This is a genomic window from Actinoallomurus sp. NPDC052308 (assembly GCF_040679195.1).
Classification (GTDB): Bacteria; Actinomycetota; Actinomycetes; order Streptosporangiales; family Streptosporangiaceae; genus Actinoallomurus; species Actinoallomurus liliacearum.
This window is the reverse complement of the sequence record NZ_JBFAUM010000001.1, coordinates 454,130-508,712: the sequence shown is the minus strand read 5'-3', so window position 1 is coordinate 508,712 and position 54,583 is coordinate 454,130. Positions and strand designations below refer to the sequence as shown.

General features: G+C 71.6%; 58 protein-coding genes (1 of these 58 only partly in view). 16 read left to right on the top strand and 42 right to left on the bottom strand.

What is annotated here, in order from left to right:
* From AB0L00_RS02715 to AB0L00_RS02705, 3 genes are all read right to left on the bottom strand, one after another.
* Positions 1–565, bottom strand: partial view of a glutamate--cysteine ligase gene (locus AB0L00_RS02715; RefSeq protein WP_364427370.1) — the start only. It extends 602 nt beyond the left edge of the window; only the first 565 of its 1,167 coding nucleotides appear in the window; the start codon lies at positions 563–565; the stop codon falls past the left edge of the window.
* Between the two features lie 271 nt (positions 566–836).
* Entirely contained in the window at positions 837–1,607 is a 771-nt protein-coding gene (locus tag AB0L00_RS02710; protein ID WP_364427368.1) for a maleylpyruvate isomerase family mycothiol-dependent enzyme, read from the bottom strand.
* Positions 1,608–1,691: 84 nt separating this feature from the next.
* The gene (locus AB0L00_RS02705; RefSeq protein WP_364427365.1) at positions 1,692–3,305 is read right to left on the bottom strand and encodes a methylmalonyl-CoA mutase family protein; all 1,614 of its coding nucleotides are present in this window, start codon (positions 3,303–3,305) and stop codon (positions 1,692–1,694) included.
* 358 nt (positions 3,306–3,663) lie between these two features.
* Between AB0L00_RS02705 and AB0L00_RS02700 the strand changes: the two genes are divergently transcribed.
* Complete coding sequence (locus tag AB0L00_RS02700; RefSeq protein WP_364427362.1) at positions 3,664–5,070, top strand: D-alanyl-D-alanine carboxypeptidase; 1,407 nt, start codon at positions 3,664–3,666, stop codon at positions 5,068–5,070.
* Positions 5,071–5,098: 28 nt separating this feature from the next.
* Here AB0L00_RS02700 and AB0L00_RS02695 read toward each other — a convergent pair whose 3' ends face one another.
* The 7 genes from AB0L00_RS02695 to AB0L00_RS02665 are packed head-to-tail and all read right to left on the bottom strand — an operon-like array spanning position 5,099 to position 10,990.
* Positions 5,099–5,797, bottom strand: a complete 699-nt coding sequence (locus AB0L00_RS02695) for a hypothetical protein (RefSeq protein WP_364427359.1) — start codon at positions 5,795–5,797, stop codon at positions 5,099–5,101.
* Entirely contained in the window at positions 5,797–6,696 is a 900-nt protein-coding gene (locus AB0L00_RS02690; protein WP_364427357.1) for an ABC transporter ATP-binding protein, read from the bottom strand. Before AB0L00_RS02690 ends, AB0L00_RS02695 begins: the two co-directional genes overlap by 1 nt.
* Complete coding sequence (locus AB0L00_RS02685) at positions 6,693–7,085, bottom strand: GntR family transcriptional regulator (RefSeq protein ID WP_364427354.1); 393 nt, start codon at positions 7,083–7,085, stop codon at positions 6,693–6,695. Before AB0L00_RS02685 ends, AB0L00_RS02690 begins: the two co-directional genes overlap by 4 nt.
* A gap of 29 nt (positions 7,086–7,114) precedes the next feature.
* Positions 7,115–8,050 (bottom strand): YhjD/YihY/BrkB family envelope integrity protein, encoded by a 936-nt coding sequence (locus AB0L00_RS02680; RefSeq protein ID WP_364427351.1) that lies wholly within the window; start codon positions 8,048–8,050, stop codon positions 7,115–7,117.
* A gap of 59 nt (positions 8,051–8,109) precedes the next feature.
* Positions 8,110–8,652, bottom strand: coding sequence for a 2'-5' RNA ligase family protein (locus AB0L00_RS02675; RefSeq protein ID WP_364427348.1), 543 nt, complete (start codon positions 8,650–8,652; stop codon positions 8,110–8,112).
* On the bottom strand, positions 8,645–9,673 hold the full coding sequence (gene trpS, locus AB0L00_RS02670; RefSeq protein WP_364427346.1) for a tryptophan--tRNA ligase: 1,029 nt from the start codon (positions 9,671–9,673) through the stop codon (positions 8,645–8,647). The genes AB0L00_RS02675 and trpS overlap by 8 nt, the downstream gene beginning before the upstream one ends.
* Positions 9,674–9,685: 12 nt before the next feature.
* On the bottom strand, positions 9,686–10,990 hold the full coding sequence (locus AB0L00_RS02665; RefSeq protein WP_364427343.1) for a hemolysin family protein: 1,305 nt from the start codon (positions 10,988–10,990) through the stop codon (positions 9,686–9,688).
* Positions 10,991–11,084: 94 nt separating this feature from the next.
* Between AB0L00_RS02665 and galE the strand changes: the two genes are divergently transcribed.
* Positions 11,085–12,032 (top strand): UDP-glucose 4-epimerase GalE, encoded by a 948-nt coding sequence (gene galE / locus AB0L00_RS02660; RefSeq protein ID WP_364427341.1) that lies wholly within the window; start codon positions 11,085–11,087, stop codon positions 12,030–12,032.
* Positions 12,033–12,159: 127 nt separating this feature from the next.
* On the opposite strand, the gene AB0L00_RS02655 is transcribed toward galE, so the two are convergent.
* Both AB0L00_RS02655 and AB0L00_RS02650 read right to left on the bottom strand, forming a co-directional pair.
* A complete protein-coding gene (locus AB0L00_RS02655) occupies positions 12,160–13,431 on the bottom strand; it encodes an ABC transporter substrate-binding protein (protein ID WP_364427339.1) in 1,272 nt (423 codons plus the stop codon).
* A gap of 35 nt (positions 13,432–13,466) precedes the next feature.
* On the bottom strand, positions 13,467–14,735 hold the full coding sequence (locus AB0L00_RS02650) for a Gfo/Idh/MocA family oxidoreductase (protein WP_364427336.1): 1,269 nt from the start codon (positions 14,733–14,735) through the stop codon (positions 13,467–13,469).
* A gap of 80 nt (positions 14,736–14,815) precedes the next feature.
* On the opposite strand from AB0L00_RS02650, the gene AB0L00_RS02645 reads away from it, so the two are divergent.
* Genes AB0L00_RS02645 through AB0L00_RS02635 form a run of 3 tightly spaced genes read left to right on the top strand, consistent with a single transcriptional unit; the run spans position 14,816 to position 17,520 of the window.
* Positions 14,816–16,003 (top strand): ROK family transcriptional regulator, encoded by a 1,188-nt coding sequence (locus tag AB0L00_RS02645; RefSeq protein ID WP_364427334.1) that lies wholly within the window; start codon positions 14,816–14,818, stop codon positions 16,001–16,003.
* Positions 16,004–16,014: 11 nt separating this feature from the next.
* Complete coding sequence (gene galK, locus AB0L00_RS02640) at positions 16,015–17,124, top strand: galactokinase (protein WP_364428964.1); 1,110 nt, start codon at positions 16,015–16,017, stop codon at positions 17,122–17,124.
* 36 nt (positions 17,125–17,160) lie between these two features.
* Positions 17,161–17,520 (top strand): hypothetical protein, encoded by a 360-nt coding sequence (locus tag AB0L00_RS02635; protein WP_364427332.1) that lies wholly within the window; start codon positions 17,161–17,163, stop codon positions 17,518–17,520.
* Positions 17,521–17,679: 159 nt separating this feature from the next.
* On the opposite strand, the gene AB0L00_RS02630 is transcribed toward AB0L00_RS02635, so the two are convergent.
* The 4 genes from AB0L00_RS02630 to AB0L00_RS02615 all read right to left on the bottom strand — a co-directional run bounded on the left by AB0L00_RS02630 (position 17,680) and on the right by AB0L00_RS02615 (position 22,626).
* Positions 17,680–17,973 carry a YbgF trimerization domain-containing protein gene (locus tag AB0L00_RS02630; protein WP_364427330.1) on the bottom strand — a complete coding sequence of 98 codons (294 nt, stop codon included), beginning with the start codon at positions 17,971–17,973 and terminating at the stop codon, positions 17,680–17,682.
* A 249-nt stretch (positions 17,974–18,222) separates the two neighbouring features.
* Positions 18,223–19,212, bottom strand: a complete 990-nt coding sequence (locus AB0L00_RS02625; protein WP_364427327.1) for a malate dehydrogenase — start codon at positions 19,210–19,212, stop codon at positions 18,223–18,225.
* 344 nt (positions 19,213–19,556) lie between these two features.
* Positions 19,557–21,788, bottom strand: coding sequence for an NADP-dependent isocitrate dehydrogenase (locus tag AB0L00_RS02620; protein ID WP_364427325.1), 2,232 nt, complete (start codon positions 21,786–21,788; stop codon positions 19,557–19,559).
* A 439-nt stretch (positions 21,789–22,227) separates the two neighbouring features.
* Complete coding sequence (locus AB0L00_RS02615; RefSeq protein WP_345353100.1) at positions 22,228–22,626, bottom strand: DUF3017 domain-containing protein; 399 nt, start codon at positions 22,624–22,626, stop codon at positions 22,228–22,230.
* Positions 22,627–22,908: 282 nt separating this feature from the next.
* On the opposite strand from AB0L00_RS02615, the gene AB0L00_RS02610 reads away from it, so the two are divergent.
* Positions 22,909–23,625, top strand: a complete 717-nt coding sequence (locus AB0L00_RS02610; RefSeq protein ID WP_364427321.1) for an FHA domain-containing protein — start codon at positions 22,909–22,911, stop codon at positions 23,623–23,625.
* 120 nt (positions 23,626–23,745) lie between these two features.
* On the opposite strand, the gene AB0L00_RS02605 is transcribed toward AB0L00_RS02610, so the two are convergent.
* Genes AB0L00_RS02605 through purN form a run of 4 tightly spaced genes read right to left on the bottom strand, consistent with a single transcriptional unit; the run spans position 23,746 to position 27,049 of the window.
* Positions 23,746–24,597 carry a bifunctional methylenetetrahydrofolate dehydrogenase/methenyltetrahydrofolate cyclohydrolase gene (locus AB0L00_RS02605; RefSeq protein ID WP_345353096.1) on the bottom strand — a complete coding sequence of 284 codons (852 nt, stop codon included), beginning with the start codon at positions 24,595–24,597 and terminating at the stop codon, positions 23,746–23,748.
* Positions 24,598–24,649: 52 nt separating this feature from the next.
* Positions 24,650–24,838, bottom strand: a complete 189-nt coding sequence (locus tag AB0L00_RS02600; RefSeq protein WP_364427318.1) for a hypothetical protein — start codon at positions 24,836–24,838, stop codon at positions 24,650–24,652.
* Positions 24,839–24,896: 58 nt separating this feature from the next.
* Positions 24,897–26,447 carry a bifunctional phosphoribosylaminoimidazolecarboxamide formyltransferase/IMP cyclohydrolase gene (gene purH, locus AB0L00_RS02595; protein ID WP_364427315.1) on the bottom strand — a complete coding sequence of 517 codons (1,551 nt, stop codon included), beginning with the start codon at positions 26,445–26,447 and terminating at the stop codon, positions 24,897–24,899.
* A complete protein-coding gene (gene purN, locus AB0L00_RS02590) occupies positions 26,444–27,049 on the bottom strand; it encodes a phosphoribosylglycinamide formyltransferase (RefSeq protein ID WP_364427312.1) in 606 nt (201 codons plus the stop codon). Before purN ends, purH begins: the two co-directional genes overlap by 4 nt.
* Positions 27,050–27,134: 85 nt before the next feature.
* On the opposite strand from purN, the gene AB0L00_RS02585 reads away from it, so the two are divergent.
* Positions 27,135–27,605 (top strand): DUF4190 domain-containing protein, encoded by a 471-nt coding sequence (locus AB0L00_RS02585; RefSeq protein ID WP_364427310.1) that lies wholly within the window; start codon positions 27,135–27,137, stop codon positions 27,603–27,605.
* 10 nt (positions 27,606–27,615) lie between these two features.
* On the opposite strand, the gene AB0L00_RS02580 is transcribed toward AB0L00_RS02585, so the two are convergent.
* The 3 genes from AB0L00_RS02580 to sucC all read right to left on the bottom strand — a co-directional run bounded on the left by AB0L00_RS02580 (position 27,616) and on the right by sucC (position 31,376).
* Positions 27,616–29,064, bottom strand: coding sequence for a DUF6350 family protein (locus AB0L00_RS02580; RefSeq protein WP_364427307.1), 1,449 nt, complete (start codon positions 29,062–29,064; stop codon positions 27,616–27,618).
* Positions 29,065–29,299: 235 nt separating this feature from the next.
* Positions 29,300–30,184: a succinate--CoA ligase subunit alpha gene (gene sucD / locus AB0L00_RS02575; protein WP_345353084.1), complete on the bottom strand. Its 885-nt coding sequence runs from the start codon at positions 30,182–30,184 to the stop codon at positions 29,300–29,302.
* Position 30,185: 1 nt separating this feature from the next.
* The gene (gene sucC, locus AB0L00_RS02570) at positions 30,186–31,376 is read right to left on the bottom strand and encodes an ADP-forming succinate--CoA ligase subunit beta (protein ID WP_345353082.1); all 1,191 of its coding nucleotides are present in this window, start codon (positions 31,374–31,376) and stop codon (positions 30,186–30,188) included.
* A gap of 241 nt (positions 31,377–31,617) precedes the next feature.
* On the opposite strand from sucC, the gene AB0L00_RS02565 reads away from it, so the two are divergent.
* Positions 31,618–33,009 (top strand): glycoside hydrolase family 15 protein, encoded by a 1,392-nt coding sequence (locus AB0L00_RS02565; protein ID WP_364427305.1) that lies wholly within the window; start codon positions 31,618–31,620, stop codon positions 33,007–33,009.
* Between the two features lie 3 nt (positions 33,010–33,012).
* Here AB0L00_RS02565 and AB0L00_RS02560 read toward each other — a convergent pair whose 3' ends face one another.
* The 8 genes from AB0L00_RS02560 to dhaK form a co-directional block, all read right to left on the bottom strand.
* A complete protein-coding gene (locus tag AB0L00_RS02560) occupies positions 33,013–33,414 on the bottom strand; it encodes a cobalamin B12-binding domain-containing protein (RefSeq protein ID WP_364427302.1) in 402 nt (133 codons plus the stop codon).
* 92 nt (positions 33,415–33,506) lie between these two features.
* A complete protein-coding gene (locus AB0L00_RS02555; RefSeq protein ID WP_364427300.1) occupies positions 33,507–34,859 on the bottom strand; it encodes a right-handed parallel beta-helix repeat-containing protein in 1,353 nt (450 codons plus the stop codon).
* 239 nt (positions 34,860–35,098) lie between these two features.
* Positions 35,099–37,414 (bottom strand): DNA helicase PcrA, encoded by a 2,316-nt coding sequence (pcrA, locus tag AB0L00_RS02550; protein ID WP_364427297.1) that lies wholly within the window; start codon positions 37,412–37,414, stop codon positions 35,099–35,101.
* Between the two features lie 43 nt (positions 37,415–37,457).
* Positions 37,458–37,877 carry a dihydroxyacetone kinase phosphoryl donor subunit DhaM gene (gene dhaM / locus AB0L00_RS02545; protein ID WP_364427294.1) on the bottom strand — a complete coding sequence of 140 codons (420 nt, stop codon included), beginning with the start codon at positions 37,875–37,877 and terminating at the stop codon, positions 37,458–37,460.
* The gene (locus AB0L00_RS02540) at positions 37,762–38,364 is read right to left on the bottom strand and encodes a MerR family transcriptional regulator (RefSeq protein WP_364427291.1); all 603 of its coding nucleotides are present in this window, start codon (positions 38,362–38,364) and stop codon (positions 37,762–37,764) included. Before AB0L00_RS02540 ends, dhaM begins: the two co-directional genes overlap by 116 nt.
* Before the next feature lie 46 nt (positions 38,365–38,410).
* The gene (locus tag AB0L00_RS02535) at positions 38,411–39,034 is read right to left on the bottom strand and encodes a MerR family transcriptional regulator (RefSeq protein WP_364427289.1); all 624 of its coding nucleotides are present in this window, start codon (positions 39,032–39,034) and stop codon (positions 38,411–38,413) included.
* Between the two features lie 47 nt (positions 39,035–39,081).
* A complete protein-coding gene (dhaL, locus tag AB0L00_RS02530; protein WP_345353065.1) occupies positions 39,082–39,690 on the bottom strand; it encodes a dihydroxyacetone kinase subunit DhaL in 609 nt (202 codons plus the stop codon).
* Complete coding sequence (gene dhaK / locus AB0L00_RS02525; protein ID WP_364427287.1) at positions 39,690–40,685, bottom strand: dihydroxyacetone kinase subunit DhaK; 996 nt, start codon at positions 40,683–40,685, stop codon at positions 39,690–39,692. Before dhaK ends, dhaL begins: the two co-directional genes overlap by 1 nt.
* Before the next feature lie 89 nt (positions 40,686–40,774).
* Between dhaK and AB0L00_RS02520 the strand changes: the two genes are divergently transcribed.
* From AB0L00_RS02520 to AB0L00_RS02510, 3 genes are read left to right on the top strand one after another with little or no spacing between them, the layout of a single operon-like run.
* Entirely contained in the window at positions 40,775–41,485 is a 711-nt protein-coding gene (locus AB0L00_RS02520; RefSeq protein ID WP_345353061.1) for a PIG-L deacetylase family protein, read from the top strand.
* Between the two features lie 55 nt (positions 41,486–41,540).
* Positions 41,541–42,482: a nucleoside hydrolase gene (locus AB0L00_RS02515; RefSeq protein WP_364427285.1), complete on the top strand. Its 942-nt coding sequence runs from the start codon at positions 41,541–41,543 to the stop codon at positions 42,480–42,482.
* A gap of 35 nt (positions 42,483–42,517) precedes the next feature.
* Positions 42,518–42,955, top strand: a complete 438-nt coding sequence (locus tag AB0L00_RS02510; protein ID WP_364427282.1) for a GNAT family N-acetyltransferase — start codon at positions 42,518–42,520, stop codon at positions 42,953–42,955.
* Between the two features lie 10 nt (positions 42,956–42,965).
* On the opposite strand, the gene AB0L00_RS02505 is transcribed toward AB0L00_RS02510, so the two are convergent.
* Entirely contained in the window at positions 42,966–43,358 is a 393-nt protein-coding gene (locus AB0L00_RS02505) for a type II toxin-antitoxin system VapC family toxin (RefSeq protein WP_364427280.1), read from the bottom strand.
* Entirely contained in the window at positions 43,355–43,639 is a 285-nt protein-coding gene (locus AB0L00_RS02500; protein ID WP_364427277.1) for a hypothetical protein, read from the bottom strand. The genes AB0L00_RS02505 and AB0L00_RS02500 overlap by 4 nt, the downstream gene beginning before the upstream one ends.
* Positions 43,640–43,850: 211 nt before the next feature.
* Here AB0L00_RS02500 and AB0L00_RS02495 point away from each other — a divergent pair, with 211 nt between their 5' ends.
* A complete protein-coding gene (locus AB0L00_RS02495) occupies positions 43,851–44,345 on the top strand; it encodes a carbonic anhydrase (protein WP_364427274.1) in 495 nt (164 codons plus the stop codon).
* Here the strand turns inward: AB0L00_RS02495 and AB0L00_RS02490 are convergent.
* Both AB0L00_RS02490 and AB0L00_RS02485 read right to left on the bottom strand, forming a co-directional pair.
* Entirely contained in the window at positions 44,342–45,013 is a 672-nt protein-coding gene (locus tag AB0L00_RS02490; RefSeq protein WP_364427271.1) for a response regulator transcription factor, read from the bottom strand. The genes AB0L00_RS02495 and AB0L00_RS02490 overlap by 4 nt on opposite strands.
* 64 nt (positions 45,014–45,077) lie before the next feature.
* Complete coding sequence (locus tag AB0L00_RS02485; protein ID WP_364427269.1) at positions 45,078–46,244, bottom strand: PspC domain-containing protein; 1,167 nt, start codon at positions 46,242–46,244, stop codon at positions 45,078–45,080.
* 128 nt (positions 46,245–46,372) lie between these two features.
* On the opposite strand from AB0L00_RS02485, the gene AB0L00_RS02480 reads away from it, so the two are divergent.
* Entirely contained in the window at positions 46,373–47,623 is a 1,251-nt protein-coding gene (locus AB0L00_RS02480; RefSeq protein WP_364427266.1) for a PspC domain-containing protein, read from the top strand.
* Between the two features lie 165 nt (positions 47,624–47,788).
* Here AB0L00_RS02480 and AB0L00_RS02475 read toward each other — a convergent pair whose 3' ends face one another.
* The 4 genes from AB0L00_RS02475 to AB0L00_RS02460 form a co-directional block, all read right to left on the bottom strand.
* Positions 47,789–48,421, bottom strand: coding sequence for a flavin reductase family protein (locus AB0L00_RS02475; RefSeq protein WP_364427263.1), 633 nt, complete (start codon positions 48,419–48,421; stop codon positions 47,789–47,791).
* 56 nt (positions 48,422–48,477) lie between these two features.
* Complete coding sequence (locus AB0L00_RS02470; protein WP_364427260.1) at positions 48,478–49,950, bottom strand: hypothetical protein; 1,473 nt, start codon at positions 49,948–49,950, stop codon at positions 48,478–48,480.
* 194 nt (positions 49,951–50,144) lie between these two features.
* Positions 50,145–50,546, bottom strand: coding sequence for a cysteine dioxygenase (locus AB0L00_RS02465; RefSeq protein WP_364427258.1), 402 nt, complete (start codon positions 50,544–50,546; stop codon positions 50,145–50,147).
* A 203-nt stretch (positions 50,547–50,749) separates the two neighbouring features.
* Positions 50,750–51,490, bottom strand: a complete 741-nt coding sequence (locus AB0L00_RS02460) for a flavin reductase family protein (protein ID WP_364427255.1) — start codon at positions 51,488–51,490, stop codon at positions 50,750–50,752.
* 361 nt (positions 51,491–51,851) lie between these two features.
* On the opposite strand from AB0L00_RS02460, the gene AB0L00_RS02455 reads away from it, so the two are divergent.
* A complete protein-coding gene (locus AB0L00_RS02455; protein ID WP_364427252.1) occupies positions 51,852–52,637 on the top strand; it encodes a thioesterase family protein in 786 nt (261 codons plus the stop codon).
* 102 nt (positions 52,638–52,739) lie between these two features.
* On the opposite strand, the gene AB0L00_RS02450 is transcribed toward AB0L00_RS02455, so the two are convergent.
* The 3 genes from AB0L00_RS02450 to AB0L00_RS02440 are packed head-to-tail and all read right to left on the bottom strand — an operon-like array spanning position 52,740 to position 53,718.
* Entirely contained in the window at positions 52,740–52,823 is an 84-nt protein-coding gene (locus AB0L00_RS02450) for a DUF397 domain-containing protein (RefSeq protein WP_364428961.1), read from the bottom strand.
* A 23-nt stretch (positions 52,824–52,846) separates the two neighbouring features.
* On the bottom strand, positions 52,847–52,939 hold the full coding sequence (locus AB0L00_RS02445) for a DUF397 domain-containing protein (RefSeq protein WP_364427249.1): 93 nt from the start codon (positions 52,937–52,939) through the stop codon (positions 52,847–52,849).
* The gene (locus AB0L00_RS02440; protein ID WP_364427246.1) at positions 52,927–53,718 is read right to left on the bottom strand and encodes a helix-turn-helix transcriptional regulator; all 792 of its coding nucleotides are present in this window, start codon (positions 53,716–53,718) and stop codon (positions 52,927–52,929) included. Before AB0L00_RS02440 ends, AB0L00_RS02445 begins: the two co-directional genes overlap by 13 nt.
* Before the next feature lie 140 nt (positions 53,719–53,858).
* On the opposite strand from AB0L00_RS02440, the gene AB0L00_RS02435 reads away from it, so the two are divergent.
* Positions 53,859–54,146, top strand: coding sequence for a hypothetical protein (locus tag AB0L00_RS02435; protein ID WP_364427243.1), 288 nt, complete (start codon positions 53,859–53,861; stop codon positions 54,144–54,146).
* A complete protein-coding gene (locus AB0L00_RS02430) occupies positions 54,143–54,337 on the top strand; it encodes a hypothetical protein (RefSeq protein ID WP_364427240.1) in 195 nt (64 codons plus the stop codon). The genes AB0L00_RS02435 and AB0L00_RS02430 overlap by 4 nt, the downstream gene beginning before the upstream one ends.
* Positions 54,338–54,583 lie beyond the last annotated feature (246 nt).

Below are 54,583 nucleotides of genomic sequence, written 5' to 3'. Positions count from 1 at the left end.
CGAAGACGATCGCCCGGCTGGAGGCCAGCCCCGTGTCCTGGCCGCACCAGAACGGACTCGACGCGGTGAGCGCGAGGAAGTGCGGCAGGTAGGCGGACAGGGCGTTGACGATCGGGATGGCCTTGTCGACGGAGCGGATGCCGACGTGGACGTGCACGCCGAACGTCTGGATGCGCCGGGCGAGCCACTGGTACTGCTCGACGAGCTCGGCGTAGCGCTGGATCGGCGCCATCTCCGCGTCGCGCCAGTCGCTGATCGGGTGGGTGCCGGTGCAGGCGAGCCCGATGCCCCGGGGCTCGGCGGCGGAGCGGAGCTCGGCCATGGTGGCGGCCAGGTCGGCGCGCGCTTCGGAGACCGTGTGGCACACGTCTGTGACGATCTCCACGGTCGACTCCATGAGCTCGTGGCGAATCTTGGGGTTGCGCTCGGCCTCACTGAGCCCGGGCAGCGCCCCCAGCACCTGTCCGGCGTCCTGGCGGAGGCGCCGCGTCTGGTCGTCGACGAGTTGGAGCTCCCACTCGATGCCGAGCGTGGCACCCCGTGAAGCGTTGAACTCGATGGCCACGGCCAACCTCCGTCCCTCAATCCTTGCAGGTTAATCGCGTCCGCGTGGCGTAATTCGGCCAGCACGTCGGGTGCCGAGGGTGAGCACCGAAACCGCCCCGATCGGTGACCATCATGCCGCCGACCACGCGCCGTCTCGGGAGGTCTTTGCCCCGCGATGCGCGGTTGACTCTTCTGGAGCACCCATCGGGCGACCGGCGCCATCCGATCCGGCTACGAGCAATCCTCACTAATGACCAGGTTGATCATGAGCCACTGGTCCGGACATCCACTCAGGGCGTTATGGCCATGCCCGCGAGAACCCGGCCGGCCAGGTCACCGTCTCCGCTGACCTGCACCTCCGCCTCGGACGGCGCCACGCGGCCGCCGCCGAGCCGGAGGAACGTCTCCCAGTCCATGCGGAGCCGTACGGTCGGTCCCGACGGCTCCTCCGCGAAACGGGCCCGGCGGTCGGCGCCCATCGCGACGCACCAGCGACGCTCCGGCGTCTCGACCACGACCGTCTGACCCGGCTCGGGCCGCCCTCGCTTGCCGACGACGAAGGGCAGGGAGTCGCCGAGGATCCTCGCGCTGACCTCGGCGGCGCGACCGTCGAGGTTGCCCGGACGCCCGGTCGCGCGGCGTACGTCCTGTTCGTGCATCCACACGTCGAACGCCCGGTGTCCCATGAAAGCGCCGTACGGCATGTCCCGGCCGAAGGGCGTGGGGACGACCTGGGCCAGGTCGACGGCGTCGGATCGCAGCGACGCGACACGCCGCTCGATCACCCCGCGCAGCTCGCCGAGGGCCTTCTCCGGGGGCCAGGAGCGGAACGCCTCGACGTCGAGAGCGGTATTGGCCACCGTCCGCGGCTCGTCGTCCGCGGCCTCGCCGAGCAGCCAGCGCTCGATCCCCAGGATATGCGCGTACTGGTCCTGGACCGACCAGCCGGGACACTCGGTCGGCCGGGTCCAGTCCGCCGCGTCCAGCTCCTCGCCCAGCGCGATCATCGACCGGGCCGTCTGTTCTAGGGCGTCGATGTTCGCCCGCCACTCGTCGCTCATCCGTGACTCCTCGCTGCCGGGGGATGGGGGTGCGGCGCCGGTGGCGGCGCTTCGCCTGGTCAGTGCCTTCTGGTCGCCTCCGGCTCAGTAGGCGTCGGCGGGGACGTACACGCCCCAGACGTCGCGCAGCGCGTCACAGACCTCGCCGACCGTGGCGCGGGCCCGCAGTGCCTCCTTGAGCGGGTACAGCAGGTTGCCGTCGCCCGCGGAGACGTCGCCGGCGTCCGCCTGCGCGCCCTCCTTCTCCGCGAGGTGGCGCAGGTCGTCGAGGCGCCGGCGGACCTCGTCGTTGTCGCGCTCGGCCCGCAGCCGCGCGAGCCGCTCGGCCTGGGCCTCCCCGATGGCCGGGTCGACGCGCAGCGGTTCGTACGGCTCATCGTCCTCGGTACGGAACCGGTTGACGCCGACCACGACCCGGTCACCGCCGTCGATCTCCAGCGCCGTGCGGTACGCCGACCGCTCGATCTCGGCCTTCTGGAAACCCTTCTCGATGGCGCTCACCGCGCCGCCCATCTCCTCGACCTGGTCGATGAGGGCGCGGGCGGCCTCCTCGATCTCGTCGGTCATCGACTCGACGGCGTACGACCCGGCGAACGGGTCGACCGTGCGCGTCAGGTCGGACTCGTGCGCGATCACCTGCTGGGTGCGCAGCGCGAGGCGCGCGGCCTTCTCGGTGGGCAGCGCGATCGCCTCGTCGTAGGAGTTGGTGTGCAGCGACTGCGTGCCGCCCAGGACCGCGCCGAGCGCCTGGATCGCGACGCGGACGAGGTTGACCTCGGGCTGCTGCGCGGTGAGCTGGACGCCCGCGGTCTGGGTGTGGAACCGCAGCATCTGGGACTTGGGGTTCTTCGCGCCGAACTCCTCGCGCATGAGGTGCGCCCAGATCCGGCGGGCCGCGCGGAACTTCGCGACCTCCTCCAGCAGGGTGGTCCGGGCGACGAAGAAGAACGACAGGCGCGGTGCGAACGCGTCGACGTCCAGCCCCGACTCGACGGCCGCCCGGACGTACTCCTTGGCGTTGGCGAGGGTGAACGCGATCTCCTGTACGGGCGTCGCCCCGGCCTCGGCCATGTGGTAGCCGGAGATCGAGATCGTGTTCCACTTGGGGATCTCGTTCTTGCAGTACCGGAACGTGTCGGCGACGAGCCGCAGGCTGGGCTTCGGCGGGAAGATGTAGGTGCCCCGCGCGATGTACTCCTTGAGGATGTCGTTCTGGATCGTCCCGGTCAGGCGGTCGGCTGGGACGCCCTGCTCCTCGGCGACGAGCTGGTAGAGCAGCAGGAGCACGGCCGCGGGCGCGTTGATCGTCATCGACGTCGACACCTCGCCCAGCGGGATGCCGTCGAACAGCACGCGCATGTCCTCGATCGAGTCGATCGCGACGCCGACCTTGCCGACCTCGCCGCGGGCGAGGTCGGCGTCCGAGTCGTACCCCATCTGGGTGGGCAGGTCGAACGCCACCGACAGGCCCGCGGTGCCGGCCTCGATGAGCTGGTGGTAGCGCCGGTTGGACTCGGCCGCGGTGCCGAACCCGGCGTACTGCCGCATCGTCCAGGGCCGTTGGGTGTACATGGTCGGGTAGACGCCGCGCGTGAACGGGAACGCGCCCGGCTCCCCCAGCCGCTCGGCGGCGTCGAATCCCTCCAGCGCCGCGGGCCCGTAGACGGGTTCGATCGGCAGCCCCGACTCCGAACGCATACCGACCATCACCTTCCCAATCCAGCCGATGACCTGCGGAAACACTCTCAGCCGCACATGCCGCGCGACTCATCCGCACCCTTGTGCGATCGTACGACCGATCGTCTCCGCGATACACGGCGGCCACAAGGTGGCCTACTTCACACCGCGGCCGACCCGCCGGGAGTGGTGTGGAAGGCGGTAGATCGGGGGGGATCGCCGCCCAAATTGTTGGTCGGCATCGACCGCCCAAAGATCACGAATCGGGCAAGGCCGATCAAGAAACCGGAGGCGCCCCTGGGGGGCTTCGTCAGGCCTCATTATTGGGGGTACACCCGCTGTGTCGTTCCCGTACCCGTCCTCTCCACGTTGGGCAGCCATGCGAACGTTGATCGCCTTCGTCGCCGTTTCTGGGGTTGTCGCGCCGCTGTACGCCGTTCCGGCCCACGCCGACACGGTCGTCGGCGGGCCCGAGCTGAGCAAGCATGGCTACATCTGGGACCACTCCGCCGGGGTGTCCGCCCCGCCGCACATCCAGGCGTCGTCGTACGTCATCGCCGACCTGGAGACCGGGCGCATCCTGGCGGCGAAGGACCCGCACGGCGAGTACCGGCCCGCCAGCACGCTGAAGACCCTGACCGCGATCACGCTCATCCCGCGCCTGAACCCGGCCCAGAAGATGAAGCCGTCACAGAACGCGGTGAACGCGTCCGGGTCGGCGGTCGGCATGGACACCAAGTGGACCTACACGGTGCGCGACCTGTTCCACGGCCTGCTGATGCAGTCGGGCAACGACACCGCCATCGCCCTGTGCGAGGCGAACGGCGGGCTCGCGCCGTCCCTCGAGCAGATGAACGCCGAGGCCCACCGCATCCAGGCCCTGGACACGGTCGCGCGTACGCCCAACGGCCTCGACGACGACCCGCCGCTCACGCTCGCCCAGCAGCACAGCTCCGCGTACGACCTCGCGCTGATCATGAAACAGGGCCTGACGCTGCCCGACTTCCGCAAGTACGTCGGCGCGACGCTGTACCACTGGCCGGCCCCGCCGGACAAGAAGGAGCGGGAGAAGGGCAAGAAGACCGGCGGCTACGAGATCGGCACGCACGACCACCTGCTGATCGGCAGCAGGCCCTACCGCGGCATGATCGGCGGGAAGAACGGCTGGACCAGCCACGCGCTCGGCAGCTTCGTCGGCGCGGCCACCCGCGACGGCCACACGATCATCATCTCGCTGATGCACGCCCAGTCCGACTTCTGGGACGACGCGCGCGCCCTGCTCGACTGGGGCTTCGAGGAGCGCGCGAAGGCGGGCTCCGCCGGGACGCTCGTCGACCCGATCCCGCCGCCGCAGCCGAAGAAGCCCCCGGCGGCGGCGACGAAGCGGCCGAACACGGTGCGTCTCTCCCCGGCCGACGGCCCCGACTGGCGCAAGCTGGGCGCCGCCGGCGGTGGCGGCCTGGCCCTGCTGGCGATCATCGCCGGACTCCTGTTCGGCCTGCGCCGGCGCCGGCGGGCGGCGCTCGCCGAGGCGGCCCCGCCGCCCGCCGGCGGTCACGTCCGCACCTTCGGCCCGGAGCGACCGCCGTCCGGCGCCGCGTCCGAGACCCGCGACGAGGCGACGCGGACCGGTCCCGAGTCCGGGTCCGGGTCCGAGTCGCCGCACCGCGGCGACGTGAAGGTCGCGGGCGCCCCGCTGTCCTCCGGCCCGGCGGAACCGTCCGCCCGGGAGACCGCGCCGAACCCGGTACGGCGCGTGGAGGCCGAGCAGGCCGACGAGGAGTAGGGCCCTTCCGCCGGGGCGCGACTCGGTCTCAGATGGGCAGGCGGCGGATGGTGGCGAAGCCGCCGGCGAGCATGACGGCGACGGCGGCGGCGAGGACGCCGGTGACACCGGTGGCGGTGATGGTGGTGAGGAAACGGCCGATGTCCGCCCAGCCGTGCGCCCACGTCGCGATGATCGCGGCGAGGGCCAGCACGCCGAGTTGCGCCGCGCCGAAGATCATGGTGCCGGGCAGCCCGGCGCGGCGGTGGACCAGGCCGTACCACATCCCGTAGACGAACAAGAGGACGAAGGTCGTCGTCACGGTGAGCCACGACAGGTACCAGGGGCCGTCGAGGAGGTAGGGGACGCGGAAGTAGGCCATGTGCAGGCCCCATCCGCCGGTCGCGCGTTCGAGGATCTGGCCGACCGCGACCACGAGCCCGAAGCACACGGCCAGGGCGAGGGCCAGTGCGGTGACGCCGAGGAAGTAGGCGCGGCGGCTGACCCCGAGGGTGAGGGCGAACGGCAGGGCGCGGGCGACGGACTGCGCGCCCACGATGAGCACGACGAGGAAGGCCGCGGCCAGGCCGCCGACCCAGCGGTGGTCGGTGTGGCCGGCCAGGGTGAGTCGCAGGATCACCACGTCGAGGATGAAGCCGAAGGCCGCCCACACCCAGGGCAGTACGAGGTAGGTGACGCGGTCGAGGAGCAGGTAGCGGACGACGGTGACGATCGGGGTGTGGCGCATCAGGATGCCCTCGCTGCCGTGCGGCCGGACTGGTCATGGTGCTCGGCCGCGTAGACCGCGAGCTGCTGAAGGGTGACCCCCTCCAGGCGCAGGCGCAGATGGTCGGCGAGTTCGCGATCGCGCTCGTCGAGCCGACCGATCATCACCGCAGTGGTCTGCGTGCCCATCGTGCGCCGGTTCAGCGTCGTGCGGCCGGCGACGAACCGCTCCACGCCGCCGGCCGGGCCGGTGACGACCGTGGCGGCGCCGCGCAGGTCGTCGGTGAACGCGTCGAGGACCAGCCGGCCGTGGTCGATGACCAGGACGCGGTCGAGGAGCTCGGCGGCCTCGTCGATGAGGTGGGTCGAGAGCACGATGCACCGCGGGTGGGCGGTGTAGTCGGCCAGCAGCTGGTCGTAGAAGAAGGTGCGGGCGACCGCGTCCAGGCCCGCGTACGGCTCGTCGAACAGGGTGAGCTCGGCGCGGGCGGCCAGCCCGATGATGATGCCGAGGGCGGTCCGCATGCCGCGCGACAGCTTCTTGATCGGCCGGGCCGGCGGCAGCTCGTACGCGTCCAGCAGCGTGCCGGCCAGCTCGGCGTCCCAGTTCGGGTACAGCAGCGAGGCCGCCCTGATCGCGTGCCGGACCCGCAGGTCGGGGTACGTCTGGTCCTCCCGTACGAGGATCATCCGGCGCAGCACCGCGTCGTTCTCCAGCGGCCCGGCCCCGAACACGTGCACGCGCCCGGAGGTGGTGAACTCCTGGCCGGCCAGGATGCGCAGCAGCGTGGTCTTCCCGGCGCCGTTGCGGCCCAGCAGTCCGGCGATGCACGGCGTGTCGATCTCGAAGGTGACATCGGTCAGCGCCTGGTGGCCGCGGTAGTGGCGCGTGACCCCGGCGACCGAGATCGCCGGCGTCATGCCCGTTCTCCCGTCGTCACCTCGGCGGAGGCCAGCTCCTCGCGGACCAGCCCGAGCAGCTCGTCCAGCCCGATCCCGAGCCGTGCCGCCTCGACCACCAGCGGCCGTACGTAGTGGTCGGCGAAGCGGCGCCGCCGGGCGCGCACCAGCCGGTCCCGCGCGCCCTTCGCGACGAACATGCCGACGCCCCGCCGCTTCTCCACCAGGCCCTCGTCCGAGAGCGTGGTGAGGCTGCGCGCCGCCGTGGCCGGGTTGACCCGATAGAACGCCGCGAGTTCGTTGCTGGACGGGACTAGTTCGCCCTCGCCCACGGTGCCGTCGGCGATCTGGTTCGCCAGCTCGGCGGCGATCTGGGCGAAGATCGGCCCGCCGTCATCGAGGAGTGACATACCGACCAACGGGGCAGGCGTACGGCGCGCTAGGCCCCTTCGGCCCGGGCCGGTGGTTCCTCGTCCACGTTGAGCACCACCCGGCGCGTGGCGGTCCAGGCCGCGGTGAACAGGATGAAGCGCGATACGACGTTGATCCAGATGAGCAGTCCGACGATCACGGCGAACGACGCGTACAACGGATTGCGCATGACGTGCCCGATGAGGTAGGTGCCGAGCAGCTTCAGCCCCTCGAAGCCCACGGCCCCGAACACACAGCCCCGCAGCAGCCGCCGCCAGGACGCGCGGGTGCCGGAGAGACGGGCGAACAGCACCAGGAAGAGGAAGGTGTTCGCCGCGATGGCGACGCCGATCGCCACCAGCCGCAGGACGGTGCCGGCGCCCGGCACGTCGGACAGCCCGGTCCAGTGGAGGACGGCGTGGGTGGCCGAGGTGGCCAGACTCGACAGCGCGACGGAGGCGAGCAGCGTCAGGCCCAGGACCACCAGGACGGCCAGATCCGACAGCTTCTTGATCACCGGGTTGGCGTCGTGCTCGGGGTCGCCCTTCCACATGGTGCGCAGGGACTCGCGCCAGACGCCGATCCAGCCCAGGCCGCTCCACGACAGGCCGAGCAGTGCGAACACGCTGGCCCCCGCCTTTGCGGCGGCGATCTGCTGGACGGGCAGCTTGTCGGCGAGACCGGGCAGCAGTTCGAAGATCGCCTTGGTGACGTACTCGCGGGCGCCGGGGCTGATCGCGACGACGTACCCCATCACGGCGAAGGCCAGGGCGACCAGCGGGAAGAACGACAGGAACCCGTAAAAGGTCAGGGCCGCGGCCATCCGGTCGCCGCGGTACCGCTGGTAGCGCTCGTAGGCCCGGCCCAGGTGGTCGAACCACCGCCAGCGCGCCCGGAGCGCGCGCAGGAACCCCTTGACATGCTCCTCCACGGAGGAGACCCCGCGCTGCACCCCGCTGATCACCGGCGCCATGGTGGGGGCATTACCCCGGTGCGGCGAGAAGATTCACCCGGAGTGAGCAATCATGAACGGTATGCGTGGGCGCCGAACGGGAAGTGCCACCGTGGCCGCCACACGCCGTCCAGTCCGTGCTCGTACAGCCAGAAGCCGTCCACGGGGAACTCCGCCTCGTACCCGGCGAGCTCCTTGAACGCCTGGTCGAGCAGGTCGTCCGGGAGGTGGTGGGCGACGGTGACGTGCGGGTGGTACGGGAACGGGCGCTCGACGGCGAGCGGACCGCGGCGGATCTCGTACTCGAGGCGCTCGCAGTCGCCGATGCCCTCGGCGAGCGCGACGAACACGACCGGCGACACCGGCCGGAACGTGCCGGTCCCCCGCAGGTGGATGTGGAACGGGCGTTCGCCCAGGGCGACGCCGCGCAGGTGCCGGTCGATGTCGTCGAGCGCCGGGACCGGCACCCGCGTCGGCGGTACGAGGGTGATGTGGGCGGGGATCGACGTGGCGAGCGGATCGCCCAGCGCGGCGCGGCGGCTCTGCAGCTCGGGACCGTACGGATCGGGGATGGCGACGGCCACCCCGATCGTGCGCTCCTCGGCCTCAGGCACGGCCCAGGAACCCCACCCGGTCGCGGACCGTCTCCATCGTCTCGCGGGCCACCTCGCGGGCGCGGTCGCCGCCGACCGCGAGCATCCGGTCCAGTTGCGCCTCGTCGGCGAGCAGCTTGCCGGTGCGCTCCCGGATCGGCACGAAGGTGTCCAGGAGGATCTGGGCGAGCTCCTTCTTCAGCGCGCCGTACCCCTGGCCTTCGAAGTGCCGCTCGAGGTCCTCGATGGAGGTGCCGGACAGCGCGGAGTGGATCCGCAGGAGGTTGGTGATGCCCGGCTTGTTCTCCTCGTCGGCCTTGATCTCGGTACCCGTGTCGGTGACCGCACGCATGACCTTCTTGCGCAGCGGGCCCGGCTCGTCCAGCAGGTCGACGATGCCCTGCGGCGAGGAGGAGGACTTGCTCATCTTCGCCGTCGGGTCCTGCAGGTCAGTGATCTTCGCGGCGGCCTTCGGGATGTACGCCTCGGGGGCGACGAAGGTCTCCCCGAACCGGTGGTTGAACCGCTGCGCGAGCGTGCGGGTCAGCTCCAGGTGCTGCCGCTGGTCCTCCCCGACCGGCACCTGGTCCGCCTGGTAGAGCAGGATGTCGGCGGCCTGCAGGATCGGGTACGTGAACAGGCCCACCGAGGTGCTCGACGCGCCCTGCTTGGCGGACTTGTCCTTGAACTGCGTCATCCGGCCGGCCTCGCCGAACCCGGTGATGCAGGACAGCACCCACTGCAGCTCCGCGTGCTCGGGCACCTGGCTCTGCACGAACACCGTGCTGCGCTCCGGGTCCAGCCCGATCGCGAACAGCTGCGCGGCCGCCACCCGCGTGCGCCGCCGCAGCACCTCCGGGTCGGTCTCCACTGTGATCGCGTGCAGGTCGACGATGCAGTAGAACGCGTCGTGGGTGTCCTGCAGGGCGACCCACTGCCGGAGCGCGCCGAGGTAGTTGCCGAGGTGGAAGGAGTCGGCGGTCGGCTGGATGCCGGACAGGACCCGCGGACGCGGGGCGGACGGGCTGGACTCGATGGGCATAGCTGGATTCTCTCAGGCTTCCTCGTTGTCCGCCGGTGGGGTCGGCGGCGGGCTGAGGCGGACGCGTGACACACGGCGGCCGTCCACCTCGGTGACGGTGAGGCGATGACCGTTCACCTCGACGTTCTCCCCGACCTGCGGCAGGTGTCCGAGAACGGCCATCAGGTAGCCCGCGACCGTCTCGTACGGCCCTTCGGGCAGCTCCAGGCCGGTCTCGTCGGCGAACGCGTCCAGGTTGAGCAGGCCGTCGACCTCGAGCGCGCCGCCGTGCAGGCGACGGGCGTGGGCGTCCTCGACGTCGTACTCGTCGCGGATCTCCCCGACGAGCTCCTCGACCAGGTCCTCGAGGGTGACGATCCCCGCGGTCCCGCCGTACTCGTCGACGACGATCGCCAGGTGGTGACCCTCGCGCCGCATCTCCGACAGCGCGGCCAGCACCCGCTTGCTCGCCGGCAGGTACAGGACCGGCCGGACCAGCTCGCCGACCGGGGTGGACCGGCCCGCGAGCTGCGGATCGAGCAGGTCGCGGACGTGCACGAACCCGATGACGTCGTCGTGGGAGTCGCGGTAGACGGGATACCGGGAGTGCGGGCTGCCGGTGGTGGTGCGCGCGGCCTTCGCCAGCGGCGTCGCGGCGTCGAGGAACTCCACCTCCGTGCGGGGCACCAGCACCTCGCGCAGCTGGCGCTCCCCGGCGTCGAACACCTCCTCGATCAGGTTCCGTTCGTCCAGGGCGATCTCCGTCGTGCCGGCCACCAGCGAACGGATCTCCTCCGCCGTGATGGCCTCACGGGAGGTCTCCGGGTCGCCGCCGAGCAGCCGCACGACGAGGTTGGTCGACCTCGACAGCAGCCAGATCACCGGCCGCGACACCTTCGCCATGCGGTCGAGGAACGGCGCCACCATCATCGCGGTGCCCTCGGCGCGCTGCAGGCCGAGCCGCTTGGGCGCGAGCTCGCCGATGACGAGCGTGACGTACGAGATGATCAGGGTCACGCCGACGACGCCGATGAACCCGGCGAGCCCCTCCGACATGCCTTCTCGGATCAGGGCCTTCTTGGCGGTCTCGGACAGCGTGATCGCGCCGTACGCGGATGACAGCAGCGCGGTCAGCGTGACGCCGATCTGCACGACCGCGAGGAAACGGTTGGGGTCGCTGACGAGCCGTGCCACCGCGGTGCCGCGCCGACCGTGCTCGCCCATACGGCGGACCTGACTGTCGCGCAGCGACACGAGAGCGATTTCGGAGGCCACGAACAGCGCCTCGACGAGAATGAGCGCGAGGACGATCGCGGCGCTCACCAGCGTTTCTCTCATGAGAAACGCCTGTAACTATGTGGGTCGTCCATGTCCAGGTGGGTTGTTCGGAAAGACTAGAGCTGAAAGCGTACCCGCAAAGCTTGGAGGTCAAATGAAACTTCTCGTCACCGGGGGCGCCGGATACATCGGCAGCGTCGTGTCGGCCCGGCTGCTGGAGGCCGGGCACGAGGTCGTCGTGCTGGACGACTGCTCGACCGGCCACGCCGACGCCGTGCCGGACGGCGCGCGGCTCATCCGGGGCACGCTCCGGGAGGCGGCCCACGAGACGCTGGCCGCCGGGTTCGACGGCGTGCTGCACTTCGCGGCCAAGTCCCTCGTCGGCGAGTCGGTGGAGAAACCCGGCCTCTACTGGGACAAGAACCTCGGTGAGTCGCTGGCCCTGCTCGACGCGATGCGGACCCACGGTACGCCGCGCGTTGTGTTCTCCTCCACCGCCGCGACGTACGGCGAGCCCGAGCGGACGCCGATCCTCGAGACCGACCCGACCCGTCCGACCAACCCGTACGGTGCGTCGAAGCTGGCGATCGACACGACGCTGGCGGAGTACGCCCGGATGTACGGCCTCGGCGGGGTGAGCCTGCGCTACTTCAACGTCGCGGGCGCGTACGGGCGGTACGGCGAGCGGCACACGGTCGAGACGCACATCATCCCGAACGTGCTGAAGGTGCCACTCGGCGAGCGCGAGTCGGTCGCGGTCTTCGGCACCGACTATCCGACGGCGGACGGCACCTGCGTCCGCGACTACATCCACGTCGTCGACCTGGCCGAGGCGCACCTGCTGGCCCTCGACGCCTGCGCGCCGGGCGAGCACGAGATCTTCAACCTGGGCAGCGGCTCGGGCTACTCGGTCCGCGAGGTCATCGACGTGTGCCGCGAGGTCACCGGGCACGAGATCCCGGCGGTGGAGAGCCCCCGGCGGGCCGGCGACCCCGCCGTGCTCATCGCCTCCTCCGCCAAGATCTCCGACCGGCTCGGCTGGAAGCCCGAGCGCGACCTGCGGGCGATGGTCACGGACGCCTGGGCGTTCGCGCGGCGGTAGGCCGGGACGGCCCGTCCCGGCCGGAGCGGCGCCTCCCGGCCAGAGCCACGCGTCGCGCTCGAAGCGGCGCCGCTCCGGCCGGAGCGGCGCCTTCCTCCGGGCGTGGCGTGCCCCGTCCGGGAGGGCCTCAGTGGGCGGTGAGCGGGCCGAGCTGGGTCTGGAGGCCGGACAGGGCCTGTTCGGGGCTCTGCTGTCCGCGCAGCGCCGCGTAGGCCGCCTCCTGGATCGCGGTCGTGACGTCGCCGTAGCGGACGGCCTCGGGCCGCGGCACGGCGTTCTGGATGGAGGTGGCCAGCGTCGGCAGGTACGGCTGCGCCTTGACCATCGCGGGGTCGGAGTACAGCGCGAGGCGGGACATCGGGTAGGCGCTGCCCAGCCCGAAGGTCTTCTCGGCCTCGGCGCCAGTGACGTACCGGATGAAGTCCAGGGCCGTCTTCTTGTGCTTGGAGAAGGCGGAGATCGCGACGTTGTTCCCGCCCAGGGTGGAGATGCCCGGGCCGATGCGCCCGGGCAGCGGCGCCACGTCGAACCTGCCCGCGACCTTGCTGGAGCCGTCGGTCTTGCCGGCCAGGGCGTAGACGTAGCCCCAGTTGCGGTGGAACAGCAGCTCGCCGGCTTCGAAGGCCCGCCGGCCGTTCTCCTCCTGGTAGGTCAGGGCGGCCTTGGGGATCAGGCCGTTCTTCAGACCGTCGGTCAGGAACCGCAGCCCGGCGAGGGCCTCCGGCGTGTTCAACGCCGGCCGTCCGGAGGCGTCCAAAACGTGCCCGCCCGCGCTGTCGATCGCCTCGGTGACGTTGACGGTGAGACCTTCGTACTTGTCGTACTGCCCGGCGTAGCACCCGATGTCGACCGACTTCCGCACCTTTGCGCAGTCGTCGGTGAGCTCCTGCCAGGTCTTCGGCGGCCCGGCGATGCCGGCCTTCTTCAACAGGTCGGTCCGGTAGTACAGCAGCCCGGCGCCGGTGAGCCACGGCGCGGCGTACAGCTTTCCCCGGTACTGCCCGGTCCGCAGCGACGGGGTGAGGAACCCGCTCGCGTCCAGGCCGGTGATCGGCTCGACCCACTGGTTCGCGGCGAACTCGGCGGTCCAGACGGCGTCCAGCGTGACGACGTCGAACGCCGTCGACTTGATCTGAGCGTTCTGGACGAGCTGCTGACGCTGGGCGTCGGCCGCCTCGGGCAGGTCGACGAGCGTGACCTTCGCGTCCGGGTGCGCGGCGTTCCAGCCGTCGACGACCTTCCGGAGCGTGCCGGTCGGCTCTTTGAAGCTCGCCCAGGTGATGGGTCCACTGCCGGCCGAGTCGCCGGAGCTCCCGGAGGATCCGGAGGATCCACAGGCGCACAGCCCGAGGGCCATGACGGCGCCGAGGAGGCTCCGGCGCGGGAAACGGTGCTTCATGGTCACTCCGCGGGTGGGGTCGGGTGCTTGGGGCGTCAGGGGGCGGGGGTCGCGCCGTCCGGGAGAAAGACGACGGTGCCGGTGTGCCGGGCCCGTTCGGCCGCCCACACGAGCCGGTGGCTCGCCAGGGACGTACGGGCGTCCGAGAGGAGCAGCGACGGGTCGCCGGTGGCCAGCGCGGCCACGAACGCCTCGGCGAGGGCCTGGTCCGCCCCGCCGTGGTCGCCGGCCAGCGAGACCCCCTCCCCTTCGTCGGTCTCGATGACCTCCCGGGCGCCGGAGACGAAGTCGTCGACCGTGAGCCGGACGCCGTCACCCTCGATGAACCCGTGCGAGCCGAAGATCCGCGTCTTGCGGAACCCCATGGGCGTGAAGGCGCTCGCGGTGAACGACGCGGTCACCCCGCCCTCGTACTCGATCGTGACGACCTGCTGGTCGACGGCGTCGTTGTCGCACGCGTACACGCACCTGCCGTACGGCCCGTCGCGCAGGGCCGCGCGCACCCCTTCCGGCGAGGGCTCGAAGGTCAGGGCGCTCAGCGGCCAGTGCGTCCGCGCCGGGTCGCCGACGAAGCCGAGGTAGGTGCGCGTCGCGGAGTACGGGCAGGACGGCTCGACCGCGCAGTCGAGGCACCGGTCGGCGGCGCCCTCGGGGCGGTTCTCGGGCCGGAAGTGGGTGAGCGCGCCGAAGGAGGACACGCGCACCGCGGGCCGGCCGATGATGTGGGCCAGCCAGTCGATGTCGTGGCAGCACTTGGCCAGCAGCATCGGGGAGGACTCGTCCGCGCGCCGCCAGTTGCCGCGCACGTAGGAGTGGGCGAAGTGCCACCAGCCGATCGGCTCCAGGTGCTGCACGCCGGCGACGGCGCCGATCCGCCCCGCGTCGATCAGTCCCTTCAACACGCGGGTGTAGGCGGAGTAGCGCATCACGTGGCACACCGCGAGCATCACCCCGGCGCGCTCGGCGGCCGCCGCGATCGCCGCCGACCCGGCCTCGGTGGGCGCCATCGGCTTCTCGAGCAGCAGGTGGTAGCCGCGTTCGGCGAAGGCGACGGCGGGCTCGACGTGCTCGCCGTCCCGGGTGGCGACGATGACGCCGTCGGCCCGCCGGGGCAGCGCCGCCAGCTCACGCCAGTCGGTGAACACCTGGTCCGGCCCGAGCCCGTGCTCGGCCGCGGCCCGCTCACGACGCTCGGCGACGGGATCGGCCACCGCCACGACGCGGGCACGGCCGTCGCGGACCGCGCGGCGGCCGTAGTCCGAGCCGCGCATCCCCGCTCCGACGAGGGCCAGGGTCACCGGCATCGACACTCCCGAGTTATTAATAGAAGGTTGTTTAATATCGCAGAGGATCCGTCGCACGGGCGGCGGATGTCAAGGGGGTCATGGTGAGACGAGGCGGCGACCCGTCCCGGCTGCGGCGGCTCAACTCCACGGACGTGCTCGCGGCCCTCTACGCCGAGGGCCCTCGCACGCTCACCGAGATCAGCGCGGTGACCGGGCTCTCCCGCCCGACCGTCGAGGACGTCGTCGAGGGCTTCGTGCGGGAACGGATCGTCCGCGAACTGCCGCCCGAGCCCGGCGGCGCCGGGCGGCCCGCGCGGCGCTTCCGCTTCGGCGCCGACGAGGGATTCGTCGCCGGGATCGACATCGGGGTCCACAAGGTCCTCGTCATCCTCGCCGACCTCGAGGGCGAGGTCCGGCAGGTGTGCCGCAGAGTGGTCGAACCCGAGTGCGGCCGCGCCGAACGCCTCGAGGCCGCGCGCGCCACCCTCGCCCGCGCCCTCGACGAAGGCGGGATCGCGCCGGACCGCCTGCGCGCCATCGGCCTCGGCACCCCCGGCGTCGTCCGGGACGGCGTCGTCACCCTGTGCACCGTGCTGCCCGACTGGACCGACCTGGACCTCGGTCACGCGCTGGCGGCGGGCATGCCGGCTCCAGCCCTCGCCGAGACCGAGGCGCCCGCCGCCGGGGCCGCCCGGGCCGGCGTGCCGATGCTCGTGGAGAACGACGCCAACCTCGCGACCATCGCCGAGCACTGGCGCGGGGCGGCCCAGGACGTACAGGACGCCGTCTGTGTTCTCGCCGGCAACCGCGTCGCGGCGGGCGTCCTCATCGGCGGCCGGCTCCACCGCGGGCACCGGGGCGGCGCCGGCGAGCTCGGCCTGCTGCGCGTCCTGGGCTGGGAGGACGCGCCGGACCGCCTGCTGGCCGCCTGTCCCGGCAGCCGTGACCTGGCCGCCGTCTTCGCGGCCGCCCGGTCCGGCGACGCGCGGGCCACGGCCGCCGTCGGCGGGTTCACCGGCGACCTGGCGACCGGCACCGCCGCCCTGCTCCTCGCCGTCGATCCCGCCGTCGTCGTCGTGGGCGGCGGCCTGTCCCGCGCCGGCGACCTGATCGTCGATGGGCTGCGCGAGCGGCTGGCCGCGCTGTGCCCGCCTCCGCCCGAGGTCAGGGTGTCCGCGCTGGGCGACGAGGCGGTCGCCACCGGCGCCGTCCGCATCGCCCTCGAACGAGCGACCGCGGGCCTCTTCCCCGACGGGCTGCCGATAGGATCAGCGCCCACACGATAGGCACGGTGATCATGGATTTTCGCGACTGCTTCGGGCGTGATCCGGAAGGAGTCTGGCGCGCCCCGGGTCGCGTCAACCTCATCGGCGAGCACACCGACTACAACGACGGCTTCGTGCTGCCCTTCGCTCTGGCCCAGGGTGTCTCGGTCGCGGCGGCCCGCCGCGACGACGGCGTCCTCGAACTCCGTTCCCTGCAGTCCCCGGACCCCGTACGCGTCACCGATGCGAAGCCGGGCCAGGTCAGCGGCTGGGCCGCCTACGCCGCAGGGGTGGCCTGGGCGCTCCGCGAGGCCGGCCACGAGGTCGGCGGCGCGTCCGTGCTCATCGACTCCGACCTGTCCCAGGGAGCCGGCCTGTCGTCGTCGGCGGCGCTGGAGTGCGCCGTCGCGCTGGCCCTGTGCGACCTGTACGAGATCGAGGTGCCCCGGCCGGAGCTGGCCCGCATCGCCCAGCGCGCCGAGAACGACTTCGTCGGGATGCCCTGCGGCATCATGGACCAGTCCGCCTCGCTCCTGTGCACCGAAGGCCACGCCCTCCTGCTCGACTGCCGCAGCGGGCTGTCCGCCCAGGTCCCGCTCGACCTCACCGGCCTGTCCCTCCTGGTCATCGACACGCGCGCCGAGCACGAGCTGGTCGACGGCGGGTACGCCGCCCGCCGCGCCGCCTGCGAGAAGGCCGCGCAGGTGCTCGGCGTCGCGGCGCTGCGCGACGTCGAGGACCTCGCCGCCGCGCTGCGGGTCCTCGACGACCCGGTCCTGCGCCGCCGCACCCAGCACGTCGTCACCGACGACCACCGCGTACAGGCGGCGGTGGGCCTGCTGCGGGCCGGCGCCGTCGCCGAGGTCGGCGCGCTGCTGACCGCCTCGCACCTGTCGCTGCGCGACCAGTTCGAGGTCTCCTGGCCGGAGGCCGACGTCGCCGTCGAGGAGGCCGTACGCGCGGGCGCGCGCGGCGCCCGGATGGTCGGCGGCGGCTTCGGCGGCTCGGTGATCGCCCTGACCCCGGTGGACCGCGAAGAACAGGTGCGCACGGCCGTCACCGAGGCGTACGCCGACCGCGGCTGGGAGGCGCCCCGTTTCATCGACGCCGTCCCGTCGGTCGGCGCCCGCCGCGTGTCCTGACACACTGAGATCGCCCGCACCGTCATCCTTGGTGGCATGCGGCGGTATGAGGCGATAACGGTGTTCCTGCTCCTCGTCGGAGGAGTGCTGCTCCCGGTGGTCGGCTGGCTGATCGGGGCGGTGATGCTCCTCGGCTCGTCGCGCTGGACGCTCCGCGACAAGGCCGCCGGGCTGCTGATCTGGCCCGGCGGGCTGGCCGTGGCCGCGGCACTCGTCGTCTTCGCCCCGACCCGGGAATGCGTGTACGTGGACGACGCGGGCGGCCACCGGCACGGCGGCCAGTGCACGGGCACCGCCCTGCCCGGCTGGCTGGGGGTCCCCCTCCTGCTCGTCGCGATCGCCGGACCGCTGCTGACGGCCGCCTACCTGACCTGGCGCGCCCGCCGATCGGTCTGACCGCTCGGGAGGGTCACGGACCCACGACTGCGGTGGGCCCGCGCCGGATGATCATCGACGCGGCGCGACGGCTCCGGGCCGCTCGCGGGCACTGACGTCGAAGGCCGCCGGATCCCGCTCAGGGACCCGGCGGCCTTCACCGCCGTTCGGCAGACCGCGTCAGGAGCGGCCGCCCGCCTCGGACCACGCGAGCAGCTTCGCGACCATCTCCCGCAGCTCGACCTGCCCGGCCATCAGCTCCGGAATGACCTCGACGCGAACCTTGACCTGCTCCATGTCGGTCTTGAGCGTCGACACGTCGCCCTTGAGCTGGGACACGTCGCCCTTGAGCTGGGACACATCGCCCACGAGCTGGTCGATTCGCCGCTCGATCCGGATGTGCGTGGTGTCATGGTCGTCCATGCGCCGCTCCAGGGTCGTGACCCGGGTCTGGATGTCCTCGATGACTCCCATGGTGCTTACCGCCTCCTCGGCTGGGGGGTTGGAATGAACCGAAGGGCGACCGCTGGGTGCGGTGAGTTCTTCCCTCCAAGCCCCTATCTCCGCCTGTCAGCCCTGAACAGACGGCCTGCGCGGAACCGACCAAGCTTTTGGGCCGGCTCTTTGGCCTGATGAGGTTCCTCCTGGCGGCAAAGAGTCACAGAAGTAACTCTAGGTGTCAACTCGATTACAGAGAGGATCACCGGGGATGGGCGGGAGCGGTCAGATCAGGCCGAGGTTGCGGACGGCGTCGCGCTCCTCCTCCAGCTCGCGCACCGAGGCGTCGATGCGCTCGCGCGAGAAGTCGTCGATCTCCAGGCCCTGGACGATCTCCCACTTGCCGTCCTTGGCCACGACCGGGAAGGACGAGATCAGGCCCTCGGGCACGCCGTACGAGCCGTCGGAGACCACGGCCATGGAGGTCCAGTCACCCTCGGGGGTGCCGTTCACCCAGGTGTAGACGTGGTCGATGGCCGCGCTGGCCGCCGAGGCCGCCGAGGACGCACCGCGCGCCTCGATGATGGCGGCGCCGCGCTTGGCGACCGTCGGGATGAAGGTGTCACGCAGCCAGGACTCGTCGTTCACGACCTCGGCGGCGTTCCGGCCGGCGACCTCGGCGTGGAAGATGTCGGGGTACTGCGTCGCGGAGTGGTTGCCCCAGATGGCGACCTTCTTGATGTCCGTGACCGGCGCCTGGACCTTCTTCGACAGCTGCGCGATCGCGCGGTTGTGGTCGAGTCGGGTCATCGCGGTGAAGCGGTCGGCCGGGACGTCCGGGGCGTGCGACTTGGCGATCAGCGCATTGGTGTTGGCCGGGTTACCGACCACGAGCACCCGCACGTCGTCGGCGGCGCCGGCGTTGATCGCCTCGCCCTGCGGCTTGAAGATGCCGCCGTTGGCCTCGAGGAGGTCGCCGCGCTCCATGCCCTTCGTACGCGGGCGGGCGCCGACCAGGAGGGCGACGTTGGTCCCGTCGAACGCCCGCTTGGCGTCGTCGGTGACGTCGATGCCCGCCAGCAGCGGGAAGGCGGCGTCGTCGAGCTCCATCGCGGTGCCCTCGGCGGCCTTGACGGCCTGCGGAATCTCCAGCAGGCGCAGGTGCACGGGTACGTCGGCGCCGAGCAGCTGCCCGGAGGCGATGCGGAAGAGCAGGGCGTAGCCGATCTGACCGGCGGCACCGGTGACGGTCACATTGACGGGAGTGCGAGTCATCGTGGTCTCCAGCTGGTACGAGGCCCGGGTCGAGCGCCGAACGGAGCTCCGATCGGGTCTCTCGTCGTCGAGATAGTCCGGCCGCCAGGCTATCGCGCGCCCAACTCCGCCCCCGCACCGCCTATCGCGGCCTCCGCGCCAGCACCTCCGGCACCCGGCTGTGCCTCGCCACCCCTAAGCCCCGGATCCGCTCCCGCCGACAAGGCGCGCGCCCGGGGCAGACCTTTTTCTGCGCCGGGAGTACCCCCACGGTGACGGGGAAGGCCGCCCACCGGGTGCGGCGGGCGGCCTTCGCAGTGCGGGAGATCAGGCCTGGGCGGCGTCGCTCGACGCCGCCGTGGGCGTCACGCGGATGAGGCGGCGAGGGTCGCGAGGGCCTGGTTGAGCGTCCGCGACGGGCGCATGACGGCGGCGGCCTTGGCCGGGTCGGGGTTGTAGTAGCCGCCGATGTCGGCCGGGGAACCCTGAACCGCGAGCAACTCGTCGACGATCTTGCTCTCCTGCGAGGTCAGCGTCTCGGCGAGCGGGACGAAGGCCTTGGCCAGGTCGGCGTCGTCGGTCTGCTTGGCCAGCTCCTGCGCCCAGTACAGGGCCAGGTAGAAGTGGCTGCCGCGGTTGTCGATGCCGCCCAGGCGGCGGGTCGGGGACTTGTCCTCGTTGAGGAAGGTCTCCGTGGCCCGGTCGAGGGTGTCGGCGAGGACCTGGGCGCGGGCGTTGCCCGTCGTCTGCGCGAGCTGCTCGAAGCTGACCGCGAGCGCGAGGAACTCACCGAGGCTGTCCCAGCGCAGGTAGTTCTCCTTGACGAGCTGCTGCACGTGCTTGGGCGCCGAGCCGCCGGCGCCCGTCTCGAACAGACCGCCGCCGTTGATGAGCGGCACGACCGACAGCATCTTGGCGCTGGTGCCCAGCTCCAGGATCGGGAACAGGTCGGTCAGGTAGTCCCGCAGCACGTTGCCGGTGACGGAGATGGCGTTCTCGCCGCGGCGGATCCGCTCCAGGGAGAAGGCGGTCGCCTCGACCGGGGACTTGATCTCGATCTGCAGGCCCGCGGTGTCGTGCTCGGGCAGGTACCGCTCGACCTTGGCGATCAGGGAGGCGTCGTGCGCGCGGTCCCGGTCGAGCCAGAACACGGCCGGGTCGCCGGTCGCGCGGGCGCGGGTGACGGCGAGCTTGACCCAGTCCTTGATCGCTGCGTCCTTGGTCTGGCACATGCGGAAGATGTCGCCGGCGCCCACCGTCTGCTCGAGGACGACGTCGCCCGCCTCGTCGAGGACCCGCACCGTACCGGTGACCGGGATCTCGAAGGTCTTGTCGTGGCTGCCGTACTCCTCGGCCTGCTGTGCCATCAGGCCGACGTTCGGAACCGAGCCCATCGTCGACGGGTCGAAGGCGCCGTTGGCCCGGCAGTCGTCGATGACGACCTGGTAGACACCGGCGTAGCTGCTGTCCGGGATGACGGCGAGCGTGTCGTGCTCCTGGCCGTCCGGGCCCCACATGTGGCCGGAGGTGCGGATCATCGCCGGCATCGAGGCGTCCACGATGACGTCGCTGGGGACGTGCAGGTTGGTGATCCCCCGGTCGGAGTCGACCATCGCGAGGTCCGGGCCCGCGGCGAGCTCGGCGTCGAAGGACGCCTTGATCTCCTCGCCGTCGGGCAGCGACTCCAGGCCACGGAAGATCCCGCCGAGGCCGTCGTTCGGCGTCAGGCCGGCCCCCGCGAACGTCTCGGCGTACTTGGCGAAGGTGTTCGGGAAGAAGGCGCGCACCACGTGGCCGAAGATGATCGGGTCGGAGACCTTCATCATCGTGGCCTTCAGGTGCACCGAGAACAGCACGCCCTCGGCCTTGGCGCGCGCGACCTGCGCGGCGAGGAACTCGCGCAACGCCGCGACGCGCATGACGGACGCGTCGACGACCTCGCCCGCCAGGACGGGTACCGACTCGCGCAGGACGGTGGTGGAGCCGTCGTCGCCCACGAGCTCGATGCGCAGCGTGCCCGCCTCGGCGATCACCGCGGACTTCTCGGTGGACCGGAAGTCGTCGGCCGTCATGTGCGCGACGTTCGTCTGCGACTCCGCCGTCCAGGCGCCCATGCGATGCGGGTGGGTCTTGGCGTAGTTCTTGACCGACGCGGGGGCCCGGCGGTCGGAGTTGCCCTGCCGCAGTACCGGGTTCACCGCGCTGCCCTTGATCCGGTCGTACCGGGCTCGGACGTCGCGCTGCTCATCGGTCTTCGGCTCGTCCGGGTAGTCCGGCAGCGCGTAGCCCTGCTCCCGCAGCTCGTCGATCGCGGCCTTCAGCTGGGGGATCGAGGCCGAGATGTTCGGCAGCTTGATGACGTTCGCACCGGGGGTGTCGACCAGCTCGCCCAGTTCGGCGAGCGCGTCCGGAATGCGCTGGTCCTCCGCGAGGTACTCCGGGAAGGCGGCGATGATGCGCCCGGCCAGGGAGATGTCACGGGTCTCCACGGTGACGCCGGCGGTCGAGGCGTATGCCTGGATCACAGGCAGGAACGAATACGTCGCCAGGGCGGGTGCCTCGTCCGTGTGGGTGTAGATGATGGTCGAATCAGTCACCGGGTGCTCCGCTTCACGCTCAACAACATTCGTCAGCAACTCTCATATCGAGACAGACGGGCGGGGTCGGCCGCCCTCAGCAGGTCTCAGTCGATCCCTCACGTTTCCTATCGACCAGACGGGTTTCGCGGAGCCCCAGGTGTTCGGGGGTTGGAATGCGACCCACCCCGGCGCGGGGAGACACCCCGCGACGTCCAGCGACCGCGATGGGGGACATTCCGATCAGCATGAGTGACCTGGCGCACATTTTCCAGTATCGCTACGGGCTCCTTACCTGCAGCCTGCATCATCCCACTGCCCATTGGCCGGTCGAGCAAAGAGGTGGGGCTTCCGGGAGGAGGCGTCGTCGCGCGGACGTCAGCGCACGGTGTCGTCGGGCGGGCGTCAACGCACGACGCCGAGCCGGGCGCGCGGTGCCGGCGCCCGCGACTCCGGCAGTTCACTGCCCCTTCGCGACGAACGCGACAAGCGTGACGCCGACCGCGGCGACCGTCATGAGCATGACGTCGACCCACCGGCGCCGTACGGCGAGCATGCCGGTCTGGCTCTCCGGGAGGACCAGCCGGGCGAGCGCGCCGATGAACACGGAGGCGGCGATCAGCATGCTGCCCCGCCGGAAGTGGTTGGTCGCGACCACGGCCAGGCCGGCGGCGACGCCGCAGAGGACGAAGATGTACGGCAGTTGCCCGAGCCATCGCGGCACCGCCGGACGGGCCGGTGCGCGCTCCGCACGCCGTGGGGACGGCGGCGTCTTCGGCCCCGGGGCGGGTTGCGCCGCGGCGGGAACGTCCCCCAGGGACGGGTCGTAGGACTCCGGTGGCCCGTACTGCTCCGACATACCCCTATCTTGGCAGCGCCCGCGCGTGGCCCGCCCACCTATGGCGCGGACGGCGAGCGCATCGCGTCATCCGGCACGGCCCGTCGTTCATCCGGCGCGCCCGTCGCGCTCGCCCGGCGGCCGTGGGGAGACCGCCGCCGGGCGCTCCCGGGGCCCTTCCCGGAGGGGCGAATGTCCCGTAATCTCCGGTGTACTCGGCCTTACCCACCGGTAGGCGGGTGTGACCATGGCCGGTCCGGGTAACCAGGCAGACAGGGGTCGCTAACTACTGGAGGGACCGCTGTGGAGGGCCCGTACATACGGATCGAAGAAACCGGCACGGTACTGCCACTGCGCTCTGAGGTCATGACCGTCGGGCGAGGTCGAGGGGTGGACATACGACTCGACGATCCCAGCGTGTCCCGGTTGCACGCCGAACTGGTCCGCCGCGGTCCGTACGTCTACGTCGTGGACCTCGGCCTGTCGCGCAACGGCACGCGCGTGAACGGACGGCCGATCGCCCGGCGCGTGCTCGAGGACGGTGACGTGGTCAGCTTCGGCGCCGCGCGCTGCCGGCTGGGCGGCATACCGCGCGAGGACGTCGATCCGGACGTCGAACTGCGCCGTGCCGTCGCTCCGGAGCTCACCCGCCGCGAGATCGACGTGCTGACGTCGCTGTGCCGGCCCGCCCTGTCCGACGAGGCGTTCGTCGCGCCCGCCACGGCCCGGGAGATCGCCACCGACCTCGTGGTGACCGAGGCCGCGGTCAAGCAGCACCTGCTGCGGCTGTACCAGAAGTTCCGCATCCCGGAGGGCGCCAACCGGCGGACCCGGCTGGCCAACGAGGTCATCGCGCTCGGGCTCGTCCGCCCGCTGCCGCCCGTGCAGGTGCCGCCCCAGGGCGGCCGTCCGCCGGAGCCGGCCCGTCGCCCCGACGGGTCCCGGCCGGGCACGCCGCCGCAGCCCCGTCAGCCGACGGCGCCCGGCCAGCCCACCGCCCCGGGGCGGCGCGCGAGCTGACCAGGCCGGCCTTACCGAGCTTGAGCTGACCAGGCCGGCCTTACCGAGACAGCGGCCGACGGCACCGCCGCGTCGACGGCCCACGACAGGCCGTCCGGCGGTGCCCTGAGGCCGTTCGGCTCAGGCGGAGGCCTTCTCCGCGGCCTCGACGACGTTCGCCAGCAGCATGGCGCGGGTCATGGGGCCGACGCCGCCCGGCATGGGCGCGACCCAGCCGGCGACCTCGCGGACGCCGGGGTGGACGTCGCCGACGAGGCCCTCGTCGGTGCGCGTGATCCCGACGTCGAGCACGGCCGCACCGGGTTTGACCATGTCCGCGGTGAGCAGGCCGGGTACGCCGGCGGCCACGACGACGATGTCCGCCTCGCGGGTGTGCGCGGCGAGGTCCTTCGTCCCGGTGTGGCAGGTGGTGACGGTGGCGTTCTCGGAGCGGCGGGTGAGCAGCAGGCCGAGCGCCCGGCCCACCGTGATGCCCCGGCCGATGATGGTGACGTCGGCGCCCCGGAGCGGCACGTCGTACCGGCGCAGCAGCTCGACGATGCCGCGCGGCGTGCACGGCAGCACGCCGGGCTGCATGAGCACCAGGCGCCCGAGGTTGACCGGGTGCAGACCGTCGGCGTCCTTGGCCGGGTCGATGCGTTCGAGGACCCGCTGCTCGTCCAGGCCCTTCGGCAGGGGCAGCTGGACGATGTAGCCGGTGCAGGTCGGGTCGGCGTTCAGCTCGTCCACGGCCGCCTCGACCTCCGCCTGGGTGGCGGTGGCCGGGAGGTCGCGCCGGATGCTGGCGATCCCCACCTCGGCGCAGTCGCGGTGCTTGCCCGCGACGTACGCCTGGCTGCCCGGGTCGTCGCCCACGAGCACGGTGCCCAGCCCGGGGACGATGCCCTGCTCGCGCAGCGCGTCGACGCGCTGCTTCAATTCCGCGCGGATCGCCGCCGCGGTCGCCTTGCCGTCGAGAATTCGTGCGGTCACCGTTTAATCCTCTCAGGCGGGGAAGGTTGAGGCTCGTTCGACCCGAGGGAGGTTACAGCTCGTCCTGATTCGCCCGCTGACGCCAGGCGACGAGGCGGTCGGTCAGGTGCCAGCTCGCGGATCCCGCGAGAACGGCGGCCAGTACGGCGGCGATGAGGCCGATCAACGGGCGGACCTGGTCGGTGAGCGCCGCGCTGCGGATGACGGCTGCCACGCCGAACTCGAGGAATCCGTTCGCCACGAGGTGTCTCCCTGGGGGATGCGGTCGCCGGGGCGGAGGCCCCGGCGACCTGCTGGGGTCAGTGGAAGAAGTGGCGGACCCCCGTGAAGTAGAGGGTGACGCCCGCCTTGGCGGCCGCTTCGATCACCTCGTCGTCATGAATCGAGCCGCCGGGTTCGACAATAGCCCTGACTCCGGAGTCCGCGAGCACCTGAAGACCGTCGGGGAAGGGAAAGAAGGCGTCCGAGGCACCCACCGAGCCGGTGGTGCGGTCCCCCGCCCGGGACACCGCGAGACGGGCGGAGTCGACCCGGTTGACCTGCCCCATTCCGACGCCGACGGTCGCGCCGTCGGCGGCCAGCAGGATGGCGTTCGACTTCACCGAGCGGCAGGCGCGCCAGGCGAACGCCAGGTCGCGGAGGGTCGCCTCGTCGACCGGCTCACCCGTCTTGAGCTGCCAGTTCGCCGGGTCATCGCCGGGGGCGTCGATGCGGTCCCGCGTCTGGGCGAGCAGTCCGCCGTCGATCTGCCGGGTGTCCACCTCGGCGGCCGGGCCCTCCGGGCAGACGAGCAGCCGGAGGTTCTTCTTCTTGGCCGTGAGGAGCGTCAGGGCCTCCTCCTCGAAGCCCGGAGCGACGATCACCTCGGTGAAGATGTCGGCGAGCTGACGCGCCATGTCGGCCGATACCGGCCGGTTGGTGGCGATGACACCGCCGTATGCCGACACCGGGTCGCAGGCGTGCGCCTTGCGGTGCGCCTCGGCGATGTCGGCGCCGATCGCGATGCCGCACGGGTTCGCGTGCTTGATGATCGCGACGCACGGCTCGGCGAAGTCGTACGCGGCACGGCGGGCCGCGTCGGCGTCGACGTAGTTGTTGTAGGACATCTCCTTGCCGTGCAGCTGCTGCGCCCCGGCCAGGCCGCCCTGGTCGTCGGTGTAGAGCGCCGCCTCCTGGTGGGGGTTCTCCCCGTAGCGCAGGACGCTCTTGCGGGTGCGGACCGCGCCGATGACGTCCGGCCAGCGGGTGTCGGAGTCGGGCGCGTACGCGCTCGCGAACCACGACGCCACCGCGACGTCGTACGCGGCGGTGTGGGCGTAGGCCTGCGCCGCGAGCCGCTTGCGCTCCTGCAGCTCGAAGCCGCCGCGGCGCACGGCGTCGAGGACCTGGTCGTACGCGGACGGGTCGACGACGACGGCCACGGTCTGGTGGTTCTTGGCGGCGGCGCGCACCATCGCCGGGCCGCCGATGTCGATCTGCTCGACGATCTCGTCCGGGGTCGCGCCGGAGGCGACGGTCTCCCGGAACGGGTAGAGGTTGGAGATCAGCAGGTCGAACGGCTCGACGTGCAGGTCCTCCAACTGCTGGACGTGGTCGGGGTTGCGACGGTCGGCCAGGAGCCCCGCGTGCACCTTCGGGTGCAGGGTCTTGACCCGGCCGTCGAGGCACTCGGGAAAGCCGGTGAGCTTCTCGACCTTCATGACCGGGACGCCCGCCTCGGCGATGCGCGCGGCGGTCGACCCGGTGGAAACGATCTCTACACCGGCCTCGTGCAGGCCCCTGGCGAGGCCTTCGAGACCGGTCTTGTCGTAGACGCTGATCAGCGCCCGCTTGATCGCGATACGGGTCACCCGATCCTCACTCTCCTGTTCTCGATGGTCCATCCCTCGCGGACCAGACGGCCCACGGTGCCGACGAGCAGCGGGCGTTCGACCGCCTTGATCCGCTCGTGCAGCGAGTCCTCGTCATCGTCGTCCAGGACCGGCACGGTCTCCTGGGCGATGATGGGTCCGGTGTCGACGCCGGCGTCGACGAAGTGCGCCGTGCAACCGGACACCTTGACGCCGTATTCCAGCGCCTCGCGCGCCCCATGGGTGCCGGGGAAGGCGGGCAGCAGCGCGGGGTGCGTGTTGATCACCCGGCCGGCGAACCGGTCGAGGAACCGCTTGCCGAGGATCTTCATGAAGCCCGCGGAGACGACCAGGTCAGGGTCGTACGCGGCGACCGCGTCGGTCAGCGCGGCGTCCCACGCGTCCCGCGTCGGATGGTCCTTCACCCGGACGATGAAGGTCGGCACGCCGGCGCGTTCGGCGCGGCGCAGGCCTTCGATGTCGTCGCGGTCGGCGCCCACGGCAGTGATCCGAGCGCCATAAGCTGGATCGACACACGCGTCGAGCAGCGCTTGTAGGTTGGTCCCCGCACCGGATACGAGGACGACGAGCCGGGCGGACACCGTAACTCCCAGGAACGACTGGTGGGCGGGTGTACCAGCCTATCGGCCGCCGCTCGGCCCGGCTCAGCCGACACCAGGAGGACCAGTGAGTGACGCGCCAGGCCACGACCAGGCCGGGCCGCAGACGCAGCTCCCCGAACCACCCCGCCCGCCGCTGCCGCCGACCGCACCCGAGCGCGGCGGCCCCCGCGCGCGGATTCTCGGTATCGCCGGGCTCGTCATGACATTGCTGTTCCTTCCCGCCGGGGTGGCGCTGTCCCTCTGGGCGGTCGTGGCGGGGCTGCGCTCCCGCAAGCAGGCCCGACGGGTCCTCGCCCCGGCGCCCGGCGCGGTCGCCGGGGTGGTGCTGGGCACGATCAGCCTGGTCCTGGCGCTCTCCCAGATCGGGCTATACGCGGTGATGTGGGACGAGTTCAACGGCTACGTGAAGTGCCGCGAGTCGGCCCTCACGATCGAGGACAAGAAGGCCTGCCAGGACGAGTACCTGCCGCGCATCGAGCGCAAGCTGCACCTGCCGAAGGACTCCCTGCGCAAGCAGCCCCCGGCCTGGCCCTGATCGGCCCCGGTCAGTCGCGCGGCGGCCGTCTCCGGATCGGTGAGACATCGCCGGGGCCGCCGTCGTCGCGCGACCGCGACGCCGCGCCCCGCGGGCCCGTCCAGTCCCCGATCGGGATGACGCCCTCGGGCAGCGGCTCGTCGACGGAGGACAGCACCGGGTCCGGCTCCTCGAACTCGAGCTCCTCGGTGTCCGGCTCGTCGTCCGGGGTCTCCGGGGCGGCGGGCCTGCGACGCAGCAGCCGCCAGTTGGCGATCCACGCGGCGATCGCCGCCGACACGCCCACCTCCAGCGCGGCCAGCAGCCCGACCTGCCACGCGGACGGCCCCATCACGGCCATCCGGCCGCCGCCGAGCGGACCTCCGGACAGCGCGGCGAGGAAGGCGATCACGCCCCCGGTGACCACACCGGACACGAACCCCCACAGCGGCGCGGCCTCGGTCGCCTCGGTCGGCTGGTACCGGATCGTGAAGACGCCGCCGACGGCGCCGGCGATGAACGGCACCCCCAGCGCGAGCAGTGACACCGCCGGCGCCGGTCCCGGCTCCGGCAGCGCCGCGAACGGCGGGAACGCCGGGATCATGCCGACGAACACCCCGGACGGCGACACACTCGTGCCGGCCCCGACCGCGAACCCGGGCCCCACGGCGTACGCGACCGCCCACAGCGCGGCGTTCGGCAGGTACACCACCCCGATCAGGGTCAGCAGGATCCCGCCGACGACGCCCGGCTTGAGCACGCCATAGAGGTTCTCGGCCTCGGAGAAGTGGAACAGCAGCGAGGCGAGGAAGATCAGAACGCCGGCCCCGAGCAGGACGGCCGTCGCGCCGGTGACCCCCGCGGCCACCGAACGGGCCCGCCGGGGCAGCAGCCCCAGCATCGCGACCCAGGGCGCGCGGTTCGTCGTCGAGACGAGCGTCCGCGCCGCCCCGAGACCTCCGGCGAACATCGCCAGCAGGAAGCACAGCAGCAGCCCCTGCCACGCCGAGGGCTGGATGGCCGATGAGCGCGCCAGGAGCGCGAGCAGGCCGGACAGCACCGCGTACGGGATGGCCAGCGCGAACGCGGCGTGCGTCACGCCGATCCGGTAGCGGCCCCGCACCCGGCCGGTCCGCGCGATCCACCCGCCGGCGCGGAACAGCAGCATGCCCGGCAGGATCATCAGCCCGAGCGGCAGCAGCCCGACCCGGCCGTGCGGCACCGTGAAGCCGGCGTGGTGCGCCACGAGCCAGAACCCGACCGCCGTGCGGAAGACACCGGGCAGGCCGGTGCCGAGCGCGCTGCGCGGCGCGGCGATCCAGCCGATCAGCGTGATCGTGACGAGCACGGTCAGGCCGATGCCCGCCGCCCAGACGGCCGCCACGATGCCGGTGACGGCGAGCGGCCGCGTCACGGTCTCGGCCACAGGGGACGGGCCGGTGTCCTCGAGCTCCGCGTCGTCGTGATCGGTCGTGGTCATGGGGACCATGCTGGCAGCGCCGAACCGGCGATTCCGCACACCCGCCCGGCGTGTCGCCCTTCCCTTACCGGGCGCACCATGCAAGAAGCCCCGGCGAACCTTCGATGGCCATCGCCTTAGGCGTACCGAACGCTCGGCAACCGCGATTCAGGAAGGGCCACTGGGAGGGCGCGGACGCGAAGACGCCCGGCCGGGTGGTCCCGGCCGGGCGTCTTCGGAGGCTGCCTCGCGTGGATCAGGCGGACATGATCTCGCGCATGAGGCGGGCGGTCTCGCTCGGGGTCTTGCCGACCCGGACGCCGACCTTCTCCAGTGCCTCCTTCTTGGCCTGGGCGGTGCCGGAGGAGCCGGAGACGATCGCGCCGGCGTGGCCCATCGTCTTGCCCTCGGGGGCGGTGAAGCCCGCGACGTACCCGACGACCGGCTTGGTGACGTGCTGCTCGATGTACGCGGCGGCGCGCTCCTCGGCGTCACCGCCGATCTCACCGATCATCACGATCGCGTCGGTCTCGGGGTCGGCCTGGAACGCCTCGAGCGCGTCGATGTGGGTGGTGCCGATGACCGGGTCGCCACCGATGCCGACGCAGGTGGAGAAGCCGATGTCACGCAGCTCGTACATCATCTGGTACGTCAGCGTGCCCGACTTGCTCACCAGGCCGATGCGGCCCGGGGAGGTGATGTCGGCCGGGATGATGCCGGCGTTGGACTTGCCCGGGGAGGCGATGCCGGGGCAGTTCGGGCCGATGATGCGGGTCTTGCCGCCCTTCTCGACCGCGTGCTTCCAGAACCAGGTGCTGTCGTGCACCGGGATGCCCTCGGTGATCACGACGCACAGCGGGATCTCCGCGTCGATGGCCTCGACGACGGCGTCCTTGGTGAACTTCGGCGGCACGAAGACCACCGACACGTCGGCCCCGGTCTGCTCCATCGCCTCGGCGACGGTGCCGAACACCGGGAGGTTCCGGCCCTCGTGCGTGACGGTCTGCCCGGCCTTGCGGGCGTTGACGCCGCCGACGACGTTCGTGCCGGCGCGCAGCATGCGGGCGGTGTGCTTCGAACCCTCGCCGCCGGTCATCCCCTGGACGATGACCTTGCTGTTCTCGGTCAGCCAGATCGCCATCTCATGCCCCCTGCGCGGCCAGCTCGGCGGCACGGCGCGCCGCTTCGTCCATCGTCTCTACCTGTTGGATGACCGGGATCGCGGCCTCGTTGAGGATGCGCCGGCCCTCTTCGGCGTTGTTGCCGTCGAGCCGGACGACGATCGGCCGGTCGACGGTCTCGCCGCGGTCGCCCAGCAGCTTGACGGCCTGGACGATGCCGTTCGCGACGGCGTCCCCGGAGGTGATGCCGCCGAACACGTTGATGAAGACGCTCTTGACGTCGGGGTCGCCCAGCACGATCTCCATGCCGTTGGCCATGACCTCGGCCGAGGCGCCGCCGCCGATGTCGAGGAAGTTGGCCGGCTTCTGGCCTCCGAACTCCTCACCGGCGTACGCGACGACGTCGAGCGTGGACATGACCAGGCCCGCGCCGTTGCCGATGATGCCGACGGAGCCGTCGAGCTTGACGTAGTTGAGGTCCTTCTCCTTGGCCTTGGCCTCGAGCGGGTCGGCCGCGGCCTTGTCCTCGAGGGCCTCGTGCTCGGCCTGGCGGAAGGTGGCGTTGTCGTCGAGGGTGACCTTGCCGTCCAGCGCCACGACCCGGCCGTCCTGCGTGAGGATCAGCGGGTTGACCTCGACGAGGAGCGCGTCCTCGTCGACGAAGACGGCCCAGAGCCGCTCGATGAGCTCGGCCGCGCCGTCCAGGGCCTCGGCCGGCAGCCGGCCGGCGGTCGCGATCTCCTTGGCCTTGGCCCGGTCGACGCCGGCCAGGGCCGAGATCGGCACCTTGGCCACCGCGTCCGGCTTGGTCGCGGCGACCTCCTCGATCTCCATGCCGCCCTCGACCGAGCAGATGGACAGGAACGTCCGGTTCGCGCGGTCGAGGAGGAACGAGAAGTAGTACTCCTGGGCGATGGCGCTGGCCTCTTCGACGAGGACCTTGTGGACCGTGTGGCCCTTGATGTCCATGCCGAGGATCTGCCGCGCCTTCTCCTCGGCGTCGGCGGGTGAGTCGGCGACCTTCACGCCACCGGCCTTGCCCCGGCCGCCGGTCTTCACCTGCGCCTTGACGACGACGCGCGAGGTGCCGGCCGCGGCGAACTCGTCGGCGATCGCGCGGGCCTCCTCCGGCGTCTTGGCGATCTTGCCGGTGGGGACCGGGACGCCGTACTCCGCGAAGAGCTCCTTCGCCTGATGTTCGAACAGGTCCACGGGGGTCCGTCCTTAACGGGATCGACAGATAACGACCGCGTCCAGCGGTCCGCTCCGACCAGGCAGCCTAGTCCTTCTACGACACGGCGGGGGCCGGTGGGTCCGCCCGAACGCGTCGCGCGGATGGCGGCCGGGTAAGGAGTCGATGTCGCTGAAGTGCCCTGCGCGGTTTGATGTACTGGAACGTCATCGACGGCGGAAGCCGCTGGTAAGGGCAGGAGACGGCACGGGAGGTGCGCGAGTGACGCGGAAGACCGCACGAAGCGTTCGCCGTGTCGCCCTGCTGCTCCTCGTGGCCTCGCTCAGCGCCACCTGCGCCGCGGCCCTCCCGCGGCCCGGCGACTCCCCGTGGCGGAGTCCCGGTCTCCTCGGCAACGGCGGCTGGCCGTTCGCGCGGGTTCCGATCGCGCCGGAGGAGGCGGCCGGCGGCTCGTACGCCCCGGACAGCAACGTCCTGCTGCTCCCCGACGGCCGGGCGCGGCTCATCCCGTTCGGCGGCGACGAACCGGTGACCCTCCCCCGCGACGACTCACGGGTGACCGACGCGATCCACTCCGACCAGGCGTGGCTGGCCGCCGGCACGGTTCCCGGCAGCACGCCCGAACAGCGGGAGGCGGCCGGCCGCGCCCTGCTCGACCTGCGCATCCTGACCCTGCCGAACGGCGCCTCGACCGCGTCCTGGTACGGCGCGTGGAACTACGTCTGGCCGCGCGACGCGGCCTTCACGGTCGCGGCGTTCGCGGCGACCGGGCACGGCGGCGACGCCCAGCGGGTGCTGTACTTCCTCGCCCGCGCCCAGGCGCCGACGGGCCTGTGGGCCGCCCGCTACCTGCCCGACGGCACGGCCGTCGCGGACGGCCGGGAAGTGCAGCTCGACAGCCTCGGCTGGGTGCTGTGGGCGACCTGGTTCCTGCGCGCGAAGGACCCCCATGCGGTCGACCTGGACACGCTGTGGCCGATGGTCCGCCGGGCCGCCGACCGGTCCGCGACCGCGCTGCGCGGCGATGGCCTGCCGCCGCCGTCCCCGGACTACTGGGAGCGCAGCCCGGCACGGGAGGAGGCGCCCCAGGCGCCGACGCTCGGCGTCTGCGCGCCCATGCTGGCCGGGCTGCGGGCCGCCGCCGCGCTGGCCGCCGACCACGGCGACGCCGGGGCGGCGCAGCGCTGGGACCGGGCCGCGGACCGGCTGGCCGCGGGCATCGAGCGGCGCTTCGGGCCGTACGGCTATCCGCGTTCGCCGATCCCCGGCGGGGCCGTGGACGCGTCCGTCACCTTCCTGGCCCCGCCGTTCGCCACCCCCGCGCCCGGGGTGCTGGCCGCCGTCGCCCGGATCCGGGACCGGCTGCGGCTGCCGAAGGGCGGCGCGGTGCCCGGCGAGAGGTACGGCGCCGGCGCCGCGTGGACCCCGGAGACGGGCCTGTTCGCGCTCGAGGCGGCGGCCATCGGTGACAGGTTCGGGAAGCGCGACTGGCTCGACTGGCTGATCGCGCACCGCTCGTCGCTCGGGTCGTTCCCGGAGAAGGTGGACGACGACGGCCGGCAGGCCGGCGTCGCCCCGCTCGGCTGGACGTCGGCCCTGGTCGTGCTGGCCCTCAGCGCCGAACGCTCCCCGCTGCCGATTCCTCCGGGCTGAGGATCAGTCCTCGCCGCCGACGTTCCCGCGGACCCACTCGGCGATCTCGTGCGTGGTGGCGCCGGGCGTGAAGATCTTCGCGACGCCGAGCTTCTCGAGCTCGGGGATGTCTGCGTCCGGGATGATGCCGCCGACGAAGACCGTGATGTCGAGCGCGTCGCGGTCCTTCAATAGCTCGACCACCTTGGCGCAGAGCGTCATGTGCGCGCCGGACAGGATGGACAGCCCGATGCCGTCGGCGTCCTCCTGCAGCGCCGCCTCGACGATCTGCTCGGGGGTCTGGTGCAGCCCCGTGTAGATGACCTCCATGCCGGCGTCGCGCAGCGCGCGGGCGACGACCTTCGCGCCGCGATCATGGCCGTCGAGACCGGGCTTGGCGATGACGACGCGGATCGGACCCGCCATTACTGCCTCCTACCGGGGTACGTGGACTGTTCCGCAGATTAGTCGTTACGCGCGGGGACGGCGCCGACCGGCCCCGCGCGCGGCACGGCGGGTCAGGCCGCGGGCTTGCCCGGCGCGGTGAACCAGGTGCAGCCCGTGGGCTGCCGGCGGCCGGGGGCGTAGCCGGCGCAGGCGGTCACGACCGCGGTCTTGGCGGGGTTGCCCTGCTGGGCGTACGGCCCGCCGGAGGAGGGGTGGTCGCAGTCGGGCAGGGCCGCCGGGTCGCTGCGCGGCCGCCCCCACGAGGAGGCGTTGTTCTGCCAGCAGTTGCCGTCGCCCTGCTCGTCCCACCAGAAGTCGACGCCGTTCGGCGCGGACGCCCCGGTCGGCGTCACGCCCATCAGGTTGCCGACGTAGCGGTTGCCGTGCGAGGTGTCCCGTTGCTTGGCGGGGTCGGTCTCGCCGCGCCGGCTCGCCGGGATCCAGTACTGGGCGATGCCGTAGCGCCAGTTGTCGTAGACGAAGTTGCTCGCGTAGGTGTTCTCGTCGCCGCCCGCCAGGAGCATGCCCGTGCCGACGGGGACCGCGCGCGCCGGGCAGTGCGAGCCGCAGTCGCGGTAGGGGTCGGCGTTGTTGCCGAACACGCGGTTCGCCACGAACATCGCGTGGTTCTGCGGCATGCCGACCGCCTGCACGCTGCTGTCGAGCACCGCGCCGGTGGCGTTGCCGGAGAACTCGTTGTCGTGGACGTACACCGAGTCCCCGGCCGTCCCGGAGTAGCCGATCAGGTTGCCGTGCGAACGGCAGCCACGGATCTCCACGGACAGCCGGTCGCCGCGCTGGTCGGAGGCGGAGGCCGTGGCGATGCCCGCGTCGCCGTTGCCGGACGCCTCACAGTCGGCGATCACGCCGTGGTCGGTGGCGTACGCCGCGAGCCCGTGCTGGCCGTCGTCGCGCGCGACGACCCGGTCGAGGGCGAACCCGTCGGTCTCGACGACGGCCACGCCGTCCTCCTTGAACCCTTCGACCGTGATGCCCCGCAGGTAGAAGCCGTCGGCGTGGTCGGCGAGGACGCCGATCGGCCGGTCCCCCTGGACGACGACCCCGGCGCCGACGCCCTCGATCTGCAGGTCCCCCAGGCCGGAGACGCTGATCAGGTTGCGCAGGTGGGGGCAGGCGCGCTGCTGCTCGTACGTCAGGGTGGCCGCGTCGGCGAGCGCGCGGCAGGCTCCGGACGGCGCGGCCAGGCTCGGCCGCTCGCGGTAGGTGCCGGGGAGGACGTAGATGGTGGTGCCGCGCTGCCGGACGGCGTCGACGGCCGCCTGGATGTCGTGGTAGCCGCACTCGGCGGCCAACTGCTGCGCGAGACCGGTCAGGTGGGCGCCGGGTTTGCAGACCACCAGTCGCTGCGTCGCCGGCGCCGGGCGGTAGGCGGGGATGTGGTAACCGCCGGCCGGTGGCGTCACCGGCCGTCCCGGGGAAGCCACGGCGGACGACGCGAGAACCGATGACGTGATTACGGTCGTGCTCAGCGCGGACACGACCGCGACGAGGAGACGCCGCGCGAACCGCCCCATTTTCCTCCCAACGGGCCGCAGGTGCTCCCAGGTGCATCATGACGGTCCGCGCGCCACATGTCGACGCCCGCATCCGGCCATATCGGCCGTGCAACCTTTTCGGCCCCTTGGCGTACGCGTACGGGACGTCAGAGCTTTTCGATCGGCGCGTACCGGAGGACGAAGCGCTTCACCCCGTAGTCGCCCTTGAAGTCGACCGTCGCGGCGGCCTTCTCGCCGGCCCCGTCGACCGAGACGACGGTGCCGAGGCCGAAGGAGTCGTGGACGACCCGGTCACCGGGGGACAGCGCGGGCACCGCGCGGTTGCCCGGGGAGCGCACGCCCGGCCGCTGCGACAGCGACGCCATGGCCGGGGTGGCCTGCGCGTCCTGGCCGCCGCCCTTCCACTCGACGAGCTTGTCGGGGATCTCGCCGAGGAACCGCGACGGCGGGTTGTACGAGGGGGCGCCCCAGGAGCTGCGCATCGTCGCGCGGGAGACGTAGAGCCGCTGCCGGGCGCGGGTGATGCCGACGTAGGCGAGCCGCCGCTCCTCCTCCAGCTGCTTGGCGTCGCCGAGCGAGCGCAGGTGCGGGAAGACCCCGTCCTCCATGCCGCTGAGGAACACGACCGGGAACTCAAGGCCCTTGGCCGTGTGCAGGGTCATCAGCGTGACGACGCCCTCCTGGCCGCGGTCGCTCGGCGGCACGACCCCCGCCTCACCGCCGGGGATCTGGTCGGCGTCGGCGACGAGCGCGACCTGCTCCAGGAACTCCACGAGCCGGCCCTCCGCACCGATCGGCGTCGGCTCCGCCTCCTCGTCGTCGGCCGGGCCGGCCGCCGGCGGGGCCACGCCGGCGGCGAGGCGCTCCTCGAACTCGGCCGCCACGGACTCCAGCTCGCGGAGGTTCTCGATGCGGGTCTCGTCCTGCGGGTCGCGGGAGGCCTCCAGCTCCGCGAGGTAGCCGCTCCGGGTCAGGATCGCCTCGATCAGGTCGGTCGGCGTCGCGGTCTCGACCATGTCCTGCAGCTCGTCGAGCAGCGCGACGAAGTCCTTGATCTGGTTCAGCGAGCGGGTGGCGATGCCGGGCGCCTCCTCGGCGCGGCGCAGCGCCTGCCAGAACGAGATCCGCTCGCGGCCGGCGAGGGCCTCCACGCACGCCTCGGCCCGGTCGCCGATCCCCCGCTTGGGAACGTTGAGGATGCGGCGGAGGCTGACGGTGTCCTCGGGGTTGGCGAGCACCCGGAGGTAGGCGAGCAGGTCGCGGATCTCCTTGCGCTCGTAGAACCGGACGCCGCCGACGACCTTGTACGGCAGGCCGACCCGGATGAAGACCTCTTCGAACACGCGCGACTGGGCGTTGGTGCGGTAGAAGACCGCCACGTCACCGGGCGCGACGTCCTCCTCGTCGCTGAGCCGGTCGATCTCCTGGGCGACGAACGCGGCCTCGTCGTGCTCGTTGTCGGCGACGTACCCGCTGACCTTGGGGCCCTCGCCCTGATCGGACCACAGCCGCTTGGGCTTGCGGTCGGCGTTGCGCTCGATCACCGCGTTGGCCGCCGACAGGATCGTCTGGGTGGACCGGTAGTTCTGCTCGAGCAGGATGACCGCCGCGTCGGGGTAGTCGCGCTCGAACTCCAGGATGTTGCGGATCGTGGCGCCCCGGAAGGCGTAGATCGACTGGTCGGCGTCACCGACCACGCAGAGCTCGGCGGGCGGCACCTCGTCGTCGCCGGACTGCCCGACCAGCTCGCGGACCAGGATGTACTGGGCGTGGTTGGTGTCCTGGTACTCGTCGACGAGGACGTGCCGGAACCTCCGCCGGTAGTGCTCGGCCACGTCGGGGAAGGCCTGCAGCAGGTTGACCGTCGTCATGATCAGGTCGTCGAAGTCCATCGCGCCGGCCTGCCGCAGCCGCGTCTGGTACATCGTGTACGCCTCGGCGAGGGTCTTCTCCATGTGCGTCGAGGCCTGGTCGCGGAAGGTCTCGTAGTCGATCAGCTCGTTCTTGAGGTTGGAGACCTGGGCGGAGAAGCTCCGCGGCGGGTAGCGCTTCGCGTCGAGGTCGAGCTCCCGGCAGACCAGCGCCATCAGCCGCTGCGAGTCGGCCTGGTCGTAGATCGAGAAGCTCGACGGGAAGCCGAGCCGCTTCGCCTCCCGGCGCAGGATGCGCACGCACGCGGAGTGGAACGTCATGACCCACATCGCGCGGGAGCGCGGCCCCACGAGCGCGTCGACGCGCTCCTTCATCTCCCCGGCGGCCTTGTTGGTGAACGTGATCGCGAGGATCTCACCGGGCTGCGCGCCCCGCTCGCCGAGCAGGTAGGCGATCCGGTGGGTGAGGACCCGGGTCTTGCCCGAGCCCGCGCCCGCGACGATCAGCAGCGGACCGCCCTGGTGGGCGACCGCCGCGCGCTGGGCGGCATTGAGGCCGTCGAGAAGGGGATGGCTTACGAGCGTCGACACTCAATGAAGAGTATTGGGTGTCGGCGACAGCCGCGCGCCGCTCTCAGGTCTTGCGGAAGGCGTACGCCTCGTTCGCGGCGCGGACGACGGCGGTCACGTCGGCGCCGCCGGCCGAGGCCGAGGCGGCCGCGACGGCGCCCTCGACGAACGGCGCGTCGGCCAGCACGACCGTCGTCTCCGAATCGCCGGGGCGGCCGGTGCGGGCGTCCTCGAGCTCCTCCAGGTACGTCCGGGCGGTCAGCACGGAAGAGCCGAGGTCGGCGATCAGCACGACACCGGCCCCGCCGTCGGCCTCCCGCACGGCCTGCTCGACGAGGTCGATGCTCGTGCCCAGGCCGCCCTCGCCGTCACCCCCGGCGGGCCGTACGGCGACCTCGCCGACACCCATCTGGGCGGCGAGTTCGGCGGCTCCCTCGGCGAGGGCCCGGCTGTGCGAGATCAGCACGATTCCCACGGTGCTCATGCACCAGATGGTGCCGCATTTCGGGACATCTGATGCATCCCACCTCATCCTGCTGGCGGCCGATCGGGCCCGCGGCCGGTCGGATTCGCGCGAGTTCGACCAGTTCGTCGACCGACGGACCGGTCCCCTCGGCGTTCCAGGCCGACGCGTCGATGACGGCCAGCAGCGTGCGGCGCAGCCGCTGCGCCGCCGCGATCCGCTCCTCGGTCTGCTCCAGCTGCCGTCGCAACAGCACGCGCAGCTCGGTCCCCCCGCCGTCCAGAACCTCCGCGATCTCGGCCAGGGACAGCCCGAACCCGCGCAACGCGAGGATCCGGTGCAGCCGGCGAACCTCGGCCGGGCCGTAACACCGCCGCCCGGCCGAATCCCGGGCGGGCGACAGCAGCCCGAGCCGGTCGTAGTGGTGGAGCGCTCGTACGGTCAGCCCGCCGGCCCGGGCCAGTTCTCCCACCGACAGCGTCCGGCCGGCGTCCGCGTCCGACGTCATGACCGCGACGCTAAGTCCTGACGTCGGGTCAGGCGCAAGCCGCCGGTCACGATTCATCGGCGACGTCGACGCCGTCGGGGAGGAGCGCCCGCCGCCGTCGGCTCATCTCCTCGAGCTCCTCGGGACTGAGCCGGGACGCCGCCTCGGCGCGCCGCCGCTGAAGCTCGGCGACCTCCTCCGGGCTCAACCGGTCCATCGCCTCCTGCCGCCGCCGGTTCATGTCCTCGAATTCCTCGCGTGTCAGCTTGCGGTCCATCGTCATCATCACCTCGATGAGCTCGACGAGTTCCTCGACCGACGGGCCGGCCCCCTCGTCGTTCCGGGCCGACGCGTCGATGACCGCCAGCAGCGTGCGGCGGAGCCGCTCGGCCGCCCTGATCCGCTCCTCGGTCTGCTCGAGCTGCCGCCGCAGCAGCGCCCGCAGGTCGGTCCCCGCCCCGTCCAGGACCTCCGCGATCTCGGCGAGGGACAGCCCGAACCCGCGCAACGCGAGGATCCGGTGCAGGCGGCGAACCTCAGGGGGGCCGTAACACCGCCGGCCGGCCGAGTCCCGGGCGGGCGACAGCAGACCGAGCCGGTCGTAGTGGTGGAGGGTCCGTACGGTCAGCCCGGTCAGCCGGGCCAGCTCCCCCACCGCCAGCGTCCGGCCGGTGTCCGCGTGTGGCGTCATGAACGGGACGGTAGGTCCTGACGCCACGTCAGGCGCAAGCCGCGAGATCACCCTTCGCCGGCGGCGTCGGCGAGAGCGCGGAACAGCAGGACGGTCGAGGCGGCCCCGGGGTCCAGGTGGCCGACGCTGCGGGGCCCGAGGTAGCTGGCGCGGCCCTTGCGCGCCTGCAGCGGCACGGTGGCCTCGGCGCCCTTCTCCGCCGCGTCCAGGGCGGCCTGAGCGGCGATGGCCGGTCCGTCACCGGCCGCGGCCGCGTACGCGGCGACCGCCGGCGCGAGGGCGTCGACCATCGTCTTGTCCCCCTCGACGGCCTTGCCCAGCTCCTGTACGGCGTCGAGCGCGGCGCGCAGGGCGCCGGCCAGCGCGGCGGCGTCCGCGTCGGCGGCGTCGCCGAGGGCCTTGCCCGCCCGGCGCAGCGCGCCGCCGTACAGCGGTCCGGACGCACCGCCCGTCTTGGACACCAGCGCCCGGCCGGCGGCCATCAGCACCTTGCCGGGCGGCAGGTCCGGCCCGACGGCCTCGACCGCCGCCCGCAGGCCGCGATTCAGGTTGGCGCCGTGGTCGGCGTCCCCGATCGCGGCGTCGAGCCCGGTCAGGCGGTCGGCGTCCGCCGCGACCAGCTCGGCGAAGCGTTCGATCCAGCGACGAGTGTCCATCACCGCCCCCACCGCAGGCCGGGCGTCTCCACCGGCGCGTCCCACAGCTCGGTGAGCCGCGGCGTGAGGCGCAGGACCGAGATCATCACGCCCGCCATCTCCAGGCTGGTCACGTAGTTGCCGACGAGCGAGCGCGCGACCGTCACGCCGTGCCCGCCGAGCCAGTCCGCCACGGCGGCGTACGCGCCGTACAGCTCCATGAGCGGGGTGCCGCCCATGCCGTTCACCAGGACGAGGACCTCCGATCCGGACAGCGGCATGTCCTCGTCGATCGCCGACAGCGCCACGTCGACGATCTCCGGGGCGGGGCGCAGTTTCGTACGCTCGCGGCCGGGCTCGCCGTGGATGCCGATGCCGAGCTCCATCTCGTCCGCGCCCAGCTCGAACGTCGGGCGCCCGGCGGCCGGGACGGTGCAGGCGGTGAGCGCGACGCCGAAGGAACGGGTCCGCTCGTTGACCTCGCGGGCCACGGCGGCGACCTCCTGCAGCGACCCGCCGGCCTCGGCCAGCGCGCCGGCGGTCTTCTCGGCGAAGAGGGTCGCGCCGGTGCCCCGCCGCCCGGCGGTGAAGGTGCTGTCCTGGACGGCGACGTCGTCGTCGATCACGACGGGCACGACCTCGATGTCCTCGTCCTCGGCCAGCTCGGCGGCCATCTGGAAGTTCAGCACGTCGCCGGTGTAGTTCTTCACGATGTGCACGATCCCGGCCCCGCCGGACGCCGCGGTGGTCGCGGCGAGGATCTGGTCGGGCACCGGTGAGGTGAACACCTCACCGGGACAGGCGGCGTCGAGCATGCCGTACCCGACGAAGCCGCCGTGCAGCGGCTCGTGCCCGGAACCGCCGCCGGAGACGAGCCCGACCTTGCCCGTACGCGGGGCGTCGGCGCGGACGATGACGCGCTGGTCCAGGTCCACCCGCAGGGACGGATGGGCGGCCGCCATGCCACGCAGGGTGTCGAGGACGACGTCGTCGACCTCACCGATCAGTTTCTTCATGGTCTCCGGGATACCTCTGAGGACCCCTCGGGCGCCAGAGTTGTGGCTGATTGATGGGTTAAAGCGGTGAATTTCCTATGATGACCACCGTGATCGACGACGTTCAGCGCGCCCTCGTGGTGATGGCCCACCCCGACGACATCGACTTCTCCTGTGCCGGCACGGTCGCCACCTGGGTGGACGCGGGCATCGAGGTCTCCTACCTCCTCGTCACCGACGGCGACGCGGGCGGCTTCGACGACGACGTTCCGCGCGAGGAGATGGGCCCGCTGCGCCGGGCCGAGCAGACCGCGGCCGCCAAGTGCGTCGGCGTCACCGACCTGCGCTTCCTCGGCTACCCGGACGGGCGCGTCGAGGCGAACCTCGACCTGCGCCGCGACATCGCCCGGGTGATCCGGCAGGTCCGGCCCGACCGGGTCGTCATCCCCAGCCCCGAGCGGAACTACGAGCGCATCTACGCCGGGCACCCGGACCACCGGGCGGTCGGCTCCGCCGCGTTCGACGCCGTCTACCCCGACGCCCGCAACCCGTACGCCTTCCCGGAGCTGCGGGCCGAGGGGCTGGAGGCCTGGACCGCCCGGGAGATCTGGATCACCGGCGGGCCGTCGCTGAACCAGTACGTCGACGTCACCGACGTCTTCGACCGCAAGCTCGCGGCGCTGCGCGCGCACGCCAGCCAGGTCTCCCACCGCGACGACCTGGAGCAGATGCTGCGCACCTGGATGGGCGCGAGCGCCCGTCTCGGCGGCCTGCCCGAAGGCCGCCTGGCCGAGGTCTTCCAGGTCGTCCCGGCCGAGTAACGCTCCCGGCCGTACGGCCTCTCCCGAATCACCATCTCCACGAGGAACGGACGACGTGGCACCGAAGATCCTGCTCGACTGCGACACCGGCGTCGACGACGCGATCACCCTGCTCTACCTGGCCAGCCTCGTGAAGGCCGGGGAGGCGGAGCTGGTCGCCGTCGGCACCGTGCACGGCAACGTCGCCCCGGAGGTCGGCGCGCTCAACACCCTCCGGGTCCTCGAACGCGCCGGACTGCCCGACGTGCCGGTCGCCGTGGGCGCCGTCCGCCCCATGGCCCAGGACGTGGACTACGCGCCCGACTGGCATGGCGCGGACGGCCTGGGCGACACCAATCTGCCCGCCCCGGCGGGCCGCCCGGTCGAGATCTCCGCTCCGGAGCAGATCATCCGGCTCGGCCGGGAACGGCCCGGCGAGCTGACGCTGGTGGCCGTCGGCCCGCTGACCAACCTCGCCATCGCGCTGCTGCTGGAGCCGTCGCTGCCGACGATGTTCCGCGAGGTGGTGGTGATGGGCGGGGCGTTCGACCACCAGGGCAACGTCACCAGCCACGCCGAGGCCAACATCTGGCACGACCCGGAGGCCGCCGAGCTCGTGCTGAGCGCGGGCTGGCCGGTCACGCTGGTCCCGCTCGACGCCACCCACCCGACCGCGCTGGACGGCGTGTGGCTGGACCGGCTCGCCGAGGCGGACTCCGACCTCGCCCGGTTCGCCGCGCGGATCCTGGAGTTCTACACGGCCGCCTACACGGCCTCGCTCGGTACCCGGGGCGTGGTGGTCCACGACGCGCTGGCCGCCATGCTGGCCGTCGACCCGTCCCTCGGCGAGTACGCCGAGCGGCCCGTACGCGTCGAGCTGCGCGGCGAGCGGACCCGCGGCACGACCCTGTGGGACCGCCGCTCGTACGCCGACGAGGGCGACCGCCCGATCGTCAAGGTCGCCGTCGGCAGCGACGTGCCGGCCTTCCAGGAACGCCTGCTCGCCGCCCTGCTGTGAGGAGCGGGCCCGCCCGCTTTCTAGGATCGTCGGTCATGGGTGACACCGAACCGCAGGTGGCGTCGTTCGCGGAGCTGGACGCCGGCACTCTGTACGCGCTGCTGAGGCTCCGGGTGGACGTGTTCGTCGTCGAGCAGGAGTGCCCGTACCCGGAACTGGACGGGCGGGACACCGAGCCCGGCACCCGGCACGTCTGGCTGTCCGGCGACTCGGGCGCGCCGGAGGCGTACCTGCGCGTGCTGGACGACCCGGACGGCGCGCGGATCGGGCGGGTCGTGACGGCGCCGCACGCGCGCGGCGCCGGGCTGGCGGGGCGGCTCATGGAGGCCGCCCTGGCGGCCGTCGGCGACCGCGCGGTGCGGCTCGACGCGCAGACGCAGGTCGCGGGCTTCTACGCGAAGTACGGCTTCGTCGTCGACGGCCCGGAGTACGTCGAGGACGGCATCCCCCACGTCCCCATGCTCCGCCGCTGACCGCGGACCGTCATTCGAGCCCGGGAGCCGCGGTCGGCAACCCGACCGAGCGCGCGATGTCCACCATGCGCTTGTCGTAGGTGATCAGCGTCTCCAGCGCTTCGCCGATGATCTGCGCGCTCGCGACATGGATCGCATCAAGCGTTCTGATCCCACTGGGGAGCAGCGCCGCGGCGTCTCGGACCTCGTCGGTCACGAGGATCTCAATGAAGTCTCGCGTCAGCTCCTGCATGATGTCCGGGAAATCCCCTACGCGATCGAGCGTCCGGACCGTCTCGACGAACCCGATGGTGCTCGTCCCCATGGGCATCGCGGGCTTGCCCGCCAGGAAGTGCCGCAGCTCCCGAGCATGGGGGTGACCTGTGATGAGCGTGATCAGCGCGGAAGCGTCCAGGTAGATCAACGATCGTCTTCCTCTCGCTCCGCCAAGAGCAGATCCAGCGGCGATACCTCGGCCGGGACCGTGTAGTGGGGAAGGCGATCGAGGTCATTGGTGGTCATGGACTTCAGCCGCAGCACGCCCCTCGCCACGAGCTCGGAGTACCTCCCCAGCGTGCCGCTGCCCGGCAGCAAGAGCGCGATGACGTTCCCGTGGCGGGTGACCTCGATCGTCTCGCCTTGTTCGACACGAGCGAAGATCGCGCTGGGGTTGTACGAGAACTCTCGGACCGAGACCGCACTCATGACACCACCCCCAAGGTGTACCTACATTGACTTCGATGTACCTACAACGCACGCCGAACGGCGGCATCCGCGCCCCAGGAAGTCCCTGGTCCGCCGCTGAGCGGGACCCTTCCGGGCGTCCAGGTCGACAGCTCAGGGGAGGCGGCGAATTCCGGAAACGGGCTTCGTGATGGAATGTAGTGATCCACTTTGAGATGAGGAGCCGTCACTCATGTCCGTCACCGATGAACTCCTGGAGAACGCCCGGCGCTACCGCGACGGCTTCGACGCCGAGGGCATGTCGGCCGCACCGTCGCGGCACCTGACGATCGTCGCGTGCATGGACGCCCGCCTCGACATGTTCGGCCTGCTGGGCCTGGAGATCGGCGACGCGCATATCATCCGCAACGCCGGCGGGGTGGTCACCCCGGATGTGATCCGCTCGGTGTCGATCAGCCAGCGGATGCTCGGCACCCGCGAGATCGTTCTGATCCACCACACCGGCTGCGGGATGCAGGGCATCACCGACGACGGGTTCCGCGAGCAGTTGTTCGCCGACACCGGTCTCAGGCCGGACTGGGCGGTCGAGTCGTTCACCGACGTGGACGAGGACGTGCGCCAGTCGATCGCACGGATCAAGGCGAACCCGTTCGTCCCGCACAAGGACTCCGTGCGCGGGTTCGTCTTCGACGTCGAATCCGGCGAGCTGCGCGAGGTCACGCTCTAGACGAGGCGGCGGGCGGCGGCCCAGCGGGACAGCTCGTGGCGGTTGGACAGCTGAAGCTTGCGCAGCACCGACGACACGTGCGTCTCCACGGTCTTCACCGAGATGAACAGCTCCTTGGCGATCTCCTTGTACGCGTAGCCGCGGGCGATCAGCCGGAGCACCTCGCGCTCGCGCTGGGTGAGCTGGTCCAGCTCGGGGTCGATGGACGGCGCGTCCGTCGCGGCGAAGGCGTCCAGCACGAACCCCGCCAGGCGGGGCGAGAAGACGGCGTCGCCCTCGGCCACCCGGCCGATCGCACCGGTCAGCTCCGGGCCGGAGATCGTCTTGGTGACGTAGCCGCGGGCGCCGCCGCGGATCACGCCGATGACGTCCTCGGCCGCGTCGGACACCGACAGCGCCAGGAAGCGCGTCGTCGCCGTCTGTTCGGCCGGCGCCGCCTCGGCCGGGCCGCTCCGCGCGCCGCCGAGCACGCGGCGCAGCACCTCGACACCCCCGCCGCCCGGCAGGTGGACGTCGAGCAGCACGACGTCGGGCCGGGTCGCCGCGATGACCTCCACGGCCTCGTCGACGTCTCCGGCCTCGCCGACGATCTCCACCGAGTCACCCAGCTCGGCCTTCACGCCGCTGCGGAACATCTGGTGATCGTCGACCAGTACGACTCGGGTCATGAGTCCTCCTCCGTCGGCCTCATGACCAAGGTGCTCTGCTCATTGATTCCCTCGCTTCGCTCGGTCATGAGCGCTTCAACTCCAGTCTCACTTCGGTTCCCTCGCCCGGAGCCGTGCGGATCTCCGCCCTGCCGCCGTTGCGCTCCATGCGTCCGATGATGGACTCCCGGACGCCCATGCGATCCGCCGGTACCCCGTCAAGGTCGAATCCCCGGCCCCGGTCCCGTACGAAGATCATCACCTCGTCGCCGTCCACCTCGGCGTAGACCGAGACGGAGGGCGTCTCTCCGTTCGGCCCGCCGCCGTACTTGGCGGCGTTCACCATGGCCTCGCGGGCGGCCTGCAGCATCGCGCCGAGCCGGTCGTCCAGCGGGCAGTCGCCGACGCACACGACCTCGATGGGCACGCCGTGGTAGTCCTCCACCTCCGCGGAGATCTTGCGTACGGCCGGGGCGAGCGCCTGCTCGGCGTCGGCCTTCGGCTGGTACAGCCAGGCGCGCAGCTCCCGCTCCTGGGCGCGCGCCAGCCGCTGGACCTCTTTCGGATCGTGCGCGTTGCGCTGGATCAGCGTGAGCGTGTGCAGCACCGAGTCGTGTACGTGTGCGGCCACTTCGGCCCTCTCTTGTGATCGGATCCGCTCCCGGCGCTCGTCGTCGAGGTCGTGCCACAGGCGCAGCAGCCAGGGCGCCACGATGACGCCCACCCCGGCGAGCACGATGGTCGAGCCCACCAGGACCTGGCCGAGGTGCTGGATGTTCTGCAACAGGAAGGCGGCCAGGCCCGCGATGACGAGGGCGGCGCCGACGACGCTGCGGATCCACAGGGAACGGGTGTTGCGGACCCAGCGCCGCCGGTGCTCGGGGTCGGCCTGCTGCCAGATCAGGCCGACGCCGATGCCGCCCGCCACGAGGGGCCACAGCGCCCGGCGTTCGGCGACCGAGGTGAACGTGAACGCCGACAGCACGCAGACGACCACGCCGTACCCGAACAGCTGGGCCCAGTCGCGGCGCGGCTGCACGCCGGCCCGCGGCGGGACGAGCAGCCACAGCGCGACGTACGGGATGACGCCCACGCCGGCGCCGATGAGCACGGCGAACCCCACGCGGACGATGACGAGATCGAGCCCCAGGTGGTCGGCCAGGCCACGGCAGACGCCGGCGGCCACCCGGCCGTCGGCGCGTCGTTCGAGGCGCGGGGGAGCATCGGCGGCCTCACCAGGGTTTTCGGGCACACACCGATCGTCACACGTTCCGGGCGTGATCGCATCGGGGCTGTCCCTGGGCCGACCCCGAGATGCTCAGGGACGGGTCAGGGGTGTCCCGGATGGTGATCGGTGACGGCGTTCGCGACGATGTTCACATGACCGAGGACAGCGGCGCGCCGCCGCGGCGGCTCACCCGGGCGCCGGAGGGCCGGCTCATCACGGGGGTGTGCGCCGGCCTGGCGCGTTACACGCGCATCGACCCGGTGGTGTTCCGGGTGGGGTTCGCACTGCTCGTCCTGACGACGGGGGTCGGTGTCCTGCTGTACATCGGCGCGTTCCTGCTGATGGGCGCGCCCGACGGCGGGCCGTCGAAGATCGAGCGGCTCAGCCGCCGGCTGTTCGACGGCGACGGCGCGCTGGCGCTGCTCGGCGCGGCGCTGGGCGCCGCGACGGTACTCGCGGCCGTGGGCGACTGGGGGTCGCCGGACGCGCTCTCGGCGTTCGTGGTGTTCGCGCTTACGCTCCTGGTCGCGCGCTCCCGCGGCGTCGACCTGGTGGGGACGGCGCGCGGCCTGCCGGAGACCGTGAAGGGCCGGCCGCTGTCGTCGTGGGCTCCCCCGGCCGCCCCCACCCCTCCCCCGTATCGAGCGCCCGACGGTATGATCGATCTCGCTCGTCTGGCGCGCGCGGAACCGCTCGAAACGCAACCGCTCGAAACGGAACCGTTCACGACGGAACCGCCTCCCCCCTCGCCGCCGAGACCCTCGCCGGTCGTTCCCCGTCGGCGCAGGTCCTACCTGACGGTGTGCACGCTGGTGACCGCGGTCCTGGTGGCGGGCGTGCTGTACGCCGTCGGCGACCCGCGACCGGACCTCGGCCGCCTCCAGATCATCATCGCCGGCGCACTCGTCGTGGTCGCGGCCGGTCTTCTCATCGGCTCCTGGTTCGGCCGGGACCGCAAGCTGATCATCGTTGGAGCGATCATGTCTCTGGCACTGGCATCGAGCTCGATCGCCGGCGACCCGGCCGTCGCGCGAAGGACGCACACCACGGCCTGGCGCCCCGCCGACGTGTCGAGCGCCGAGCAGTCCCACAAGGTCGTCATCGGAGAGGGCACGGTCGACCTGACCACGGTGCCGCTCGCCCCCGGGCAGCTCGTCAGCGTCACCGCGACCGTGACGCTCGGCGTGCTCACGGTCCGGCTGCCCGCCACGGCGCGGGTCGAGCTGGACGCGCAGTCGTTCCTCGGCGACATCACCGTGGACCGGCAGATCACGAGCGGTCCGCGCGCCAAGGTGAACCGCGTGCTCGACCCGGAGGTGCGCCCGGCGGGCGCGGCGCCGACCATCGCGCTGCGCCTCCGCGGCAGGGTGGGCGACATGGAGGTCACGCGTGTCCCGGCATAGGTTCGACCCGTCGTCACTGATCGCGGCGGTGGTGTTCCTCGCCGTCGCGGTGCGCTACCTCGCCGGGAGCCCGCCCGTCTGGGTGGTCCCGGGCATCCCCGTGGCGCTAGGCGTCGTCCTCGTGTTCCGCGTGATCTTCCGCGCCCGGCGGACCACTGACGGGGCTCAGTACTCCGCGCGGAAGGTGCGACCGAGCCGCGACCCGAGGCCGAAATAGTGCCGGAAGTTGTAGATCAGCGGGCTCCAGCGGGCCGGATCGACATGGGAGGTGCCGGGCACGACGATGTCCTCCGCCGCATGGACCCGCAGGACCTTCGCCTCGGCGACGAGGAACGACTCGCCGGCGTCCGGCCGCAGGCGGGTGACGGTCGCCTCCAACTGCAGGGGGCACTCGCGAACGCGCGGCGGCCGAACCGCCTCCGAGGGCGCCTCCGTCAGACCGGCGGTGCCGAACTTGTCCGGCTCGTAGCTGAAGACGCCCTGCTTGGGCGGCGGGACCGGATCACGTCCGGTGGTCGGCGCCAGCCGTTCCACCGCCTCCCACTGGCCGGGCCCCGGCAGGTTGACCACGAGATCCGGCCGTTCGGCGAGATTCGCCGCGGTCTGCGAACCGGGTCCCAGGCCGAGGACCACGACGTCGCCGAGCGCCCACGCCGATGACATCGGCGCGAGGTTGAAGCCGCCGTCGGCGTTCTCGGTGGAGAGCAGGACGACGGGCGTTCCGAAGTAGAGGATGCGCGGCGCGATCGTCAGATGCGGCGCCGAGACGCCCGCGTCGTCGTAGGTCTCACTGATCATGATCCTCACGCTAGATGCGCGACATTTCGGCCTGTCATCGAAACGTTCCCCGCCGCTTACGTGGCCGGGGCGGGCGAGGACGACGGCGGTGACGCGGCGGACGGCGGGGCCAGGGCCGTGGCCTCGGCGGGTGGTTCGGCGGCGGTCCGGCGGGTCCCCCACCACACCATGAACACGAAGACGAGCAGCCAGAGCAGGTTGGCCCACCGCACGCCGAGGTGCTGGTACCCGTTGACGCGCACGCCGGGGAGCGTGAACAGCCCGAGCATGACGCCCCGGACGATCAGCGTCCAGTCCAGGCGGCGGTACGGCAGCAGCGCCAGGGTCGGCAGCAGCATGGCGTCGTACCAGGGGTACTGCAGCGGCGAGACCAGCGTGGTGCCGAACGCCAGCACCGCCACGGGCAGCACGTCCAGCGGCAGCCGCCGTGTCGCGTCGGACGGCCGTCGCCACAGCGCGAAGGGCAGGCCGGACCGCCACCACAGGAAGGCCGTCAGCGCGATCGCGAGCGCGCCCATCCACACCACGTACAGGCCGTGGTGGGTCAGGATGTACTCCGGAACCGGCAGGTACCGGTCCTTCTTGCGGCCGAGCCGCGCGTTGAGCGAGTGCAACGCGGCCGGTCCGGCCAGCAGGTAGCCGCCCCCGCCGACCAGCAGGAGGCCGGCCACGGCGGCCGACGCGCGCCGGAACCGCGCCGGCGCCAGCCAGGCGGCGACGACGAGCCCGGCGGCGGGGAAAAGGAACGACGCCTTGACGGCGATCGCCGCGCCGCCCAGCAGGCCGCCCGCGAAGGCCGAGCGCCGCGCCGCGTACAGGGCCGCGACCAGGAAGAAGACCGCGAAGGCGTCCGCGTGCCCGCTGCCGACCATCCAGAACAGGATCAGCGGGTTAGCCGTCCACAGCAGGCAGGCCCGGAGCCGGCGGACCGGGTCCGGACCGGTCATCCGGTGCAGGATCACCCCGGTGCCGATGAACGCCGCCGCGTTGGCCCACTTGAGCAGGAAGATGATCCGCGCCATCGAGTTGCCGCCGAAGTGCGCGGCGAGCCACTGGATGAACGTCATCACCGGCCCGTACACCGTCGGCACCCGCTGCCAGCCGCTCGGCAGGAGCAGGCCGACCGGGTCACCGGTGTGGGCGAGCCGCAGGGGCGTCGTGACGTACGGGTCCCGGCCCAGGTCGGCGATCCGCCCGTAGATGGCGTAGTTCATCATGTCGACGGAGCCGGTGGGCGGCAGCAGCGCGTAGACGCAGGCGGCGACCGCCCCGGCGATGAACAGCCGCCGGGGGCTCACCCACGCGCCCCGGCGCAGGGCGTACAGCCCCGCGAGCACCCCCGCTCCCGCGGCCACCGCCGCGGTCCACGTCAGGGTGGTGGCCGTCGCCGAGGACGGAGATCCGCCGAAGGTCAGGAACGGCCAGGTCGGCCCGAAGTACGGCACGGCCGCCGAGGTGCCGAGCGTCATCGCCGCACCCATCGCGACGATGCTCACCCCCAGCGTCACCCAGGAAAAGACGCGGGACATGTGACATGACCGTACGGGCGAAATATCGGAGTTGCAGCGGGTCAGAGACGGTGTTCACCGAACGCTCATCTGACGGTCGCGTGCCGCCCGACCCCGTACACCGGACCAAGCGAGCACGTGCGGCCCGACCTCGTACGCCGGGCCAGGCGGACGCGTGCGGCCCCACCCCGCCGGACCGAACCTCGTACGCCGGTCTAGACGGTGGCGTGCAGGCTGACCGCGTACGCCGGGCCGGGGTTCAGGAGCTCGCGCGGGTGCCCGGCGCCGTACACGCGGATCCGGTTCGCCCGTATCGCACGCTCAGCGACGCCGTGATCGGTGATCGTGCGCTCGGACAGCTCTCCGGCGAGCACCGCGAGCACGTCGGCGGCGGGAGCGGCGCGGTACCCGGGCGGCCACGCGGACAGCCAGATCTCCGCCTCGCCCGGCAGCCGTACGGGCACGCCGTCGAAACGGGCGAGGTGCCACCAGTCGACGGGACTGGCGGCGAGCGTACGGACGAGCCCGGCCAGGCGGCCGATCGTGACGGTCGGGCGGGCGGAGTACGGGCTGTCGGCGCCCTGCAGGGTCAGATCCGGAATGACGGAAAGGTTCACCGGGAAGTCCTTCGGTGGCGCGGCGCATGCCGCAGGCTGACGGTCGGTCTGAGCGGGGTCAGCGACAACAACACGAAGGACACAGCGCGGCGACCGCGTGGCACGAGGCCACGTGGGCGGTCGGCATGAGGCGCGCTGGCATGACACCAAGTGTGCAGGCCGCTACCGCACCGCGTCAAACGCCGCGGTCCTCGCGAGGGCCGCTACGCGGTCGCCCTCGACGCGCGATCCGTCTCGACCGGGGCGCCGGGCGGCGACGACATGGCAGCCGAGGTCCCGCCGGGCCTGGTCGACCCCCGCGTCGAATCGCCGCCCGAGTGGTCCATCCGGTGCGGCATCTCCCATCCTTCGGCGAGCCGGGACGGGTGGACGTTCTGGCCGCCGCCGAAGAACTCGCAGAACTTCATGATCAGCGGGTCCCACCGCAGCGGGTCGACGTAGTGCGTTCCCGGAATGATCAGCTCTTCCTCGACGTGCGCGCGGACGACCCTCACCTGGAACGCCGTCGCGCGCAGATCCGGGCCCTCGAACGGGTGGATCGCCTCGACCACGCACTCGAGTTGAATCGGGCACTCCGCGACGCGCGGCGCCTTCACCAGGTCGGCGGGCTGCTCGGTGAGCCCGGCCACCCCGAACTTGTCCCGCTCGTGCCGGTACCCCTGCCGCAGCTTGTACTCGGACACGTCGGGCTTCCCGGTGAGCAGCGCCAGCCGGTCGACCGCGTCCACCATCGCCGAGGACGCGAGGTTCAGCACGCACTCGCGTTCCCGGCGGAGGTTCGCGGTCGTCTGGCCGCTGTTGCCGAGGCCCAGCATGGCGCAGTCGCCCAGCCACCACGCCGACGACATCGGCGCGAGGTTCGAGGAACCGTCCTCGTTCCGCGAGCCGATGAGGACCACCGGCGTCCCGAAGTAGAGCACCTTCAACTCGGCGACCTTGTGCATGTTCCCCGTCCTCAACGCCGTCTCGATCATCGACCGTGGACGACCTTGCCCCTTTTCGTACGCGACCGCTGGCGAAAATCCGACCCGAGGTTCGAGGCGCAGGACACGTACGCGAACGTCCGGGCGACCGCAGGAGCCCGGCGCGGAGCCGACCACCGATCGGTACGGCTTTGAGGACCGCCCCGGGGACGGAACGGGCGGCTCCGGCAAAGCGCCCGCCGAGGTGACATCGTGTCCGCCAGGACTGTCTACTGAGCGGAGAGATTTCTCCGCTCAGTAGACAGCACGAAACGCGATGGGCCGCCCAGCGAGACCAAGGCCCCCCTGCCACGGCCGCGACCTCGTCCCCGAGGATTGGGGCATGAGCGATCAGCCCGACGCCTTCTACCTGCCGGCCGGCGACGACGTCTACGAGCCGACAATCGCCACCGAGAGCCCCTGGGACAGCAGCGCGCAGCACGGCGGACCCCCGACCGCGCTGCTGGCCCACGTCATCGACGCCACCGTCGGGCCCGAGATGCGCCTGGCACGGATCTCGGTGGACTTCCTCGGCCCCATTCCGCGCCGTCCCGCCCGCATCGAGGTCACCACGCTGCGGCCCGGCCGGCAGGTCCGCCTCACCGAGGCGCACCTGGTCGTCGACGGGAAGACCGCTGTGACGGCCCGCGCCTGGCACATCGCGACGGGCCCGACTCCCCCTGCGGAGACCGAACGCGTGCCGCCGCCGCCGATCCCCCAGAAACCGGACGAGTGGCACTCACTGCTCGGTATGAACGACTGGGGCTATGGCCAGGCCATCGAATGGCGGTTCATTCGCGGCGGCCATGGACCTTCCGGCTTCGCCGAGGTCTGGACCCGTGTACGCATCCCGCTGATCGCGGGCCAGAAGATGACCGGCCTGGCCCGCACGCTGATCGTCGCCGACGCCGCCAACGGGCTGTCGGCGACGCTGCCGATCCAGGAGTGGCTGTCCATCCCGCCCACCATGACCACCACCCTGCTGCGCCACCCCGACGGCGAATGGGTGCATCTGGCCTGCCGCACCCACCTGGCCGACGACGGCCTCGGCGTCACCCACGCCACCGTCTCCGACCCCGACGGCCGTATCGGCGACGTCAACCAGCCCCTCCTGATCCGCGAGCGCTGATCCCGCCACGGCCGCCGGGCATGAGAAATCCCCCGCCCTTGGCTCCGGTAAGCAAGGACGGGGGACGTCCGGGGGAACGGCGCCTATCCGGCGCCGCTCACGTTACTTGCCGCTCTCCTCGACAACGGCGACTTCGACGCAGCTACCGCCGTTGTTCGTGCTGCGCGTCGACTTACGCCAGCTCACGTACGCCACCGTCCACTGCCTCGCTACTTCGCGCTCTCTTCGACAACGGCCACCTCGACGCAAGCGCCACCGTTGTTGCTACTACGCGTCGACTTACGCCAGCTCAGGTTATCCATGTTTCCGCTACCTTCATGATCAGCTCAATCGATGCATCCGCATGCAGCGCCTTGGCGCTCAGCATCTGCCAGAGTCGCCGGATTGCCTCCACGTCTTCCGGTTTCTCTATCACATCCCCACGTAGCGCATTATCGACATATGCCACCTCCGAACCGTCGATGCTCGCCAACACGATCGGGCCGGCGAATCCGGCGTGCGCCCCGACCTCGAACGGGATCACTTGAACGATGATCTCGTCCCGCTGCGAGAGTTCAACCAGCCGCATTAGTTGATCACGCATCGTCTTTTGGCCGCCGACCGGCCGTCTGATCACCGCTTCGTCCAAGACAACGTGATACAACGGCGGATCCTCGCGTGTCAGCACCTTCTGCCTTGCCAGTCGCGCGCTCACCTGCCCCTCAAGGTCAAGGGGAGCCGGCTTACCGAGCTGAAGGACTGCTCGTGCGTAATCCTCCGTCTGACAGAGCCCGGGGACGACCGTCGACTCGTACCAGAGCAGCATCGTGGCCTCGGCCTCCGCTCTGGTCCACTTGTTAAGCCACTCGGGTGCGACCTCCCTGCTGACCAGATCGTCGAGTATACGCAGGATTAGGTCGGGAAGCCCCAAAGAGCTTATTAGGTGAGGGAGGTATTCCGGTTTCGGGATGAGTCGCCCGTTTTCCCAGGAGGCGATGAGGGATTCCGAGACCGGAAAGGTCTTCGCCAGCTCGGCGCGGGTGAGCTGCTTGGATTCGCGGGCGCGACGGATCTCCTTGCCGACGAACTGCCGCGCGGTCATTCGGTTTCCCGACATCTCCTGCACACCTTTCGCACTACCGGGGGACGTGCCTGTTGTGCGCTCACGGTCAAGCCTTTGGGGGCTCCCAGCGTACGACTTCTCGGTCAATCTTTGTAGTCAATCGACGACAAGGAGTAATGATGACGGGGAACTCGACCGAGGACGTTCACGAACTCGCGGGAAGACTCACCCTCGCCTGCCAACGGGCCGGCCTGGACGCCCAGCAGCAGGGCCCCACACGGGTCTACGTCCACGCCCCGGGGACCAGTAACCACCTCGCCGAGATCATCACCGCCAAGCCGGATGAGAACGAACGCCTCTGCTGGTGGTGGTCCTGGGACAAGCCGATCTGCGGCGCGGAGGAGATCGACGAGGCGGTGCGGCTCATCAAGAAGGTCATCTCCGCGCCCCTCCCGCCGAAGCGATGACCTCCCCCGACGAGCTGATGCGCTCGGTCGCCCGGTTCCGCGCGGCCCTCGACGCGATCGATTCGCCGGACGTCTCAGCGGCCGCCGAGCTCATCCGGCTCGACCGGCTCGTACGGCGATACCCGGAGGCTGCCCGCAAGAGCCTCGAACTCCGCGACCGGCAGCGCGGTCCACACCGAGCGGAAACCTAGCGACACCGGCTTGCCGTCGCGACGATCACACGAACGGTAGTCACCGGTGTCTCCAAAGAGCACCTTCACCACGGATGAAAGGCGGCCGACATGGCCAGGAACAACGACGGGCGGACCAGCGGCTCCACGCACCGGACGCTGGAGCGGACGGACTCGGGGAGCAGCGGCTCCACCCACCGGACGCTGGAGCGGACCGACTCGGGGAGCAGCGGCTCCACCCACCGGACGCTGGAGCGGACCGACTCG

What these genes read in the sequence shown, in the direction of transcription:
- sucD (WP_345353084.1), bottom strand. Translation starts at nt 30,184, where the DNA reads ATGGCGATCTGGCTGACCGAGAACAGCAAGGTCATCGTCCAGGGGATG.
- AB0L00_RS02655 (WP_364427339.1), bottom strand. Translation starts at nt 13,431, where the DNA reads ATGAAGCACCGTTTCCCGCGCCGGAGCCTCCTCGGCGCCGTCATGGCC.
- AB0L00_RS02500 (WP_364427277.1), bottom strand. Translation starts at nt 43,639, where the DNA reads ATGAGTGCGGTCTCGGTCCGAGAGTTCTCGTACAACCCCAGCGCGATC.
- galE (WP_364427341.1), top strand. Translation starts at nt 11,085, where the DNA reads ATGAAACTTCTCGTCACCGGGGGCGCCGGATACATCGGCAGCGTCGTG.
- AB0L00_RS02560 (WP_364427302.1), bottom strand. Translation starts at nt 33,414, where the DNA reads ATGGCGGGTCCGATCCGCGTCGTCATCGCCAAGCCCGGTCTCGACGGC.
- AB0L00_RS02430 (WP_364427240.1), top strand. Translation starts at nt 54,143, where the DNA reads ATGACCTCCCCCGACGAGCTGATGCGCTCGGTCGCCCGGTTCCGCGCG.
- AB0L00_RS02435 (WP_364427243.1), top strand. Translation starts at nt 53,859, where the DNA reads ATGACGGGGAACTCGACCGAGGACGTTCACGAACTCGCGGGAAGACTC.
- AB0L00_RS02510 (WP_364427282.1), top strand. Translation starts at nt 42,518, where the DNA reads ATGGGTGACACCGAACCGCAGGTGGCGTCGTTCGCGGAGCTGGACGCC.
- AB0L00_RS02460 (WP_364427255.1), bottom strand. Translation starts at nt 51,490, where the DNA reads ATGCACAAGGTCGCCGAGTTGAAGGTGCTCTACTTCGGGACGCCGGTG.
- AB0L00_RS02650 (WP_364427336.1), bottom strand. Translation starts at nt 14,735, where the DNA reads ATGCCGGTGACCCTGGCCCTCGTCGGAGCGGGGATGCGCGGCTCGGAC.
- AB0L00_RS02440 (WP_364427246.1), bottom strand. Translation starts at nt 53,718, where the DNA reads ATGACCGCGCGGCAGTTCGTCGGCAAGGAGATCCGTCGCGCCCGCGAA.
- AB0L00_RS02495 (WP_364427274.1), top strand. Translation starts at nt 43,851, where the DNA reads ATGTCCGTCACCGATGAACTCCTGGAGAACGCCCGGCGCTACCGCGAC.
- dhaK (WP_364427287.1), bottom strand. Translation starts at nt 40,685, where the DNA reads ATGAAGAAACTGATCGGTGAGGTCGACGACGTCGTCCTCGACACCCTG.
- trpS (WP_364427346.1), bottom strand. Translation starts at nt 9,673, where the DNA reads ATGCCCATCGAGTCCAGCCCGTCCGCCCCGCGTCCGCGGGTCCTGTCC.
- AB0L00_RS02540 (WP_364427291.1), bottom strand. Translation starts at nt 38,364, where the DNA reads ATGACGTCGGACGCGGACGCCGGCCGGACGCTGTCGGTGGGAGAACTG.
- AB0L00_RS02690 (WP_364427357.1), bottom strand. Translation starts at nt 6,696, where the DNA reads ATGACGCCGGCGATCTCGGTCGCCGGGGTCACGCGCCACTACCGCGGC.
- AB0L00_RS02635 (WP_364427332.1), top strand. Translation starts at nt 17,161, where the DNA reads ATGCGGCGGTATGAGGCGATAACGGTGTTCCTGCTCCTCGTCGGAGGA.
- AB0L00_RS02445 (WP_364427249.1), bottom strand. Translation starts at nt 52,939, where the DNA reads ATGGATAACCTGAGCTGGCGTAAGTCGACGCGTAGTAGCAACAACGGT.
- AB0L00_RS02700 (WP_364427362.1), top strand. Translation starts at nt 3,664, where the DNA reads ATGCGAACGTTGATCGCCTTCGTCGCCGTTTCTGGGGTTGTCGCGCCG.
- AB0L00_RS02580 (WP_364427307.1), bottom strand. Translation starts at nt 29,064, where the DNA reads ATGACCACGACCGATCACGACGACGCGGAGCTCGAGGACACCGGCCCG.
- galK (WP_364428964.1), top strand. Translation starts at nt 16,015, where the DNA reads ATGGATTTTCGCGACTGCTTCGGGCGTGATCCGGAAGGAGTCTGGCGC.
- AB0L00_RS02615 (WP_345353100.1), bottom strand. Translation starts at nt 22,626, where the DNA reads ATGTCGGAGCAGTACGGGCCACCGGAGTCCTACGACCCGTCCCTGGGG.
- dhaM (WP_364427294.1), bottom strand. Translation starts at nt 37,877, where the DNA reads ATGAGCACCGTGGGAATCGTGCTGATCTCGCACAGCCGGGCCCTCGCC.
- AB0L00_RS02480 (WP_364427266.1), top strand. Translation starts at nt 46,373, where the DNA reads ATGACCGAGGACAGCGGCGCGCCGCCGCGGCGGCTCACCCGGGCGCCG.
- AB0L00_RS02685 (WP_364427354.1), bottom strand. Translation starts at nt 7,085, where the DNA reads ATGTCACTCCTCGATGACGGCGGGCCGATCTTCGCCCAGATCGCCGCC.
- AB0L00_RS02645 (WP_364427334.1), top strand. Translation starts at nt 14,816, where the DNA reads ATGGTGAGACGAGGCGGCGACCCGTCCCGGCTGCGGCGGCTCAACTCC.
- AB0L00_RS02630 (WP_364427330.1), bottom strand. Translation starts at nt 17,973, where the DNA reads ATGGGAGTCATCGAGGACATCCAGACCCGGGTCACGACCCTGGAGCGG.
- AB0L00_RS02665 (WP_364427343.1), bottom strand. Translation starts at nt 10,990, where the DNA reads ATGAGAGAAACGCTGGTGAGCGCCGCGATCGTCCTCGCGCTCATTCTC.
- AB0L00_RS02705 (WP_364427365.1), bottom strand. Translation starts at nt 3,305, where the DNA reads ATGCGTTCGGAGTCGGGGCTGCCGATCGAACCCGTCTACGGGCCCGCG.
- AB0L00_RS02490 (WP_364427271.1), bottom strand. Translation starts at nt 45,013, where the DNA reads ATGACCCGAGTCGTACTGGTCGACGATCACCAGATGTTCCGCAGCGGC.
- AB0L00_RS02535 (WP_364427289.1), bottom strand. Translation starts at nt 39,034, where the DNA reads ATGACGCCACACGCGGACACCGGCCGGACGCTGGCGGTGGGGGAGCTG.
- AB0L00_RS02695 (WP_364427359.1), bottom strand. Translation starts at nt 5,797, where the DNA reads ATGCGCCACACCCCGATCGTCACCGTCGTCCGCTACCTGCTCCTCGAC.
- AB0L00_RS02470 (WP_364427260.1), bottom strand. Translation starts at nt 49,950, where the DNA reads ATGTCCCGCGTCTTTTCCTGGGTGACGCTGGGGGTGAGCATCGTCGCG.
- AB0L00_RS02455 (WP_364427252.1), top strand. Translation starts at nt 51,852, where the DNA reads ATGAGCGATCAGCCCGACGCCTTCTACCTGCCGGCCGGCGACGACGTC.
- AB0L00_RS02625 (WP_364427327.1), bottom strand. Translation starts at nt 19,212, where the DNA reads ATGACTCGCACTCCCGTCAATGTGACCGTCACCGGTGCCGCCGGTCAG.
- dhaL (WP_345353065.1), bottom strand. Translation starts at nt 39,690, where the DNA reads ATGGACACTCGTCGCTGGATCGAACGCTTCGCCGAGCTGGTCGCGGCG.
- AB0L00_RS02475 (WP_364427263.1), bottom strand. Translation starts at nt 48,421, where the DNA reads ATGATCAGTGAGACCTACGACGACGCGGGCGTCTCGGCGCCGCATCTG.
- AB0L00_RS02710 (WP_364427368.1), bottom strand. Translation starts at nt 1,607, where the DNA reads ATGAGCGACGAGTGGCGGGCGAACATCGACGCCCTAGAACAGACGGCC.